Annotated in this window: 50 protein-coding genes; 30 read left to right on the top strand and 20 right to left on the bottom strand. The window is 71.3% G+C overall.

What is annotated here, in order from left to right; translation table 11 throughout:
• Nucleotides 1-144: 144 nt before the first annotated feature.
• The 3 genes from AC0NH5_RS18445 to AC0NH5_RS18435 all read right to left on the bottom strand — a co-directional run bounded on the left by AC0NH5_RS18445 (nt 145) and on the right by AC0NH5_RS18435 (nt 3,431).
• The gene (locus tag AC0NH5_RS18445; RefSeq protein WP_474405277.1) at nt 145-609 is read right to left on the bottom strand and encodes a peroxiredoxin; all 465 of its coding nucleotides are present in this window, start codon (nt 607-609) and stop codon (nt 145-147) included.
• A gap of 51 nt (nt 610-660) precedes the next feature.
• Nucleotides 661-1,092 (bottom strand): DUF3052 domain-containing protein, encoded by a 432-nt coding sequence (locus AC0NH5_RS18440; protein WP_474405275.1) that lies wholly within the window; start codon nt 1,090-1,092, stop codon nt 661-663.
• A 98-nt stretch (nt 1,093-1,190) separates the two neighbouring features.
• Nucleotides 1,191-3,431, bottom strand: a complete 2,241-nt coding sequence (locus AC0NH5_RS18435; RefSeq protein ID WP_474405273.1) for a transketolase C-terminal domain-containing protein — start codon at nt 3,429-3,431, stop codon at nt 1,191-1,193.
• A 193-nt stretch (nt 3,432-3,624) separates the two neighbouring features.
• On the opposite strand from AC0NH5_RS18435, the gene AC0NH5_RS18430 reads away from it, so the two are divergent.
• The 5 genes from AC0NH5_RS18430 (at nt 3,625) to AC0NH5_RS18410 (ending at nt 11,545) form a co-directional block, all read left to right on the top strand.
• Nucleotides 3,625-4,029 carry a YjbQ family protein gene (locus AC0NH5_RS18430; RefSeq protein WP_474405271.1) on the top strand — a complete coding sequence of 135 codons (405 nt, stop codon included), beginning with the start codon at nt 3,625-3,627 and terminating at the stop codon, nt 4,027-4,029.
• A 149-nt stretch (nt 4,030-4,178) separates the two neighbouring features.
• Nucleotides 4,179-6,917 carry a pyruvate dehydrogenase (acetyl-transferring), homodimeric type gene (aceE, locus tag AC0NH5_RS18425; protein WP_474405269.1) on the top strand — a complete coding sequence of 913 codons (2,739 nt, stop codon included), beginning with the start codon at nt 4,179-4,181 and terminating at the stop codon, nt 6,915-6,917.
• A 107-nt stretch (nt 6,918-7,024) separates the two neighbouring features.
• The gene (locus AC0NH5_RS18420; RefSeq protein WP_474405267.1) at nt 7,025-9,118 is read left to right on the top strand and encodes a methyl-accepting chemotaxis protein; all 2,094 of its coding nucleotides are present in this window, start codon (nt 7,025-7,027) and stop codon (nt 9,116-9,118) included.
• A 55-nt stretch (nt 9,119-9,173) separates the two neighbouring features.
• The gene (gene gltX, locus AC0NH5_RS18415) at nt 9,174-10,580 is read left to right on the top strand and encodes a glutamate--tRNA ligase (RefSeq protein ID WP_474405265.1); all 1,407 of its coding nucleotides are present in this window, start codon (nt 9,174-9,176) and stop codon (nt 10,578-10,580) included.
• A gap of 293 nt (nt 10,581-10,873) precedes the next feature.
• Nucleotides 10,874-11,545, top strand: a complete 672-nt coding sequence (locus AC0NH5_RS18410; protein WP_474405263.1) for a hypothetical protein — start codon at nt 10,874-10,876, stop codon at nt 11,543-11,545.
• 86 nt (nt 11,546-11,631) lie between these two features.
• Here AC0NH5_RS18410 and AC0NH5_RS18405 read toward each other — a convergent pair whose 3' ends face one another.
• Together AC0NH5_RS18405 and AC0NH5_RS18400 are read right to left on the bottom strand one after the other, a co-directional pair.
• On the bottom strand, nt 11,632-12,225 hold the full coding sequence (locus AC0NH5_RS18405) for a TetR/AcrR family transcriptional regulator (RefSeq protein ID WP_474405261.1): 594 nt from the start codon (nt 12,223-12,225) through the stop codon (nt 11,632-11,634).
• Nucleotides 12,226-12,343: 118 nt separating this feature from the next.
• Complete coding sequence (locus tag AC0NH5_RS18400; RefSeq protein ID WP_474405259.1) at nt 12,344-12,568, bottom strand: hypothetical protein; 225 nt, start codon at nt 12,566-12,568, stop codon at nt 12,344-12,346.
• 265 nt (nt 12,569-12,833) lie between these two features.
• Here AC0NH5_RS18400 and AC0NH5_RS18395 point away from each other — a divergent pair, with 265 nt between their 5' ends.
• From AC0NH5_RS18395 to fabF, 5 genes are all read left to right on the top strand, one after another.
• Nucleotides 12,834-14,087: a PucR family transcriptional regulator gene (locus AC0NH5_RS18395; RefSeq protein ID WP_474405257.1), complete on the top strand. Its 1,254-nt coding sequence runs from the start codon at nt 12,834-12,836 to the stop codon at nt 14,085-14,087.
• Between the two features lie 165 nt (nt 14,088-14,252).
• Nucleotides 14,253-15,191, top strand: coding sequence for an ACP S-malonyltransferase (locus AC0NH5_RS18390; protein ID WP_474405255.1), 939 nt, complete (start codon nt 14,253-14,255; stop codon nt 15,189-15,191).
• Complete coding sequence (locus AC0NH5_RS18385; RefSeq protein ID WP_474405254.1) at nt 15,188-16,138, top strand: beta-ketoacyl-ACP synthase III; 951 nt, start codon at nt 15,188-15,190, stop codon at nt 16,136-16,138. The genes AC0NH5_RS18390 and AC0NH5_RS18385 overlap by 4 nt, the downstream gene beginning before the upstream one ends.
• 49 nt (nt 16,139-16,187) lie before the next feature.
• On the top strand, nt 16,188-16,430 hold the full coding sequence (locus AC0NH5_RS18380; RefSeq protein ID WP_196417498.1) for an acyl carrier protein: 243 nt from the start codon (nt 16,188-16,190) through the stop codon (nt 16,428-16,430).
• A gap of 1 nt (nt 16,431) precedes the next feature.
• On the top strand, nt 16,432-17,658 hold the full coding sequence (gene fabF / locus AC0NH5_RS18375; RefSeq protein WP_474405252.1) for a beta-ketoacyl-ACP synthase II: 1,227 nt from the start codon (nt 16,432-16,434) through the stop codon (nt 17,656-17,658).
• A 92-nt stretch (nt 17,659-17,750) separates the two neighbouring features.
• Here fabF and AC0NH5_RS18370 read toward each other — a convergent pair whose 3' ends face one another.
• Nucleotides 17,751-19,484: a glycoside hydrolase family 3 protein gene (locus AC0NH5_RS18370; RefSeq protein ID WP_474405250.1), complete on the bottom strand. Its 1,734-nt coding sequence runs from the start codon at nt 19,482-19,484 to the stop codon at nt 17,751-17,753.
• Nucleotides 19,485-19,823: 339 nt separating this feature from the next.
• Nucleotides 19,824-20,315: a DUF3145 domain-containing protein gene (locus AC0NH5_RS18365; RefSeq protein WP_474405248.1), complete on the bottom strand. Its 492-nt coding sequence runs from the start codon at nt 20,313-20,315 to the stop codon at nt 19,824-19,826.
• A gap of 242 nt (nt 20,316-20,557) precedes the next feature.
• On the opposite strand from AC0NH5_RS18365, the gene AC0NH5_RS18360 reads away from it, so the two are divergent.
• Nucleotides 20,558-20,884: a hypothetical protein gene (locus tag AC0NH5_RS18360; protein ID WP_474405246.1), complete on the top strand. Its 327-nt coding sequence runs from the start codon at nt 20,558-20,560 to the stop codon at nt 20,882-20,884.
• Between the two features lie 87 nt (nt 20,885-20,971).
• Here AC0NH5_RS18360 and AC0NH5_RS18355 read toward each other — a convergent pair whose 3' ends face one another.
• Nucleotides 20,972-21,631 carry a carbonic anhydrase gene (locus AC0NH5_RS18355; RefSeq protein WP_474405244.1) on the bottom strand — a complete coding sequence of 220 codons (660 nt, stop codon included), beginning with the start codon at nt 21,629-21,631 and terminating at the stop codon, nt 20,972-20,974.
• Between the two features lie 169 nt (nt 21,632-21,800).
• Between AC0NH5_RS18355 and AC0NH5_RS18350 the strand changes: the two genes are divergently transcribed.
• The gene (locus AC0NH5_RS18350; RefSeq protein WP_474405242.1) at nt 21,801-22,811 is read left to right on the top strand and encodes an alpha/beta fold hydrolase; all 1,011 of its coding nucleotides are present in this window, start codon (nt 21,801-21,803) and stop codon (nt 22,809-22,811) included.
• Between the two features lie 283 nt (nt 22,812-23,094).
• The gene (locus AC0NH5_RS18345; protein ID WP_474405240.1) at nt 23,095-25,221 is read left to right on the top strand and encodes a HelD family protein; all 2,127 of its coding nucleotides are present in this window, start codon (nt 23,095-23,097) and stop codon (nt 25,219-25,221) included.
• A gap of 63 nt (nt 25,222-25,284) precedes the next feature.
• Here the strand turns inward: AC0NH5_RS18345 and AC0NH5_RS18340 are convergent, their stop codons facing one another.
• Entirely contained in the window at nt 25,285-26,163 is an 879-nt protein-coding gene (locus tag AC0NH5_RS18340) for an SMP-30/gluconolactonase/LRE family protein (RefSeq protein WP_474405238.1), read from the bottom strand.
• 180 nt (nt 26,164-26,343) lie between these two features.
• Here AC0NH5_RS18340 and AC0NH5_RS18335 point away from each other — a divergent pair, with 180 nt between their 5' ends.
• The 3 genes from AC0NH5_RS18335 (at nt 26,344) to surE (ending at nt 29,189) form a co-directional block, all read left to right on the top strand.
• The gene (locus tag AC0NH5_RS18335) at nt 26,344-27,261 is read left to right on the top strand and encodes a cation diffusion facilitator family transporter (RefSeq protein WP_474405237.1); all 918 of its coding nucleotides are present in this window, start codon (nt 26,344-26,346) and stop codon (nt 27,259-27,261) included.
• 126 nt (nt 27,262-27,387) lie between these two features.
• The gene (locus AC0NH5_RS18330; RefSeq protein ID WP_474405235.1) at nt 27,388-28,329 is read left to right on the top strand and encodes a 1-phosphofructokinase family hexose kinase; all 942 of its coding nucleotides are present in this window, start codon (nt 27,388-27,390) and stop codon (nt 28,327-28,329) included.
• A gap of 26 nt (nt 28,330-28,355) precedes the next feature.
• Nucleotides 28,356-29,189, top strand: a complete 834-nt coding sequence (surE, locus tag AC0NH5_RS18325) for a 5'/3'-nucleotidase SurE (protein WP_474405233.1) — start codon at nt 28,356-28,358, stop codon at nt 29,187-29,189.
• Here surE and AC0NH5_RS18320 read toward each other — a convergent pair.
• Nucleotides 29,186-29,530, bottom strand: a complete 345-nt coding sequence (locus tag AC0NH5_RS18320; RefSeq protein ID WP_474405231.1) for an STAS domain-containing protein — start codon at nt 29,528-29,530, stop codon at nt 29,186-29,188. The genes surE and AC0NH5_RS18320 overlap by 4 nt on opposite strands.
• A gap of 482 nt (nt 29,531-30,012) precedes the next feature.
• On the opposite strand from AC0NH5_RS18320, the gene AC0NH5_RS18315 reads away from it, so the two are divergent.
• The 4 genes from AC0NH5_RS18315 to AC0NH5_RS18300 all read left to right on the top strand — a co-directional run bounded on the left by AC0NH5_RS18315 (nt 30,013) and on the right by AC0NH5_RS18300 (nt 33,513).
• Nucleotides 30,013-30,249, top strand: a complete 237-nt coding sequence (locus AC0NH5_RS18315) for a hypothetical protein (protein ID WP_474405229.1) — start codon at nt 30,013-30,015, stop codon at nt 30,247-30,249.
• 205 nt (nt 30,250-30,454) lie between these two features.
• The gene (locus AC0NH5_RS18310) at nt 30,455-31,903 is read left to right on the top strand and encodes a serine/threonine-protein kinase (RefSeq protein WP_474405227.1); all 1,449 of its coding nucleotides are present in this window, start codon (nt 30,455-30,457) and stop codon (nt 31,901-31,903) included.
• Nucleotides 31,904-31,939: 36 nt separating this feature from the next.
• A complete protein-coding gene (locus tag AC0NH5_RS18305) occupies nt 31,940-32,800 on the top strand; it encodes a MerR family transcriptional regulator (RefSeq protein WP_474405225.1) in 861 nt (286 codons plus the stop codon).
• 80 nt (nt 32,801-32,880) lie between these two features.
• The gene (locus tag AC0NH5_RS18300; protein ID WP_474405223.1) at nt 32,881-33,513 is read left to right on the top strand and encodes a hypothetical protein; all 633 of its coding nucleotides are present in this window, start codon (nt 32,881-32,883) and stop codon (nt 33,511-33,513) included.
• A gap of 3 nt (nt 33,514-33,516) precedes the next feature.
• Here AC0NH5_RS18300 and AC0NH5_RS18295 read toward each other — a convergent pair whose 3' ends face one another.
• From AC0NH5_RS18295 to AC0NH5_RS18285, 3 genes are all read right to left on the bottom strand, one after another.
• A complete protein-coding gene (locus tag AC0NH5_RS18295) occupies nt 33,517-35,298 on the bottom strand; it encodes a bifunctional metallophosphatase/5'-nucleotidase (RefSeq protein ID WP_474405221.1) in 1,782 nt (593 codons plus the stop codon).
• 40 nt (nt 35,299-35,338) lie between these two features.
• Nucleotides 35,339-36,982 (bottom strand): arginine--tRNA ligase, encoded by a 1,644-nt coding sequence (gene argS / locus AC0NH5_RS18290; RefSeq protein WP_474405220.1) that lies wholly within the window; start codon nt 36,980-36,982, stop codon nt 35,339-35,341.
• Nucleotides 36,983-37,130: 148 nt separating this feature from the next.
• The gene (locus AC0NH5_RS18285; RefSeq protein WP_474405218.1) at nt 37,131-38,366 is read right to left on the bottom strand and encodes an MFS transporter; all 1,236 of its coding nucleotides are present in this window, start codon (nt 38,364-38,366) and stop codon (nt 37,131-37,133) included.
• A gap of 49 nt (nt 38,367-38,415) precedes the next feature.
• Here AC0NH5_RS18285 and AC0NH5_RS18280 point away from each other — a divergent pair, with 49 nt between their 5' ends.
• Entirely contained in the window at nt 38,416-38,853 is a 438-nt protein-coding gene (locus AC0NH5_RS18280; RefSeq protein WP_474405216.1) for a protein-tyrosine phosphatase family protein, read from the top strand.
• On the opposite strand, the gene AC0NH5_RS18275 is transcribed toward AC0NH5_RS18280, so the two are convergent.
• From AC0NH5_RS18275 to AC0NH5_RS18265, 3 genes are read right to left on the bottom strand one after another with little or no spacing between them, the layout of a single operon-like run.
• A complete protein-coding gene (locus AC0NH5_RS18275) occupies nt 38,826-39,221 on the bottom strand; it encodes a hypothetical protein (RefSeq protein ID WP_474405214.1) in 396 nt (131 codons plus the stop codon). The genes AC0NH5_RS18280 and AC0NH5_RS18275 overlap by 28 nt on opposite strands.
• Nucleotides 39,218-40,405 (bottom strand): extracellular solute-binding protein, encoded by a 1,188-nt coding sequence (locus AC0NH5_RS18270; protein WP_474405212.1) that lies wholly within the window; start codon nt 40,403-40,405, stop codon nt 39,218-39,220. Before AC0NH5_RS18270 ends, AC0NH5_RS18275 begins: the two co-directional genes overlap by 4 nt.
• A 10-nt stretch (nt 40,406-40,415) precedes the next feature.
• A complete protein-coding gene (locus tag AC0NH5_RS18265; protein ID WP_474405210.1) occupies nt 40,416-40,838 on the bottom strand; it encodes a MarR family transcriptional regulator in 423 nt (140 codons plus the stop codon).
• A gap of 60 nt (nt 40,839-40,898) precedes the next feature.
• Between AC0NH5_RS18265 and AC0NH5_RS18260 the strand changes: the two genes are divergently transcribed.
• The 6 genes from AC0NH5_RS18260 (at nt 40,899) to urtE (ending at nt 47,059) form a co-directional block, all read left to right on the top strand.
• Nucleotides 40,899-41,957: a substrate-binding domain-containing protein gene (locus AC0NH5_RS18260; protein ID WP_474405208.1), complete on the top strand. Its 1,059-nt coding sequence runs from the start codon at nt 40,899-40,901 to the stop codon at nt 41,955-41,957.
• Between the two features lie 328 nt (nt 41,958-42,285).
• Nucleotides 42,286-43,488 (top strand): urea ABC transporter substrate-binding protein, encoded by a 1,203-nt coding sequence (gene urtA, locus AC0NH5_RS18255; RefSeq protein ID WP_474405206.1) that lies wholly within the window; start codon nt 42,286-42,288, stop codon nt 43,486-43,488.
• A 56-nt stretch (nt 43,489-43,544) separates the two neighbouring features.
• On the top strand, nt 43,545-44,432 hold the full coding sequence (gene urtB, locus AC0NH5_RS18250) for an urea ABC transporter permease subunit UrtB (protein ID WP_474405204.1): 888 nt from the start codon (nt 43,545-43,547) through the stop codon (nt 44,430-44,432).
• Between the two features lie 85 nt (nt 44,433-44,517).
• On the top strand, nt 44,518-45,627 hold the full coding sequence (gene urtC, locus AC0NH5_RS18245) for an urea ABC transporter permease subunit UrtC (protein WP_474405203.1): 1,110 nt from the start codon (nt 44,518-44,520) through the stop codon (nt 45,625-45,627).
• Complete coding sequence (urtD, locus tag AC0NH5_RS18240; protein WP_474405201.1) at nt 45,624-46,367, top strand: urea ABC transporter ATP-binding protein UrtD; 744 nt, start codon at nt 45,624-45,626, stop codon at nt 46,365-46,367. The genes urtC and urtD overlap by 4 nt, the downstream gene beginning before the upstream one ends.
• The gene (gene urtE, locus AC0NH5_RS18235) at nt 46,367-47,059 is read left to right on the top strand and encodes an urea ABC transporter ATP-binding subunit UrtE (protein WP_474405199.1); all 693 of its coding nucleotides are present in this window, start codon (nt 46,367-46,369) and stop codon (nt 47,057-47,059) included. The genes urtD and urtE overlap by 1 nt, the downstream gene beginning before the upstream one ends.
• 74 nt (nt 47,060-47,133) lie before the next feature.
• Here the strand turns inward: urtE and AC0NH5_RS18230 are convergent, their stop codons facing one another.
• Nucleotides 47,134-47,838 (bottom strand): hypothetical protein, encoded by a 705-nt coding sequence (locus AC0NH5_RS18230; protein WP_474405197.1) that lies wholly within the window; start codon nt 47,836-47,838, stop codon nt 47,134-47,136.
• 214 nt (nt 47,839-48,052) lie between these two features.
• Nucleotides 48,053-48,913 carry an SGNH/GDSL hydrolase family protein gene (locus AC0NH5_RS18225; protein WP_474405195.1) on the bottom strand — a complete coding sequence of 287 codons (861 nt, stop codon included), beginning with the start codon at nt 48,911-48,913 and terminating at the stop codon, nt 48,053-48,055.
• Between the two features lie 432 nt (nt 48,914-49,345).
• Here AC0NH5_RS18225 and AC0NH5_RS18220 point away from each other — a divergent pair, with 432 nt between their 5' ends.
• Nucleotides 49,346-51,037, top strand: coding sequence for an alpha/beta hydrolase (locus AC0NH5_RS18220; protein WP_474405193.1), 1,692 nt, complete (start codon nt 49,346-49,348; stop codon nt 51,035-51,037).
• On the opposite strand, the gene glpK (AC0NH5_RS18215) is transcribed toward AC0NH5_RS18220, so the two are convergent.
• Both glpK (AC0NH5_RS18215) and AC0NH5_RS18210 read right to left on the bottom strand, forming a co-directional pair.
• Complete coding sequence (gene glpK / locus AC0NH5_RS18215) at nt 51,022-52,503, bottom strand: glycerol kinase GlpK (protein ID WP_474405191.1); 1,482 nt, start codon at nt 52,501-52,503, stop codon at nt 51,022-51,024. The genes AC0NH5_RS18220 and glpK (AC0NH5_RS18215) overlap by 16 nt on opposite strands.
• A complete protein-coding gene (locus AC0NH5_RS18210) occupies nt 52,500-53,267 on the bottom strand; it encodes an IclR family transcriptional regulator (RefSeq protein ID WP_474405189.1) in 768 nt (255 codons plus the stop codon). Before AC0NH5_RS18210 ends, glpK (AC0NH5_RS18215) begins: the two co-directional genes overlap by 4 nt.
• An 85-nt stretch (nt 53,268-53,352) precedes the next feature.
• Here AC0NH5_RS18210 and glpK (AC0NH5_RS18205) point away from each other — a divergent pair, with 85 nt between their 5' ends.
• Both glpK (AC0NH5_RS18205) and AC0NH5_RS18200 read left to right on the top strand, forming a co-directional pair.
• Nucleotides 53,353-54,819 carry a glycerol kinase GlpK gene (glpK, locus tag AC0NH5_RS18205; RefSeq protein ID WP_474405187.1) on the top strand — a complete coding sequence of 489 codons (1,467 nt, stop codon included), beginning with the start codon at nt 53,353-53,355 and terminating at the stop codon, nt 54,817-54,819.
• Nucleotides 54,820-54,836: 17 nt separating this feature from the next.
• Entirely contained in the window at nt 54,837-56,561 is a 1,725-nt protein-coding gene (locus AC0NH5_RS18200) for a glycerol-3-phosphate dehydrogenase/oxidase (RefSeq protein WP_474405185.1), read from the top strand.
• Nucleotides 56,562-56,673: the final 112 nt, after the last annotated feature.

Here is a 56,673-nt window from a genome sequence, read left to right as displayed (position 1 = left end):
CGGAGTGGTAATCCTACCCTGCCCCGCATCAGGGTTCCGCGGGCGGCGAGTGTGCACCCCGGCCACCGGAAACGGCAGGAGCGGGTGCACCCGCTCACCGACGAGGCGGGCTCCGCGAGTGGTCCGCCCGGCCGGGTGCGGGCGTCAGGGGGTCAGGGTGGTGAGGGCGGCCAGCCAGGCTTTCTGGTCGCGGGTCTCGCCGGGGCCGGTCATCTCGGCGTAACGGACGACGCCCTCGCGGTCGATGAGGAACGTGCCGCGGTTGGCGAAGCCCGCGTCGGCATTGAAGACGTCGTAGGAGCCGGCCACCGCCCCGTGCGGCCAGAAGTCGGCGAGCAGCGGGAAGTCGAAGCCTTCCTGCAGGGCCCACACCTTGTGGCTGTAGACCGAGTCGACGCTGACGGTGAGGACCTGGACGTCGTCGTTGGCGTACGCCGGGAGGTTCTGCTGCACCTCGGTGAGCTCACCGTGGCAGCGGCGGCTGAAGGCCAGCGGATAGAAGATCAGCAGGACCGCCTTGCGACCGCGGAAGTCCGCGAGGCGTACCTCCTGGTTGTTCTGGTCCTTGAGGGTGAAGTCCGGCGCCGGCACGCCAACGGAGATCGGCATCCGCTCAGCTTAGGCCTGCGGACGCCGACCTCGGTGAGGTGGCAGTGAGGGTTACTTCTTCTTGGCGCCCCGGGGGGTGACCAGGCGGGCGCCTGTCCAGTCCTTGCCGGCGTTCACCGTCGAGGTCTGCTGCAGGCCGGCGGTGGGCGCCGCCTCGCTGATCTCGCTCGGCTCGACGTGTCCGTCGCGGCCGGCTTTCGGGGTCAGCAGCCACACCACGCCCTGATCGGCGAGGGGGCCGAGGGCGTCGGTCAGCACTTCGAAAAGGTCGTCGTCGCCGTCGCGGTACCACAACAGCACCGCGTCGACCACCTCGTCGGTGTCCTCGTCGACCAGCTCTCCGACGCGTTCGGTCAGGGCCTCACGGAGATCCTCGTCGACGTCGTCGTCGTAACCCATCTCCATGACCACCATGTTCGGCTCGAAGCCGAACCGGTCCGCCAGACTGCGTACGCCGTCGGCCTGACCCGCGGTCGCGCTCACTGTCCAAATCCTCCTAGCCGTAAAAAAGCACCGGAACCTGGGGGTAGTCCACACATTCCGGAGCCGGTGCGCAAGTGGCGCACCGAGTGTGTGGCAATTTACCGCGCCAGCAGGGCGTAGGCACCCTGTGTGATGGCATCCTCTCCCACCAGCACCTGTTGGGCTGCGGGACCGAGCGGAACGGGTGCGTCAGCGGCTGCGACCCGCCGCGCGGAGCCGACGAACGCCCCGTCCACGAGTGCGGCCAGCACGCCCTCGCCGACGCCGCCGGAGCGGCGGGTCTCGTCGACGATCAGCACCCGGCCGGTCGCCGTGGCCTCACGGACCAGGTCAGCGGTGGGGAGCGGGTTGAGCCAGCGCAGATCGACCACCCGGGAACCGTACCCTTCCGCGGCGAGTTGGGCAGCGACACGGAGCGACATCCGGACGCCGTTGCCGTACGTCACGATCGTGATGTCCTGGGTGTTGCCGAGCCCGTAGGTGCGTGCCCGGCCGATCGGGACGTGCCCGCCGGCCCACGCGCCGGGCTCGGGATAGGGCGCCAGCCACTCACTGTCGCCTTGTTGATAGAGGTCCCTCGTCTGATAGAGGGCCACCGGCTCCAGGAAGACGCAGACGCTGCCGTCCACGTCGGCGGCGGCCAGGCAGGAGCGCAGCATCGGCGCCGCGTCCTCGGGCCGGGACGGCGCCGCCACCACCAGGCCGGGCACGTCGCGCAGCGCGGCCACCGAGTTGTCGTTGGCCGCGTGCCCGCCGAGCCCGAACTGCTGGGTCAGGGCCGGGATGCGCAGCACCATCGGATTGCGGTACGCCCCGGCGGAGAGGAACGACATCAGCGCCGCCTCGCCGCGCAGCTGCTCGCCGGCCTCGAAGAGGGCGGCCAGGCCGTCCAGCTCGGGCACCGGGAGCCGGCCGGTCAGCCCGGCGCCCAGGGCGAGGCCGAGGATCGTGGTGGCGTCCGGGAGGCTGTCGAACACCCGGTCGCCGCCGCGCTCGCGCAGCCCCGTGGTGACGCCGTGCGGTCCGCCGCCTGTCACGCCGGGCCCGAACACCCGCAGGCCCGGGTTGGCGGCCAGCGCGTCGGTGAGCGTGGCGTTGATGGTCTGCGCGAGGGTCATCGGGCCGGCCTGTTCGGGCAGGGCGCCGCCGAACACCTGGCGCCGGGCCGCCGCGCCGGGTCCGGCCGCCCGCTCGCCCGCCTCGGCGACGGCGTGTGCCACCCGCAGCGGGCGGCGGGGGGCCAGCGAGGCGACGATCTCCCCGATGGAGGCGAGTTTCGGCTCGCCGAGCACCTCCTCGGCGGCCTTGCGAACCTGCCAGCCCACCTCGTCGTACCGGGTGATCACCTCGGCCGGGCCGAGCAGGCCGGCCTCCACCAGCAGGCGGGCGGTGCCGATCAGCGGGTCCCGGCCCGGGTCCGGCGCGGTGTCCGGTTCGCCGGGCCGGGTCAGCAGGTGGATGGTGGACAGGTGCAGCAGCGCGGGGCGGCGCTCGCGCCGCACATATTCGACCGCCTCGACGGCCGCGTCGTACGCCGCCGCCAGGTCGCAGCCGTCGGCGAACGAGTACCGCAGGCCGGGGCGGCCGCGCAGCGCCGTCGCGGTCCAGCTCTCCGGGTCGGCGCTGTCCGCCCCGTTGTCCTCGCAGACCAGCAGCAGCGGCAGGCGGCCGTCGGCGCGGTCGTGCCAGCCGGCCGCGTGCAGGGCCGCCGCGGCACCGGGACGTGACGAGCCGGCGTCGCCGAAGGACGCCACCACGACGGCGTCGCCCGGCCACGGCCCGGCCCCGTCCGGGGTCAGCGCCCGGGCCAGCCCGACGGCCCGGGGCAGGTGCGCGGCCAGGGTGGACACCGCCGGCACGAGGTGCAGCTCGGGGTTGCCGAAGACCTTGTCCCGGCCGCCGGTGATCGGGTCCCGGACCGACGCGACCACACCGCGCAGCACGTCGCGGGCGGCCTCCTCGAGACGGCGCACCGGATCGCCGCCGACGTCGTCGGGGCGTTGGGTCACGCGTACGCAATAGAACGCCGCCGAACGGTGATGGAGCACCGCCGGGTCGTCGCCGCGCAAGGCCGCGGCGACCGCGGCGTTTCCCTCGTGGCCGGCCGACCCCTCGGTGTGGAACCCCTCGTTGAAGCTGCGCAGCCAGCGCGCGGCCAGGTCCAGGTGTCGGGCGGTGAGCTGGGCGTCGAAGAGCTCGCGGGCACGGGCGCCGGTCAGCGTGCTGCCGTCGCGGACCGGATCGGCGGGGGCACGCCCGTCGCCCGGTGGCCGCAGGGCCGAGACCGCATCGCGGAAACGCTCGTCGAGGTTTTGCGGGGTGGTCACGCGATTCAGCATTGCCCACGGGTGCCACGGCTGCCAGTGGGGAAAAAGTCGATCAAGCGGATCGATCTGCCCGCCGGGGACGGCCGGCCGGTGGTGTACTCAGGACATGATCTTGCGGTGGGCGGCCGCGCGGCTGGTGCTCTGCCTGGGCTGGCTGACCGGGACCGCCGGGTTGTTCCTGCTCCTGGATCTATATACATAGACCATGCGCACCCAAGTGATCACCGTGCGGACCGGCGACAGCCCCGTGGTCCGCGACATCACCCGCGAGGCCGAGAAGTTCGTCGCGTCCGAGAAGGACGGCCTGCTGCACGTCTTCGTCCCCCACGCGACGGCCGGACTGGCGATCATCGAGACCGGCGCCGGGTCCGATGACGACCTGCTGACCGCCATCGACGACCTGCTGCCCGCCGAGGACAAGTGGCGGCACCGGCACGGCTCCCGGGGTCACGGCCGTGATCACGTGCTGCCGGCGTGGATCCCGCCGTACGCGACACTGCCGGTGATCGGCGGGCGCATCGCGCTCGGCACCTGGCAGTCGATCTGCCTGGTCGATCCCAACGGCGACAATCCGACGCGTGAGGTGCGGTTCTCCTTCCTGCCCGGCTGAAGTTACTGGTCAGTACGTGTGTCGCGCATCGCTGAGACACCGGGTAGGCGTGACGAGGCCCACGGTAAGGGGGCAGGATGGAAGCCAATCCCGAGCGATTCGCCACCTAGGTCGCCCGGAGCCCGACACTCACACCAAGAGGATTGCCTGTGGCCACGGAGCGCAAGCGCCCGGTGATCAGCGATGGCCTGCCGAGCCAGCTTCCCGACATCGACCCCGAGGAAACCAACGAGTGGGTCGAGTCGCTCAACGGAGTCATCGACGAACGCGGCGCCAAGAGAGCCCGTTATGTGATGTTGCGCCTGCTGGAGCGGGCCCGGGAGCGACAGGTCGGCGTTCCGCCACTGACGTCCACCGATTACATCAACACCATCCCGCCGGAGCGTGAGCCCTGGTTCCCCGGAGACGAGTTCGTCGAGCGGCGGATCCGGGCATACATCCGGTGGAACGCCGCCATGCTGGTGCACCGGGCGCAGCGCCCGGAGATCGGCGTCGGCGGGCACATCTCGACCTACGCGTCGTCCGCCAGCCTCTACGAGGTCGGCATGAACCACTTCTTCCGGGGCAAGGACCACCCGGGCGGCGGCGACCACATCTTCTTCCAGGGCCACGCCTCCCCCGGCATGTACGCCCGGGCGTACCTGGAGGGCCGCCTCAGCTCCGATCAGCTGGACGGTTTCCGGCAGGAGCTGTCGCACCCCGGCGGCGGCCTGCCTTCATATCCTCACCCGCGGCTGATGCCGAACTTCTGGGAGTTCCCGACGGTCAGCATGGGACTCGGCCCGCTGAACGCGATCTACCAGGCGCGGTACAACCGGTACCTGCACAACCGCGGCATCAAGGACACCAGCCAGCAGCACGTCTGGGCGTTCCTCGGCGACGGCGAGATGGACGAGGTCGAGTCGCTCGGCGCGATCGGCCTGGCCGCCCGCGAGGAGCTGGACAACCTGACCTTCGTGGTGAACTGCAACCTGCAGCGCCTGGACGGCCCGGTCCGCGGCAACGGCAAGGTCATCCAGGAGCTGGAGTCCTTCTTCCGCGGCGCCGGCTGGAACGTCATCAAGGTCGTCTGGGGCCGGGAGTGGGACCCGCTGCTCGCCGCGGACACCGACGGCGCGCTGGTCAACCTGATGAACGTGACGCCGGACGGCGACTACCAGACCTACAAGGGCGAGTCCGGGGCGTACGTGCGGGAGCACTTCTTCGGCCGCGACCCGCGCACCCGCAAGCTCGTCGACGGCTTCAGCGACGACGAGATCTGGAACCTCAAGCGCGGCGGTCACGACTACCGCAAGCTGTACGCGGCGTACAAGGCGGCCAGCGAGCACACCGGCCAGCCGACCGTGATCCTCGCCAAGACGATCAAGGGCTGGACGCTGGGCTCGCACTTCGAGGCCCGCAACGCCACGCACCAGATGAAGAAGCTGACCCTGCAGGACCTCAAGGGCTTCCGGGACCGGCTCTACCTCGACATCAGCGACAAGCAGCTCGAGGAGAACCCGTACCTCCCGCCGTACTACCACCCCGGCGAGAAGTCCGACGAGATCCAGTACCTCCAGCAGCGCCGCCGCGAGCTGGGCGGTTACGTGCCGTCCCGGCGGACGAAGGCCAAGTCGCTGCAGATCCCGGACTCGAAGGTGTTCGGCGACATCAAACGCGGCAGCGGCAAGCAGAAGGTCGCCACCACGATGGCGATCGTCCGGCTGCTCAAGGACCTCATGAAGGACAAGGAGTTCGGCGCCCGGTGGGTGCCGATCATCCCGGACGAGGCCCGCACGTTCGGCATGGACTCGCTGTTCCCGACCAAGAAGATCTACTCGCCGCACGGCCAGACGTACACCTCCGTGGACCGGGAGCTGTTCCTGTCCTACAAGGAGGCCACCAACGGCCAGATCCTGCACGAGGGCATCAACGAGGCGGGTTCCACGGCGAGCTTCATCGCGGCCGGCACCTCGTACGCCACGCACGACGAGCCGATGATCCCGCTGTACATCTTCTACTCGATGTTCGGCTTCCAGCGGACCGCGGACGAGCTGTGGGCGGCCGCCGACCAGATGACGCGCGGCTTCCTGCTCGGCGCGACCGCCGGGCGGACCACGCTCAACGGTGAGGGCCTGCAGCACGAGGACGGCCACTCGCTGCTGATCGCGGCGACGAACCCCGCGGTCGTGGCGTACGACCCGGCGTTCGCGTTCGAGATCGCGCACATCATGGAGAACGGCCTGCACCGCATGTACGGCGAGAAGCAGGAGAACATCTTCTACTACCTCACCATCTACAACGAGCCGGCCATCCAGCCCGCCGAGCCGGCCGGCCTCGACACGGAGGGCCTGCTCAAGGGCATCTACCGGTTCAGCGAGGGCCCGGCGGCCGACGGTCCGAAGGCGCAGCTGCTCGCCTCCGGCACCGGCATGCGCTGGGCGCTCAAGGCGCAGGAGCTGCTCGCCCAGGACTGGGGGGTGAGCGCCGACGTCTGGTCGGTCACCTCCTGGACCGAGCTGCGGCGCGACGCCATCGAGGCGGAGGAGTGGAACCTGCTCCACCCGGGCGAGCAGGCCCGCAAGCCGTACATCCAGCAGAAGCTGGAGAGCACGCAGGGCCCGTCGGTGGCGGTCAGCGACTGGATGCGGGCGGTGCCCGACCTGATCAGTCGCTGGGTGCCGAACGGCTACACCTCGCTCGGCACGGACGGGTTCGGCATGAGCGACACCCGGCACGCGCTGCGCCGCCACTTCCACGTGGACGGCGAGTCGGTGACCGTGGCCACGCTGCGTGAGCTGGCGCTGCGCGGCCAGATCGCCCGGCACGTCCCGGCCGAGGCGGCCCAGAAGTACGCGATCGACGACGTCAACGCCGCGCCCGTCGGCGAGACCGGCGGCGACAGCTAGATCCGCACCCGCTGAGGCGGCTCGTCGCATTTGCGGCGGGCCGCCTCAGTCTTTGCCCTGTCGGTGCCGATGGGACCGATGTGCGTCTTCGTATCGTTCACAAGCTGATGATCCTGGGGCTGGGCGCCGTGCTCGTCACCGCGCTGGTCCTGGTGATGGTCGGCGCGTGGCAGAGCAGCCGGTTCGCGGACAACACCGAGCAGGAGGTGGCCCGGCAGAACCAGGCCGAGCTGGACCGGATCACCACCGACGTCACCAGCCTGGTGAGCACCACCGGCGACGAGATCCAGCACGGCGTGGATGTCGGCCTGGGCAGCGCCGCCGGTCTGCTCCGGCTGCGGGGTGGCGTGGAGCTCGCCGGTCGGACCGCCGACTGGACCGCGGTCAACCAGGTGAACCAGGAGAAGAAGCGGGTCACCCTGCCCCGGGTCACGGTCGACGGCACCTGGCTGGGGCAGAACCGGAACCCGGGCCGGCCCACCCCGTTCGTCGACGACGCCGAGGACCTGGCCGGCGGCGCGGTGACCCTGTTCCAGCGGATGAACGAGGCCGGCGACCTGCTGCGGGTGGCCACCACGATCCGCGGCAAGGACGGAAACCGGGTGCTCGGCACGTACATCCCGGCCGTCACCCCGGAGGGCAAACCCAACGCGGTGCCGGCGGCGATCCGCGACGGCAAGGCGTACCGCGGGGTGGCCCTGGTGGTCGGCGTCCCGTTCATCAGCGTCTACGACCCGATCAAGGACGAGTCCGGCCGGGTGATCGGGGCGCTCTACGTCGGCGTTCCCCAGTCCGAGGCGCTGGAGAACCTCACCGCGACCATCGCGGGCCAGAAGGTCCGCGAGAACGGCTGGATCAGCGTCTACAGCACCGCGGCGGCCGACCGGGGCCGGGTGGTCGCCTCCAGCATCGACGGGCTGGCCGGGACCACCGACCCGGACGCCACCGACGCGAACGGCGCCCGGTACGTCGAGGAGATCATCACGCGGGCACCCCAGCTCACCGACGGCGGGACGTGGCGGACGACGTACCGGCTGCCCGGGGCGGCGGGTGCGGAGCCCGGGGACACCACCACGACGGTCGGCTACTACGCGCCGTACCAGTGGGCCGTCGCGGTCGGCGGGTACGACGCGGACGCCGAGCGTGCGGTGACTGTCGTCCGGGAGGGCCGGACCACCATGCTCACCTGGCTGGTGGCCGCGGCCGTCCTGATCGCGCTGGCCGGGGCGGCCGCCGCCTTCCTGCAGGCCTCCCGGCTCGCCGGGCGGGTGTCCCGGCTCACCGGCGCGCTCACCCGGCTCGCCGAACGCGACCTCACGGTGTCCGTCCGGGACGGGGGACGGGACGAGATCGGCGAGGCCGGCGCCGCGCTGGACAGCGCGGTGGCCGAGTTGCGCACCGTGATGCAGGAGGTGCGGTCGGCGTCCGGAGAGGTCTCCGACACCGCCCAGCGGGTCTCCGCGACCGGCGGCGAGCTCACCGCCGCGGCCGACACCGCCGCGGACCGGGCCGGCTCGGTGAACGTCTCGGCGGAGACTGTCTCACACGTCGTGCAGACGGTGGCCGCGGGCGCCGACGAGATGGGCCTGTCGATCACCGAGATCTCGCAGAACGCCCAGGAGGCTGCCCGGGCCGGGCGCGACGGCGTCAGCCTCACCTCGGCGGCCGCCGGTGTGGTGGCCGAGCTCCGGAGTTCGACCGCCAAGATCACCGATGTGGTCCAGCTGATCGCGACCATCGCCGAGCAGACCAACCTGCTGGCCCTCAACGCGACCATCGAGGCGGCCCGGGCCGGCGAGACGGGGAAGGGCTTCGCGGTCGTCGCCGGCGAGGTGAAGGAGCTGGCCCAGGAGACCGCCCGGGCCACCGAGGACGTGACCGGCCGGGTGGCCGCGATCGAGGCGGACACCGCCCGCGCGGTCACCGCCATCGACGCCATCTCGGCGCGGATCGCGCAGGTCAACGACTATCAGACGGCGATCGCCGCGGCGGTCGAGGAGCAGGCCGCCACGACTGCCGAGATGGCCCGTAACATCGCCGAGGCGGCACAGGGCAGCCGGGAGATCGCGAACGGCATCGGCTCGGTCAGCGGCGCCGTGGAGGGGACCCGGCAGTCGGTGTCCGCGGCGCACCAGGCGGCCGACGAGCTGACCGCGACAGCGCAGCGGCTCACCGGCGTGGTCGGCCGCTTCACCGTCTGACGGGCAACCCGGGCTCGGTCCGGAAAGCGATCGCGGACCTCGGTAGGCTGGGGCGGTGACCGTACGCGTACGTTTCGCCCCGTCTCCCACCGGCATGTTCCACGTCGGCGGCGCCCGCTCGGCGCTGCAGAACTGGATCTATGCGCAGCAGCACGGCGGTGTCTTCGTCCTCCGCATCGAGGACACCGACGCCGCCCGCAACCGGCCCGAGTGGACCGAGGGCATCATCTCGGCGCTCGACTGGATCGGCATCGAACGTGGGACGTACGAAGGGCCCTATTTCCAGTCGTCCTACGCGGCTGACCACACCGCCGCCGCGACCCGCCTCTACGGCGAGGGCAAGGCCTACTACTGCGACTGCAAGCGTGAGGACGTGGTCGCCCGGAGCGGCAACACCCACACCGGCTACGACGGCTTCTGCCGCGAGCGCGCGCTCGGCCCCGGCGAGGGACGGGCCCTGCGCTTCCGGACGCCCGACGAGGGCGAGACCGTGGTCGAGGACCTGGTCCGCGGCAAGCCCACCTTCGAGAACAAGCTGATCGAGGACTTCGTCATCGCGCGCAGCGACGGCTCGGCGGTGTTCCTGCTGGCCAACGTGGTCGACGACATGACCATGGGCATCACCCACGTGTTCCGCGCCGAGGAGCACCTGCCGAACACGCCGAAGCAGCAGATGCTGTGGGAGGCGCTGGGCGTCACCCCGCCGATCTGGGGACACGTGCCGGTGATCGTCAACGAGAAGCGGCAGAAGCTGTCGAAGCGGCGGGACAAGGTCGCCCTCGAGTCGTACCGGGACGAGGGTTACCTCGCCGCCGCCATGCGCAACTACCTGATGCTGCTCGGCTGGGCGCCCACCGGCGACCGGGAGATCGTCCCGTGGTCGGTGGTCGAGCAGGAGTACCGCATCGAGGACGTCAACCACGCGCCGGCCTTCTTCGACGTGAAGAAGCTGCGGGCGTTCAACGGTGAGTACATCCGGGCCCTCTCGCCGGTCGAGTTCACCCAGGTCTGCGCGCCGTGGCTGAGCGGCACCGACACCATCCCGGCGCCGCCGTGGTCGCCGGACGCCTTCGACGTCGACGTTTTCACCGAGATCGCCCCGCTGGCACAGACCCGGATCGCGGTGCTGTCCGAGATCGTGGACTATGTCGACTTCCTCTTCCTGGATCAGCCCGTGCACGATGAGGCATCTTGGGCAAAGGCCATGAAGGACGGCGCAGCGGACATTCTGGATGCCGCGGCGGCCGCCTTCGGCGACCTTCCGGACTGGAACGCCGACGCGCTCAAGACCGCGCTCGAGGCCGTCGGCGAGGCGCGAGGTCTCAAATTGGGCAAGACCCAGGCTCCGGTACGCGTCGCCGCAACCGGCCGCACGATCGGCCTGCCGCTCTTCGAGTCACTGGAGACGCTCGGCCGGGAGCGCACCCTCGCGCGCATCTCCGCAGCTCGCGCGCGCCTTTAGGCCCACTACCGCATCCGGCGCCCGGCTCGCCAGAGCCGGTCGTCGGATGCGGTGACCCTTCCCCGCAGACGGGTGGCCGCCGCACCCACGGTTTGCCGGGACTTGATACTGTTCGGCCGCTGATCAACGGTCGTGTCGTCTCGCCAGCCGTCACCCGGATGACTCCAAATCCTGCCCCGAGATGCGGACAGGCCGGTGTCCGGGAAGGCTTGAGGCCTGGACCTGCCACGGGTCCACCAGTGGCCGAGCAGTGGGTCAGTGGTCCATGTCCATCCACGGGCGGGGGAGGTCGGATGGTCCGAGGGACGATCACACGGCTGGTCTCAGCAGTCGCGACGCTCGCCGTCGCGGTCCTGCTCGGAGCCGGCATCACGCCGTCGGCGGCGTTCGCGGAGGAGGGCGCTCCCAAGGCGCCGAAACCGACCGCGGTGGAAATCTCCGGCAAAGGTATCGCGTCGCCCGTCGTCGTGCGGCAGGAGAACGAGCCGAAATTGTTCACCATGCTGCTTCTCGAGGTCAGCTGGCTGACCTCGGAGCGGCCGCACTCCGCAGCGCCCAAAGCGGACAAGCTCGGCCCTAAATACACGGTCAAGCTTCTCGTCAAGGACGCGCCGCACCAGATCTTCGACCTGTACCCGCTGGCCGCCGGCGGCCCCCGGGCGTACCGGCCGTCCAAGCAGCCGACCGGCAAGAAGACAGCGGCGGGCTGGTTCTACGGCCGGCTCTCCATGTCGGAGTCGCTGCGCCTGGGCGGCGCGCCGCTGAAGGCCAAGCCGGACGTGGTGAACGGCGGCATCGGCGGCGGCATCGGCGAGGACCTCAACGCCGCGGAGTACAACCCGGTCGAGTCCATGGCCGAGGTGTTCACCGAGGTGCGCCGGCTGTTCCTGCTCAACGGCGCGGTCCTGCTGGTCATCCTGATCGGGCTGGCCGGCATGGCGTTCCTGATCCGCCGCCGGGTCTGATCCCGGCTTCGACCCATCGGCCCGGCTCGCAGCCCTTCACAGGTGGCGGGACCGGGCTGTTGCTGTTCCGGACGGAGCGCCGGGGGTCAGGAGCTGGTGGCGGTCCGGCGCACGGTGTTCTCGACCAGGGCGACCAGGTCGGCCAGGTCGGCGTCGAACTCCTCCCCCGCCTGGCATCCCGCGAGCGACTCCGCGCCGGTGTCGTCCGCCACCCGGGGCAGGCCACCGGTCACCTCGCCGGTCGTGTAACCGAGCAGGAACGCGCAGATCAGCCGGGCCAGGCGGGGCACCTCGGCGTCCGGCACACCGGCGTCGTGCAGGATGCCGCGCAGCGCGGCGGTCAGCCAGGAGGCCGAGGCTGCGGCCGCCGACCGGTTCAGCAGCAGCGGGAAGGCGCTGGGGTGGGCGTGCGCCAGGGAGCGGACGGCGCGGCCCAGCGCCCGCAGCCGGTCCCGCCAGTCGATGTCCGCGGGGTCGCTGCCGACCACCGAACCCAGCTCCATGTGCAGCAGGTCGACCAGGCCGTCGAGGAGGGCGTCCTTGCCGCCGACGTACGGGTAGAGCGCCATCGAGGTGAGCCCGACCCGCTCCGCCACGGCCCGCATGGACATCGCCGCGAGGCCCCGCTCGTCCACCAGAGCCAACGCCTGGTCGAGGATCTGCCGTCTCTTGTCGTCCACCGGGTCAAGGTGACCAGGCCGCGGGCCCGGACGCGGGGAAACGCGCCCAGGGCGTGCTGCCGTTCCACCCGTACGTGGTCGCCCGACGTGGCGCGGGGTCGTACCGAAGAGGAATCTGTCAGCACCAACGGCCCGGCGGCCGGCCGCGGCCCGCAGCCCGTCGCCGGGGCCGGACCGCGCCGTGCAGGTGGGCGCCGGCCCAGCCGCGCAGCTCGGTGCGGCAACCGACCCTGCCCAGGCCGGGGTCCTCGATCGGCTCCTCGTCGATCGGCGCGGCCACCGGCAGCTCTTCGAAAGCGGGATCACTTTCGGTCCGCGTGAACGCGTCGTCCCGTTCCGTCATCTCGCCTCCTCCAGTCGTGGGTTCGCTCGGCACCGTCTCTTCATCGGCACCGCGGCGCCGGGTGTTAACAACTGGCGACCCGGCGGACGCTAGTCCGACACAATGCCAGGTCACCGATCGGAATCGCGGGAGAGGCGCACCGCTATACCGGTCAAAAGTTATAAAACACCCTAAAAATCTTGGCTGTTCACGGTTTTACAACAGGTAATCCAGACGCTGGACCCGCCGCGCAGTCGTTCCCTGACCAGCGTGTCACGCTGAGACCGTGGCAGACACGCCCCGGCCGCCCGGCGCGGCAACCCCTGAACGACCCGCGCAGAGCGCGACCCAGGTCGATCCCCCGCGTGCCGGCGGCCCCGCGAACCCCCTGCTCCCAGGCACTCTGCGACGTATCGAGCGGCAGGCCGGCGCGCTCGCCACCGCCGCCGTGGCGCGCATGGACGAAACGTTGCCGTGGTTCCGGGAGCTGCCGGCCGACCAGCGGGCCTGGGTGATGCTCGTCGCACAGGCCGGCGTCCGGTCGCTGGTGGAGTGGCTCCGCTCGGGCGGCGCGGTCGCGGTGACACAGGAGATCGCCGACGAGGTGTTCGCCGCGGCGCCCCGGGCGCTGGCCCGGGTGATCACGCTGACCCAGACCGTGCAACTGGTCAAGGTGACCATCGACGTGGCCGAGCACGAGGTGCCGGGCTTCGCCGCGGCCGGTGAGCAGGACCAGCTGATCCAGGCGATCCTGCGGTTCTCCCGGGAGATCGCCTTCTCGGCGGCCCGGGTCTACGCGCGGGCCGCCGAGTCCCGGGGCGCCTGGGACGCCCGGCTGCAGGCACTGCTGGTGGACGCGCTGCTGCGGGGCGACTCGTCGGACGTGCTGGCCAGCCGGGCGGCCGCGCTGGGCTGGGCGGACGCGCCCCCGGTCACGGTGGTGGTGGGCCGGTCCCCGGGCGGCGACATCACCGCGGTGCTGCACGCGGTCTACCGGGTGGCCCGGCGCGCCCGCCTGGAGGTGGTCGGCGGCGTGCACGGCGACCGGCTCGTGGTCGTGGTGGGTCACGCTACCGACCCGGTGGCCACCGCAGGCACCCTGGCGGCCACCTTCGGCGACGGGCCGATCGTGGTCGGCCCGGCGGTGCCGTCGCTGGACCAGGCGACCGAGTCGGCGCGGGCCGCACTCGCCGGTTACCGTGCGGCGACCGCCTGGCCCGCCGCGCCGTCCCCGGTGGCCGCCGACGACCTGCTGCCGGAACGGGTCCTCTCCGGCGACATGGACGCGCGGCGCAAACTGCGGCACGACGTGTACGGCGCACTCAGCCGGGCCGGCAGCGGCCTGCTCGAGACGCTTGACGCCTTCTTCGCGTCCGGCGGGCTGGAGAGCGCGGCCCGGGAGCTGTACGTCCACCCCAACACGGTCCGGTACCGCCTCCGGCGCATCACCGAGGTGACCGGTTTGTCACCCTTGGACGGACGGGACGCGTTCGCTCTGCGGATGGCGCTGACGATCGGAAGACTTGACCCGGCCAGTTGAGGTGTCTGGAAACACACCGAGAAGGCAACTAACGACGTGCACCCTAAAACGGCGCAAGCTCCCCCAACCTGACCCCTCTTTTGTAGGAACCCTACAACGCAGGTCGTAGGGTTTGGTCGTGCGCCGCAGCCCCTAATCACCGTTCCATCCGGAAGAGTCGTGGACGTGCTCGCCGTACTCTCCCCCGGCCAGGGTTCCCAGAAGCCCGGCTTCCTGACTCCCTGGCTCGACCTCCCCGACGCCGAGGCCCGCCTCCGCGGCTGGTCCACCCTCGCCGGCGTGGACCTCGTCCACCTCGGCACCCGGGCCGACGCCGACGAGATCAAGGACACCGCGAGCACCCAGCCGCTGCTCGTCGCCGCCGCCCTGCTCACCGCCGGCCACCTGCCGGTCGGTGACGTCGACGTGGTGGCCGGGCACAGCGTGGGCGAGCTCGGCGCCGCCTCGATCGCCGGAGTGCTGTCCGCCGCGGACGCGATCACCCTGGCCGGCGTCCGAGGCCGCGAGATGGCCGCCGCCTGCGCGCTGGAACCGACCGGCATGAGCGCCGTGCTCGGCGGCGACCCGGACGAGGTGGTGGCGACCGTCGAGAAGCACGGGCTGCACCCGGCCAACCGCAACGGCGCCGGCCAGATCGTCGCCGCCGGCGCGCTGGAGGCGCTGAGCCGGCTGGCCGCCGAGCCGCCGGCCAAGGCGCGGATCATCGCGCTCTCCGTGGCGGGCGCCTTCCACACGCCGTACATGGCACCCGCGGAGGCCGCGTTGGCCGCCGCCGCGGCCGGGGTGGCGGTGCACGACCCGGCGCGCACCCTGCTGTCGAACCTGGACGGCACCGCGGTCACCGACGGCCGGGACATGGTGAGCCGCCTGGTCCGCCAGGTCACCGCCCCGGTCCGCTGGGATCTGTGCATGCGCACGCTCGTCGCCCTCGGAGTGACCGGCGTCATCGAGCTCGCCCCGGCCGGCACCCTGGCCGGTCTGGTGAAACGCGAGCTCAAGGGCGCGGGCGCGCCCGAGATCGTCACCCTGAACACGCCGGACGACCTACCAGCCGCCCGCGATCTGATCGCCAGGCACGGTGGACACCTAGGAGGAGCACGATGACCGCGGGTTCCCGCATCCTCGCGATGGGCCACTACCAGCCCTCTCGCGTGGTCACCAACGACGACCTGGCCAGCAACCTGGACACCAACGACGCGTGGATCAGGGACCGGGTGGGAATCGCCGAGCGGCGGATCGCGACCACCGAGTCGGTGGCCGACATGGCCACCTGGGCGGCGGAGAAGGCCCTCGCCGCGTCCGGGCTCACCGCGGCCGACATCGACATGGTCGTCGTCGCCACGTGTTCGGCGATCGACCGCTGCCCGAACGTGGCCACCCGCGTCGCGGCCCGCCTCGGCATCGCCGCGCCGGCCGCCTTCGACCTGAACACGGCCTGCTCCGGTTTCTCGTACGCGCTGGGCACCGCCGACCACGCGATCCGCGCCGGCGCCTCCCGCAATGCCCTGGTGATCGGCGCGGAGAAACTCTCCGACGTCGTCGACTGGTCCGACCGCACCACCGCCGTGCTGTTCGGTGACGGCGCCGGCGCCGCCGTGGTCGGCGCCGTGCCGGACGGCGAGGAGGCGGCGATCGGCCCGGTGCTCTGGGGCTCCACCCCGGACAAGGGTGACGCGCTGACCATCAACGGCTGGCAGCCGTACATCAAGCAGGAGGGCCAGACGGTCTTCCGCTGGGCCACCACCGCCCTGGCCCCGTTCGCGATCGAGGTGTGCAAGCGGGCCGGCGTCGAGCCGTCCGAGCTCGCCGCCTTCGTGCCGCACCAGGCCAACACCCGGATCATCGACGGCATCGTCAAGCGGCTCGGCCTGAGCCCGGACGCGATCGTCGCCAAGGACCTCGTCGAGTCGGGCAACACGTCCGCCGCGAGCGTCCCCCTGGCCCTGTCCAAGCTGATCGAGCGCCGCGAGGTGCCCTCCGGGGCGCCGGTGCTGCTCTTCGGCTTCGGCGGCGGCCTCACCTACGCCGGCCAGGTCGTCCGCTGCCCGTAACGGCGGCCCGGTTGTCGACAACCCACCATCGAGAGGAAAGAACCGACAAATGGCTACTCGCGAAGAGATCACCTCTGGCCTCGCCGAGATCCTTGAGGAGGTCGCCGGGGTGAACCCCGAGGACGTCGCCGAGGAGAAGTCCTTCACCGACGACCTGGACGTCGACTCGCTGTCCATGGTCGAGGTCGTGGTGGCCGCCGAGGAGAAGTTCGGCGTCAAGATCCCCGACAACGAGGTCCAGAACCTCAAGACCGTCGGTGACGCCGTCACCTACATCGAGGCGAATCACTGACATGAGCAGCGTAGACGTCGTCGTCACCGGGCTGGGCGCGACGACCCCGCTGGGCGGGGACGTCGCGTCCACCTGGGACGCTTTGCTCGCCGGCCGCTCCGGGGTGGGTCCGCTCACCCAGGAGTGGGCTGGTCAACTCTCCGTGCGGATCGCCGCACAGCTGGCCGTCGAGCCCTCTGAGGTGATCGAGCGGGTCCGGCTGCGCCGGATGGACCGCGCCGAGGCGATGGCCGTGATCGCGGCCAAGGAGGCCTGGGCGGACGCCGGACTGGCCGACGCCGGTGTCGATCAGGAGCGTCTGGCGGTGAGTTACGGCACCGGAATAGGTGGCGTGATCACCATGCTGGACCAGGACGACATCCTGGAGCAGTCGGGACCGCGGCGGGTCAGCCCGCACACGGTGCCGATGCTCATGCCGAACGGTCCGGCCGCGCACATCGGCCTCGAGCTGGGTGCCAAGGCGGGGGTACGCGCCATGGCCAGCGCCTGCGCGACCGGCGCCGAGGCGGTCGCCCTCGGTCTCGACCTGATCCGGGCGGGCCGTGCCGACGTGGTGGTGGTCGGGAGCACCGAAGCCGTGGTGCATCCGCTGCCGATAGCGGGATTCGCGTCGATGCGGGCGATGTCCACCCGCAACGACGAACCGGAGAAGGCGTCCCGCCCGTGGGACAAGAACCGCGACGGTTTCGTCCTCGGTGAGGGCGCCGGCGCGCTGATCCTGGAGCGGGCGGACTATGCTGCCGCCCGTGGCGCCCGGGTGTACGCGCGTCTCGCCGGAGCCGGGATCACCTCGGACGGATTCGACATCGTCCAGCCCGACCCCGAGTGCCGGGGCGGCATCCGCGCCATGCGGATGGCCATCCAGGACGCCGGCCTCACCGGCGCAGACATCCAGCACGTCAACGCCCACGCGACCTCGACCCCGGTCGGCGACATGGGCGAGATCAAGGGCATCCGGGAAGCGATCGGGACCCACCCCGTCCTGACCTCGACCAAGTCGATGACCGGTCACCTGCTCGGCGCGGCCGGCGCGCTCGAGTCGATCGCCACCATCCTGGCCATCCGGGACGGCGTCATCCCTCCGACCATCAACCTCGACGACCCCGACGAGCGCCTCGACCTCGAGGTGGCGGCGCACAAGGCGCGGCCCGCGGAGCTTTCGGCCGCGATGAACAACTCGTTCGGCTTCGGCGGTCACAACGTCGCGCTGGTCTTCACCCGCGCCTGACGTGTCCTGCTGAGCAGCCGTGGCCCTTCGGCCACGGCTGCTTCCGCTTTCGGGCGCCGAAATCCCCAGGCACCAAAATCCCTGCGGCGCTGCTATTTCGCGCAGGCGCTCCGGGGCAGCTTGCCCACCGGGAGCGGTGACTTGCCGGGCGCCTTGGCCTTGCCGGCGATCACCGCAGCCAGCGCCCGCATCGACAGCCGGCTCGACGAGTACGTGGCGATCAGCGTCGGCGACCTCGACGCCGCCAGCAGCCCCGGGCTGTCCATCATCACCGTGATCGCGGCGGAGTCGTCCAGGTCGACCGGCTTGTCCCCGTATCCGACCAGATGGATCACCGCTCCGCCGGCGGCCCGGACCGGCACGCCCGCCTCCTGCAGCGCCTTGACCAGGTTGACCCGGGCCGTCTCGCGCGAGCCCGGCGCGCTCACCGTGACCGGCCCGCTCGCCAGCGCGCCGGAGCAGCGGCCGCGCAGCACCGTGACGGCGGCCGCGCCGAGCGCCGCGACCGCACGCTCGTTCTCCGCCGAGCCGACCACGGCGAGGTCCGGCTGGGCGGTCTGCGCGGTCCGGAACTTCAGCGTGAGAATCCGGGTGACCGCCTCGACCAGCCGCTCACGCTTGAGGCCGCCGTCGCGCAGCGCGGCCAGGATGCCGTCCCGGGCGGCCGCGATGTCCGGCGGCATCAGCAGCACGTCGTTGCCGGCGTTGAGAGCGCGTACCGCCGCCTCGCCCGCCGGCCACTTCCTGGCCGGGGCCATGTTCATCGCGTCGCTGACCGCGACGCCGGTGAACTTGAGCTGCCCGCGCAGCACATCCGTCATGATCTTGCGGGAGAAGGTGGCGGCCACGCCCTTGTCCACCGCCTGCAGGTTGAGGTGGCCGGACATCACCAGACCGGCCCCGGCCCCGATCCCGGAGCGGAACGGCGGCAGGTCCTGCGAGTCCCACGTCTTGCGGTCCGACTTGATCAACGGAAGGACGTCGTGGCTGTCACCGGCGGTGTGCCCGTGCCCGGGGAAGTGCTTCAGGGTGGCCGCCACGCCGGCCGACTGGAGCCCGCGGACGGCCGCGGCGACCTGGGCCGCGTTGGCACCGGCGTCGGCGCCGAACGAGCGCGAGCCGATCACCGAGCTGCCCTGCGCGCCGAGGGTGTCGGCGACCGGCGCGAAGTCGACGTTGACGCCCATGGCGGCCAGCTCCCGGCCGGCCGCGTGCCAGGCGGCCTCGGTCAGGCCCGGCTGTCCCGCCGCACCGAAGGCCAGCGCGGACGGCAGCATCGTGACACCCTCGGTGATCCGGGTGACCACGCCGTACTCCTGATCGGTCCCGATCATCAGCGGCGCCGCGGCGGGCAGTTTCGCGGCGGCCTCCTGAAGCCCCGCGGTGAGCGCGCGCACCTGCTTCGGATCCTCGACGTTCGAGGTCGGGTTGGTCGCGCCGGTCGGGTCCTCGGGCTTGAAGCCGACCAGGATCAGCCCGCCCAGCCGGAACTTGGCGATCATCTCGGCCGGGGTGTTCACTCCGGCCAGCCCCTGGTTGCCCGCGGCGACGGCCTTGTCCACCCTGGTCGCGGAGTTGCCGTAGGCGTACGGCATCAGGACCTGACCGGCCAGGTCCTCGTCGCTGAGCCGGGCCACCGTCGCGGCGGCCCGGGCGGCCGGATCGGCCGGCGGCGCGGAGGAGGAGGCGGCGGACACCGCCGGGCTGGGCGCGATCGTCGCGGACTCCGGTGCCTTCGGCGCGGGCCGGTCGTCTCCACAGGCTGCGGTCAACAGCAGCAGAGGTACGACAAAAGCGGCGCGCTGGAGGTTTTTCACGATCGTCATCGAACCAGGTCGCGGTTGTCGTCGCCACTTCATCCCCGGGTTGCACGCCTTACCGGGGTGTCATAACTCGCGGCATTCGCCCGATCCGGCGGCGGCGGGAGGTTCGCCGCCCGGCCGGTCCCGGGCCGTGCTCCGCCCGCGTCAGCTCAGCCGCCCTCCTGCGCCGCCCCGGCCGCAGCGGGGTGGCCCCGTCCGCCCACGCGCGGCCGGCTCGCCGGGCTGAAGCTCAGGCCGGCCGCGCGGACGCAGGCCGGACGCGCGGGCTCGAAGCGCCGGACGCGCGAGCTCGAAGCGCCGGGTGGGCGGGCTCGAAGCGCCGGGTGGGCGCGGGGGCCGGGGTCAGCCGACGCGCGTGAGCAGGGTGACCGGCGCGCCGTCCCCGGCGTACCGGTACGGCTCCAGCTCGGCGTCCCACGCCGTGCCGAGCGCCTTCTCCAGGGCATGGGCGAGGGCCTCGGGCGCACGCGCCGAGGCCATGATGGTGCGCAGCCGGTCCTCGCCGATCTGGATGTCCCCCGACGCACCCATGACTCCGTGGAAGAGACCACGACCGGGGACGTGCATGAAGCGCTCCCCGTCGACGCCCGCACTGGGCTCCTCGGTGACCTCAAAACGGATCATGGGCCACTGCCGGAGGGCAGCAGCCAGCTCGGCACCAGTACCGGCTCGTCCGGTCCAGCTGCACTCTGCTCGGCGCATGCCTGGATCGACCGGTTGCACGGTCCATTGCAGATTGACCGGCGCGGTCAGGACGCGCGCGATCGCCCACTCGACATGCTGGCACACGGCGAGTGGGGTCGAGTGGACGTATACGACGCCACACGTTGGCACGGTGACCTCCCGGAGACCGAGGTGCGTCTTCCCCTACGACCTCGACCGCGGTTGATCGTGCTCCATGATGCCGCGTGGTACGGATGGTGCGCCAGAGAATCCGCAACATCGACTGTCGGAGCCGCCGTAGTGGCACACCCTGTGCAACGGCTTTACCAGCTCCGACGGCACGGTTCCCGGGCTGTCGTGTAGAGTTGCTACGGCCTTTTCTGCGTTTAAGTTTTCCTCCAAGGAGTACCGCCGTGGCGAGCAACACCTCAAAGACCGCCCGCGCATCAGTCCGCGCCGGCCAGAGCGCCGGTGGCGCCCTCAGCGTGCTCGGTGAGTACAAGTACCTCATCCCGCTCGCCAACGGCCGCTTCGCGTACGTGCGCAACCTGACCAACGGCAAGACCACGCACCTGAAGACCGACTCGGACGCCTTCGTCGAGGAGATCCGGGCGATCGCCGCCGCCGGTCACGGTCCCAAGATCCGCGCCGAGCTCAACAGCCTGCACAGCGTCAGCCCCGAGCACGGCTGGGACGCCACCGAGAAGCGTCTCGTCGACGCCGGTGTCTTCGAGGGCTGAGCCTGCCGCACCGACGACAAAGGCGCCTGCCGGTCACCGCGACCGGCAGGCGCCTTTTCGCGCTTGATGATGATCAGGTCAAAGGGATCATGCCGGTTCGCCGCCGGACCCGGAGCCGGAGTCGGAGTCGGATTCGGAGTCGGTCAGGAACTCGACCCAGCCGGTGTCCAGGTCGTACACCGCGCCCTCGACCCGCACCTCGCCGGCCGCGATGGCCCGCGCCAGGCTGTCGACCTTGCGCAGCCGGTCGACGGTCCGGAACACGTGCGCCCGCACCGCCTTCTCCGCGGCGTCCGGGTCGCTCAGGCCCACCTCGTGCACGGCCGGGGCCAGCTGGTCCACCAGATAACCGATCTCGCCCTCGGAGACCTCGCCGGCGCGCAGCGCGTCGACCGTGGCGTGCACCGCGCCACAGCGCTTGTGCCCGACCACCAGGATCAGTGAGGCGTTCAACTTCGCCACGGCGAAACCGACCGAGCCGATCAGCGACCGGTCCAGCACGTGCGCGCCGGAGCGGACCACACAGATCGAGCCGAACGACTGGTCGAAGATCGCCTCGAGCGGGACCCGGGAGTCGATGCAGCCCAGCACCACCGAGTGCGGCTGCTGCCCGCCCGCGGTGGCGGCCGCCTGCGTGACGTCGTGCCCGTAACGCGGAGTTCCGTACACGAAGCGCTTGTTGCCCGTGATGAGCCTGCTCAAGGCCTCTGCGGGGCTGATCACCTGGGCATCTCGGGTCGACCTCATGTGGAAGATTTTCGCGCGCTGCGCTCCGGTGCATAGTGTTTGCGAGGTAACTCACTGTCCTTCCCGTCGGGGCCAGATCTTCGGGGCCGGCAGTGGCGAAGAACGTGATCGCGAGTGATGCTTATTACCCGTGGGTACTGCGGGGGCCGTGAACCACACGGAGGTGCCCATGTCCGAACGATCGGAGATCACGCTCGCCGACGGCGTACGGCTGCACGTGGAGACGTCCGGCCCGGTGGACGCGCCGGTGACCGTGGTGCTGCTGCACGGCTGGTGCCTGGACCGGCGGACCTGGCGGCATCAGGTGGCCGCGCTGGCCGGGATGGGGCGCAAGGCGCCACGGGTGATCGCGTACGACACCCGGGGGCACGGGCGCTCCGGCGCCACGCGGCTGCGCTCGGCCACGCTCGCACAGCTCGGCGACGATCTTGCCGAGGTCGTCCGGCAGTTCGCCCCGTCCGGCCCGGTGGTGCTCGCCGGCCACTCCATGGGCGGCATGACGATCATGGAGTACGCCCACCGCCATCCCGACGAGTTCGCCTCCCGGGTGGCCGGCCTGCTCTTCGTCTCCACCACCGCGGAGGGGCACACCCACACCCGGTACGGCCTTCCCCGGCATGTGGCGACCGTGCTGCGTGCCGGCGAGACCCTCGGCGCCGGCCTGCTCGCCCGGTCCGGGGCCTGGTGCCCGCACCGGGCCGTGCTGCCCGCCCTGCGCCCGGCGCTGCGCTGGCTGCTCTTCGGCGACCAGTGCCCCGAGGACGCGCTGCGGCTCACCGAACGCAGCGTCGCCCGCGCCCCGCTCCGCTCGATCGGTGGCTTCCGCTCGTCCATCGGCGCCCAGCAGCGCCTCGACACCCTGGCCCAGCTCGCCGAGCGCGGCGACATGCCGGCCGCGGCGCTGGTCGGTGACCAGGACCGGCTGACCCCGCCGGCCTGCGCCGAGTCGATCGCCGAGGCGCTGCCCTGCACCGAGCTGCAGGTGCTGCCCGGCGGCGGGCACATGCTGCCGCTGGAGCGCCCGGAGGCGGTGTCGACGGCGCTGACCACGATCGTCCGCCGGGTGGCCAGGGAGGCGAAGCGGGCCGGTGAGGCGAAGCAGATCCGGGAGACGAAGAAGGCGCGGCGCGGCCGCGCGCCCAAGGTCTCCACGGACACCCGCTGCCAACAGGCGGCCTAGTCGTTCAGTCATCGTGTCGATTCCGGCGAAACGGGCTCCTGACGGCGTTCCGGCGACGATCGTGGAAGGTTCGAAACGCGCTCCCGGTGACGGCCGTGCCGGGTTCGGGCGGCGGGCCGGGGAGGCCCCGTCGACGCGGGTGGGCGAACAGGAGTAAGTTCGATTGCCCCCTTCGCACGGGCGCCGGCGCCGTGCCGGTAGCACGAGGGGGGACACGCGGACCGGTCCGACGACGTCGTCGGACCGGCGCGAGCGGGGTGCGAGGACAGGGAGAACAGCCGACTTGAGCGACGCCACCGTCCTTGAACAGGAGATCGCCGTCGAGCAGCAGCACGTGGACCGGGTCTACACCCGTCTCGCCGAGCTGCGCCAGGACGCCTCCCGGGCCGAGAAGGAGGGCTACCGCCTGGCCGGCGTGGGCACCTTCGGCGCCCTGGTGGAACGCGATGCGATGGTCTATCACGCGGCCCGGCGCCGGCACGCCCTGGACACCGAGTACGAGGGCCTCGTCTTCGGCCGGCTCGACCAGAAGGACGGCGCCACCCACTACGTGGGCCGGATGGGCATCCGCGACCAGGACTCGAAGCCTCTGGTGGTGGACTGGCGGGCGCCGGCCGCCGCCGCGTTCTACCGGGCCACCGCGGCCGAGCCGCTCGGCGTGGTGCGCCGCCGCATGATCCAGTCCAGCCGGGAGCGGGTCATCGGCATCGAGGACGACCTGCTCGACCCGGACGCCGCCCCGCCGGACATGCGGGTGGTCGGCGACGGGGCGCTGCTGGCCAGCCTCGCCAAGGCGACCGGCCGCGGGATGCGCGACATCGTGGCGACCATCCAGCGCGAGCAGGACGAGGCGATCCGCTCCCCCGCCTCCGGGGTGACGATCGTGACCGGCGGCCCCGGCACCGGCAAGACCGCGGTCGCCCTGCACCGCGCCGCCTATCTGCTCTATTCGGACCGCAGCCGGTTCGCCGGCGGCGGCATCCTGGTGGTCGGGCCGTCCGGCGTGTTCGTGGAATACATCGCCACCGTCCTGCCCTCGCTCGGCGAGGAGACCGCCACGCTGCGGTCGCTGGGCTCGCTGGTGCCGGGCCACGACGCGACCCGGGTCGACCCCGGCCCGGTGGCCGCGATCAAGGGCTCGCTGCGGATGCGCCGGGTGCTGGAACGCGCCTCGCATGACGCGGTGCCGGGCGCCCCCACCGAGCTGCGCCTGCTCTACCGCGGCACGCTGCTGCGGCTCGACGCCGCCGCCCTGGACCGGATCCGGCGCCAGGCGCTGCCGCGGGGCGCGCGGCGCAACGAGGTGCGCGGGCACGGCTTCGACCGGATCTTCGACGCGCTCTGGGCACAGGTCCGGGAGCACCGGGTGACCGGTCTGCCGGAGAAGCGCGAGTTCGAGGCGGAGCTGGCCGATCGCACCGACTTCCGGGAGTTCCTGAAGGCCTGGTGGCCCCGGTTCACCCCGATGCGGGTGCTGCGCTGGCTGGCCCAGGAGAAACGGCTCCGGTCGTACGCGAACGGGGTGCTCTCCCGCGACGAGATCGCCGCGTTGCAGGGCTCGTTCGACGCGCTGGCCACCGAGGGCCCGACCATCGCGGACGTCGCGCTGCTGGACGAGCTGGACGAGCTGATGGGCCGGCCCCGGCAGCCGCAGCGCAGGTCGAAGAACCCGTTCCACGTGCGGGACGGGGTTCAGGAGGTCAGCACGTTCGCGGACCGGCAGGCCGCGGCCCGGGCGCAGCAGGCGCAGCGCGAGGAGGACTACCGGGAGTACGCGCACGTCGTGGTCGACGAGTCGCAGGACGTGTCGCCGATGCAGTGGCGGATGATCGGGCGGCGTGGGTCGTACGCTTCCTGGACGATCGTCGGCGACCCGGCGCAGACCGCCTGGTCGGGTGATCCGGACGAGCTGGACCGGGCGCGGGAGCGGGCCCTGGGCACCCGGAAGCGCAACAGTTACGCGCTGACCACCAACTACCGCAACTCGTCGGAGATCTTCGAGGTGGCCGCCTCGGTGATCCGGACGATCATGCCGGATCTGCCGTTGCCCTCGGCGGTGCGCAGCACCGGCGTCGCGCCGGTCGACGTGGTGACCGCGACGGCGGGCCTGCCGGACTCGGTGCGGGAGCTGACCGAGAAACAGCTCACCGAGGTGGACGGCACGATCGGCGTGATCATGCCGGTGCCCCGCCGGGACGAGGTGGCCGGCTGGGTGGCCGGCCTGCCGGAGCGGGTGCAGGTGGTGACCGCGCTGGAGGCCAAGGGCATGGAGTACGACGCCGTGGTCCTGGTCGAGCCGGCCGAGATCGCGGTCGATCCGGCCGGGGTCCGCACGCTGTACGTGGCGCTGTCCCGGGCCACCCAGCGCCTCACCACGGTCGGCACGAACCCGGCCTGGCGCCGCCGTTGACCAAGACCATGCGTGGTGACCCGGGGCGCGCAGCAGCCGGGGTCACCACGCATGGGCGGTGGGTCAGGGAATCCGCACGGCGACCGCGTTGTACGTGGTCGTGGGCGTCGGCGGGGTGGTGAAGCGGGCGTTCGGCAGGTAGAAGCGCTTGCCGTACTCCGCGATGGTGGTCGGCACGTCGAAGCGCGGATCACCGGTGCGGGAGAGCACCTCGCCCTCCGTACCGGCCCGGTCCAGCCTGATCTTGGTGATCACGTTGTTCCGGTTCTCCACGACATAGAGCGTGCGCCCGCGCAGCCACAGCCCGTCACCGAAGTTGACGAGCTCGCCGCCCAGGTCGATCTCGCTGGTCACGCCGGCCTTCGTGACGCGGAACAGCTTGCCGGTGTTGGACTGCACGATGATCAGCGCCCGGCCGTCCGGCGTGGCGCTGATGCCGTTGGCGTTGTTGCCGGTGAGTAGTTGGATGTCGCCGGTCAGCGGCACCGCGACCGCCGCGGCCGGCAGTCCGCCGTGCCGTCCGAACGGCACCTTGAACAGCGTGAGGCTGCGCGAGTCGGTGTACCAGGCGGCGTCGCGGGTGACGATCACGTCGTTGATGAACGGCGCGTCGGCGGCGGGCCGCAGCTGGTAGGTCTTGAGGAGCTTGCCGCTGCGCAGGTCGTAGACGCGGGCGTCGCCGCCCGCACCGCCGGCCACGAACAGCCGGCCGTCGTCGATCTTCATGCCGAGGGAGGCGGTGCCCGGGCCTTCGGCGAAGGTCCGGCCGGTTCCGGTGCGCAGGTCGACGCGGTAGATGTCGCCGTCGACCCGGGAGCCGAAGTACGCGTACGGCTTCGCGCCGATCGCGGTGCCCTCGGGCTGGAAACCGCTCGGCAGGGTGATTGTGCCGGGCAGGGGGTGCGAGTGGGCCGCGGATGCGGGCTGGGCCGCTACGGTCACCGCCAGAGTGGTGCAGAGGAGAACGTTCGCAAGGGCACGCCGAAGCACAAGACTTCCTTTCCGATGCGTAACGGGTCCTCAAGATTGCAACGCGTGGGAGCGCGAACCACAACTGATTGCACATATAGCGATGTGCGCATATATTGGCGAGGGCCCGCGCGAAGACGGAAGGTGGAACACATGGGAGCCGGCCATGACCACGGCACCGGGGCGGCACTGCACGGCGGGGCGCGGCATCGCAAGCGGCTCTGGTGGGCGGCCGGCCTGCTGACCGTCTTCATGATCGTGGAGGCGGTGGCGGCCGGGCTCACCGGTTCGCTCGCCCTGCTCTCCGACGCCGGGCACATGTTCACCGACGTGCTGGCCATCGCGATGACCCTGGCCGCGATCACCGCCGCCAAACGTGCCGGGACCGACTCGCGCCGCACCTTCGGGCTCTATCGGCTGGAGGTGCTCGCCGCCCTCGCCAACGCCGTGCTGCTGGCCGGCGTGGCCGGGTTCGTGCTGGTGCAGGCGGTGCGCCGGTTCACCGATCCGCCGGACGTGCCGGCCGGCTGGATGCTGGCGGTCGCGGTCGCCGGCCTGGTGGCGAACATCGTCGCCTTCGCGCTGCTGCGTTCCGGCGCCAAGGAGAACATCGCGGTCCGCGGGGCGTACCTCGAGGTGCTCGGCGACCTGCTCGGGTCGGTGGGCGTCATCGTGGCGGCCCTGGTCATCTGGCTCACCGGGTGGACGTACGCGGACCCGATCGTCGCCGTGGTGGTGGCCCTGATGATCCTCCCCCGCACCTTCGCCCTGGGCCGCTCCGCGGTGCGGATCCTGGTGCAGGCCGCCCCCGAGCACGTCGACATCACCGCGGTCCGCGCCCGCCTGGCCGCCGTCCCCGGCGTCTGTGACGTGCACGACCTGCACGTCTGGACGTTGACCTCGGGCATGGACGTGGCCTCGGCGCACCTGCGGCTGGGCCCGGAGGCCGAGCTGGGCGCGGTCCTGAGCGTGGCCCGGGAGGCGCTGCACGAGGACTTCGCCATCGACCACGCCACGCTCCAGGTGGAGCCGGCCGGCGCGGGGCGGCACTGCATCCCCACCGGGTGGTGAAGCCCGCCGGCTATGGCGATCATCATGCCCGGCGGGAGAGGATCGCCCCATGAGGGGGCTGGAGTCATAGAGCGGGGCATCTGTTCTTTTTGCGATCTCCCACGGCGGATGCGCAAAAAGATAACAATGCGAGACATGAGTGACGGCCGTGTCATGGTCTTCGCACCGGCGCCCCAGCTGACGGTGACCATCGAACAACATCACGACGAGCCCGAGCTGCACGTCCACCCGGGTGGTCAGGGCATCTGGCAGACCCGGATGATCACGTCGCTCGGGGCCCAGGTGACGCTGTGCGCGGCCGCCGGTGGCGAGGTCGGCCGGGTGCTGAGCCCGCTGCTGGAGCTGCCCGGGGTCACCCTGCGGCTGGTCATGCGCGAGCACGGCAGCGGGTGGTACGTGCACGATCGCCGCGGCGGCTCCCGGCAGGAGATCGCCGAGCGGCCGGGCACCCCGCTCTCCCGGCACGAGCTCGACGAGCTCTACAACCTGACGCTCGCCGAGGGCCTGCGGGCCGGCATCGCGATCCTCAGCGGCCCGGCGCACCCCTCGGTGATCAAGCCGGAGGTGTACGGCCGGCTCGCCGCCGACCTGCGGGCGAACGGGTGCAAGGTGATCGCCGACCTGTGCAGCCGGCACCTGGAGGCGGTGATGGAGGCGGGCATCTCGGTCCTGAAGATCAGCCACGAGGAGCTGATCGCGGACGGGACGGCACCGGACGGCTCGACCGAGTCCCTCACCAAGGCCCTGCTGCACCTGCACGAGCGGGGCGCCGAGTCGGTGCTGGTCTCGCGGGCCGACATGGGGGCGCTGGCCCTGTTCAACGACGAGATCTACAGCGTGGCGCTGCCCCGGCTCACCCCGGCCGAGCACCGCGGCGCCGGCGACTCCATGACGGCCGGGGTCGCGGCGGTCCTCGCGCACGGCGGCCCGATGGAGGAGGCGGTCCGCACCGGGGCCGCGGCGGGCGCGCTGAACGTCACCCGGCACGGACTCGGCACCGGACATGTGGACGCGGTCCGGGTGCTGACCGAACGTGTCCAGTTGACCCCCCTGCGGAAGGCATCATGAGCGGCGGACCCGGCAAGCAGGCGCCAATGAGAATTCTCATCACGAACGACGACGGCATCGACGCACCGGGCATCCGCTGGCTGGCGCGGGCGGTCGCGCATGCCGGGTACGAGGTGGTGGTGGCCGCGCCGCTGAGCGAGTCGAGCGGCAGCAGCGCCTCGATGACCGCGGTGGTGCAGGACGGCAAGATCTGTTTCGAGGAGCGGGAGCTGGCCGGCGCCAAGAACCTGCCGGCGTACGGGGTGGCCGCGTCCCCGGCGTACATCGTCCTGCTCGCCCTGCGGGAGGCGTTCGGGCCGACGCCCGACGTCGTGCTCTCCGGGATCAACCGCGGGGCCAACGCCGGCGCCGCGGTGGTGCACTCGGGCACCGTCGGCGCCACGCTGACGGCCTCGCACGCGGGCCTGCACGGGCTGGCCGTGTCGCTCGACGTGCTCACCCCGGCGGCCGCCTCAGCGGCCAGCGGGGGTGCCGCGATCGCCGCCCTGGACCGGATCGACGACGAACAGCACCACTGGGCCAGCGGCGCCGAGCTGGCGGTGCGGATGCTGCCCGCGCTGCTGCACACCCCGCCCGGGACGGTATTCAACCTGAACGTGCCGGACCTGCATCTGGACGGGATCCGCGGGCTGCGGCAGGCATCGCTGGCCCGGTTCGGCCAGGTCCAGATGAGCATCGCCGAAGCGGGCGACGGGTACGTCCGCACCGCCGTGCAGGCGGCCGAAGAAGACCTGGACCCGGGCAGCGACCTGGCCGCGCTGGCCGACAATTACGCCGTCATCACGCCGATCCGGGCACCGCACGAGGACACCGATGTGCGGATCAACGTCGAGGACGTCCGGGTACAGACTTCCTATTAAACGGTGGTGACCGTCTCCTCGTGCGGCTGCGGGTTGCCGAAGAGGCCCAGCAGGCCGGTCACCCACAGCTGCCGGTGCGCGAAACGGCTGGGCCGTGTCACGACGAGCTTCGCGCCGCTGACCGCGGCCAACTGGAAGGCGGCCACGAGGGCGCTGATGCCGACCGAGTCGATGAAACTCACGTGTTGCATGTTGAGCTCGATCCGGGCGGGTGCGCCACCGGCGAGCTGCGCGGCCACCGCCTCGCGGATCTCGTACGCGTTCTCGACGTCGATCTCACCGCGCGGCGAAACCTCGACCGCACCGTCGGCAAGCGTCGACGTCGTTACCGACAGCGTCACGCCTCTTCCCTCCACCCGCCCGGCGTCTCCAGGCGTTTGTTTCTCTGTTCGCGGGCCGCTCCGCAACACCTGCGAGCAGGGCGGAGGAGCTATCCACGGAAGGTTCGGTGAAACTGACCGCAAGGTTAGGCCCCGAACCTGTCAGGCACCTGAGTGACCCGTGTGAACGTGGTCAACAGTACTGCGGGACGTCAAATCGTTTCTGAACCGTGATGGCGTCCACAACGGACGTTTTTCCGCACTCCCCCCGGGGTAACCCGAGACCCTCAGGGGCCACCGCAGGAGGTACGACGATGTTCTCGAACAGGAAGAACCGGGCCGAGCGGACGGCGAGCCAAGCGTGGGAGCACCTTTCCGCCGCCATGGCCTCCGCCGGCGAGGCTGGGAAACATACCGCGGACACCGCCACCGGCGCCGCGTCCGACCTGGCAGGTAAAGCGGGCCGAAAGAGCCGCAGACTGGCCGGGCGGGCAAGTGACAAAGTGGGTTATGTCACAGATGAGTCGTGGCGGCGCGCGACCGCCGCGGCCGGCGCCCTCGCCGGTCACCGGCAGCCCCGCCCGTGGGGCCTGATCGCGCTGGTGGGACTGGCCGGCCTGGCCGTCGGCTGGGCGGTGGCCGGCGCCGCCCGCGCCACCATGGAGCAGCAGGCGCAGGAGGAGGAGCTGGAGCTGGCCGAGAAGGCGATCGTCGTCACCCCGACGTACGACGAGAGCTGATCCGGCCACGGTGGGTCCGCCGCGATCGCGCCGGGCCCGCCGTACGGCCGATGGGAACGATCCGACCAGCTGACCGCGGACCCCTTCGGTGGGGCGCCGAGTGCCCGCGCTGATCTCCCGCTGATGGGAACGGATCTGTACAGTTGACCGGCGTTCGGCTCCCTACCGCGGCACCTCCTCGCCGCCCGATCAGATAGGTCCCCTGGTGCTCAGTGCGGGAAGTCTGCTGGACAACCGTTATCGGTTGGACGAGCGGGTGGCCACCGGCGGGATGGGCGACGTCTGGCGGGGCACCGACGTGGTGCTGGGCCGTGTCGTCGCGGTGAAGGTGCTGCGCACCGCGATGCTGGAGGATCCGGAGTTCGCCACCCGGTTCTACGGCGAGGCCCGGATGATGGCCGCGTTCCGGCACCCGGGCGTCGTCGAGGTCTACGACTACGCCTCCGACGGCGACTACGACGGCCCGGAGAAGGTCGCCTATCTGGTGATGGCCTTCGTCGAGGGCGAGCCGCTCTCGAACCGGGTCAAGGAGGGACCGCTCGGCGTCGCCGAGACCATGTCGATCGTGGCGCAGGCCGCCGACGCCCTGCACGCCGCGCACGAGAACGGCATCGTGCACCGCGACGTCAAGCCGGGAAACCTGATCGTCAAGCCGACCGGCGCGGTGATCCTGGTCGACTTCGGCGTGGCCCGGTCGAACGCGATGACCAGCGTGACCGGCCTCAACGCGATCGTCGGCACCGCGCTCTACATGGCGCCCGAGCAGGTCGCCAAGGGCAATCTGACGCCGGCCACCGACATCTACGCGCTCGGCGCGGTGGCGTACCACTGCATCGCCGGCCGGCCGCCGTTCGACGGCGACAACGCTCTGCAGGTCGCGCTGCGCCACTTGGAGGACGAGCCGGCGCCGCTGCCCGACCATGTGCCGCGTGAGGTGCAGGAGCTGATCGCGCGGGCCATGGCGAAGCAGCCGGCCGACCGGTTCCAGAGCGCCTCGGAGTTCGCCGAGGCGGCGTTCGCCGCGGCCGGCCCGCTGGACTGGAAACGGATGACCGGCACCTCGCTGGTCGCCCCGGTCAGCCCGGCCCGGCTCGGCACGGGCCAGTTCCCCACCACCCCGCTGAGCGCCGCCGCGCCGATCAGCCCGGCCGTCCCGCCACGGCCCGCCCCGATGCCGTACTCCGCTCCGGCGTCCCGGCCGATGGCGCCCACGCGCAAGAGCCAGCCGACCGGCCAGCGGATGCTGATGATCGCGATCCTGGCGCTCTTCATGGTGGCCGGCGGCCTCGGAGTCATCTTCGCGCTGACCAAGGGGAACGACACGCCCACCAGTAACCCCGGCCAGCAGGCCGAGGTGCAGCAGACGACGGCAGCGCCGGAGGAGACCGAGGAGATCGAGCCCTCCAGCTCGCCCACCACGCAGGTCACCCGCCGGACCAACCGGCCGCGGCCGCAGACCGACAACACGCCGTCGGCGAGCGCGTCCTCGTCGTCGCCGACCCCGAGCGCCACGCCGACGACGACCACGCCGACGACGCCGCCCACCACCGAACCGACCACGACGCCGCCCACCACCGAGCCCACGACCACGCCGCCCACCACCGAGCCCACGACCGACCCGGAGGACCCGGGAACGGGTGGCGGCGGCGCTTGACCCTGACACTGTGTCAGGGCGGACGGTGTAGCGACCATGTTGAGCATCGGAGACTTCGCCGGGCTGGGCCGGGTGTCGGTTCGCGTGTTGCGTCACTACGACGCCATCGGCCTGCTGCGCCCCGCCCGTGTCGACCCGCACAGCGGCTACCGCTGGTACACCGCCGAGCAGCTGCGCGTCCTCAACCGGGTGCTGGCCCTCAAGGATCTCGGTTTCAGCCTGTCCCAGGTGCAGGTGATGATCGACGAGAAGCTGGACCCCGGTGAGCTGCGCGGGATGCTGCGGATGCGGCGGGCCGAGCTGGCGGCGCAGGTGGACCGCGACACCACGCGCCTGGCCCAGGTCGACGCACGTCTCCGGCTGATCGAGACGGAGGGACACATGAACACCGCTGACGTCGTCCGCAAGCACATCCCGGCGATCCGGGTCGCGGAACTGTCCGCCACCGCTACCGGTTACGACCACCCCAGCTCCATCACCGAGAACCTCAGCCCGCTCTATCCCCGGCTGATGGAGCTGATGGAGCAGGCCGGGGTGCCGATGACGGGTTCGCCGATCGCGTACTACCGGCCGGCGCCGGCCGGCCCCGGCGACGAGACCATCACTGTGCACGCGGCGTTCCCGATCGGGGACGCGCAGGTCACCGGGGCCGGCTTCGACGTCGTGGAGCTGCCGCCGATCGACGCGGCCACCGCGCTGCACCACGGCCCGATGTCGGAGGCGTTCCGCACCGGCCAGAAGATCGCCGTCTGGATCGAGGACAACGGGCACCGCACGGACGGACCCGGTTTCGCCCGCGAGGTTTACCTGGACTGCCCGCCCGGCGACTTCGACAAGTGGGTCACCGAGATGCAGGTGCCGCTCGACCCCGGCGGGATCACCAGTCCGGAGAGCTGATTCCTCATCTCCGGCCCCGGCCGGCCGATGGGCTCGGTCGGCACGGCATCGCAACCGTGCCGCTACCGAAAGGCCGGCACATGACAGTCCAGACACCACCGGGGCCGGGGCAGTACCCGACCGCTCCGCCGTGGGCGCCGCAGCCGGCGCCCGTTCCGGCGGTGGAGCGGGCCGAACCGCTGTACGGCGGGCTCGTCCCGCCGTACGGCGATCCGGAGAACAGGCACGGCCAGCTGCTCGTCAGATATCCCGGCGAGGTGCACGGCTCGGCCCGGCCGGAGGCACCCTCGTGGCGCCCGGTGGTGCTGCTGACGTTCTTCTTCGGCGTGGCCGGCGCCGTGTCGGCGCTGCGGCGCGCCGGCAAGGCGAAGCGGTACGGCCGGAGCCGCGCACCGTACTGGATCGCGTTCGGCACCACGTTCGTGACCGCCCTCGCCTTCTGGGCGGCACTGACGTTGTTCGTCGCGGTGCCCGCCTATGTGATCATCCGGGAGCAGGCGGTCGCCAAGGTGGTGCAGGGCGGCATCCTCGACGACGGCCGGGTCGAGCGGGAGCTGGGCGCGGACGCCACCGATGCCCAGTGCATGCCGGACGGCGACCGCGGCGCCGACGGGATGCGCCCTTACCTGTGCACCTTCAAGCTGGCCGAGGGTGGCCGGGCCCCGCTATTCGTCCGGGCCGACGAGCAGGGCAACTGGGAGCTGGCCAAGTGACGCTCAGAACGTGATCGGCACCCCGTCCCGGACCAGCCGCCAGTTCCGCACGAAGAAGTCGGCCGGGTCGATCACGCCGCGGGCCTGCGCCCAGTCGATCAGCAGCTGCCGGATCTCCTGCTGCGCGTTGTAGATCTGCTCCTTGACGATGCCGGCGAAGCTGCCGCCGCCGGAGCGCCGGTAGTTGTTCACCGCCACCACGAAGCGGGCGGCCGGGTCGACGTCCGCCCCGCCGATCTGAAGCCGGGTGATGCGGCTGCCCACCGGCCGGGCGATGTCGATGTCATAGTCGACGCCGGAGAACACGTCGTAGTTGTAGTCCGGCACCGCCGGGTCGCTGATCGTCGCCGGGTCGGCCGGCGCGCCCGGCGCGAGCGTGACGAAGTACTTCGCCGAGTACTCCAGGTAAGCCTTCACCTCGGCGCCGGTCAGGACGACGGCCTCCAGGGTGTTGTCGTAGATGTAGAGCCCCGCCACATCCTTGATCTTCACGTCGCCCCGCGGGAAGACCGCGGTCCGGCTGAACGGCGCGGCGATGGAGAGCATCGGCAGCGCCGACCACTCGGTGCCGGCGAGCGCCGCCGTGACGGTGTCGGTCTGCACCCGGTTGATGTAGTCGAGGATCGGCGTGTCCTCGTACCGCGAGGTGGCGGCGGAGAGCGTCTCGGTCGAGTTCGCGACGACCTGGTTCACGTACGCCACGGTCTTCTCGTGCTGCCGGCGCACCGCCGCCAGCACGAGCGGATCGGCATCGACCGTGTTGGTGTTCAGTGTGGTCGCCGCCTTCGCGGCGATCCGCCAACGGCCCTTCTCACGCACCAGGTCGAAGTCCATCCTGGTGAGCCGGGTGCCCCACCGGGACGGTTCGGAGAGCAGCACCTGCTCGCCGGTGGACCGGTTGGTGACGAACCGTTCCGGGACCTCGCGGTGCGCGTGACCGAAAAGGATCGCGTCGATGCCGGGCACCTGCTCGGCGATCAGGGCAGTCGGGTTCTCGTTCGGCAGTTCGGGGCCGTAACTCGAGGTGCCGCTGTCGCCGCCGTGGGCGGAGATGATCACGACGTCGGCGCCGCGGGCCCGCATGATCGGCACCCACTTCGCCGCCGACGCGATCATGTCGGTGAACGCGATCCGGCCCTCGACGTTCGCCCGGTCCCAGATCGCGGAGCCCGGGTTGGTGAGTCCCAGGATCCCGACGCGCAGCGCCGGGCCGTGCCGGCCGACCGACACCTTCTTGATGACGTACGGGGTGAACGCCGGCCGGCCGGTGCGGACACTGATCGCGTTGGCTGCCAGGGCCGGGAAGCCCAGCTGGCGGATCCACATGTTCAGCAGCGGCAGGCCGTAGTTGAACTCGTGGTTGCCCAGCGTCACCGCGTCGTAGCCCAGCACGTTCATGGCGCGGGCCATCGGGTGCTTCTCGCCGGTGGCGGTGATCGGCTCCTGCTTGGCGTAGTACGTCGCCAGCGGCGTGCCCTGGATCGTGTCGCCGGCGTCCAGGACCAGCACCGGGCCGGTCGCCTCGGCACGCAGCCTGTTGACCAGGGCGGCCAGCTTGGCGACGCCGACGTCGTTGTGGGCGGCGTCGTCGTACTCGGCGTCGGAGTAGTAGTCCCAGTTGTAGACGTTGCCGTGGGTGTCCGACGTGCCCAGAACGGTGAGCCGGTGGCTCCGCGGCGCCTGCGGGCGGGCCTGTGCCGCCTCGGCGGTGACGAGCGGGACGGCGGCGGCCGCGGCCGATCCCGCCAGCACGCCCCGCCGTGATACGCCGGTGAAGGAAGTCATGAGAGCGACCTTAACGGTCGATAGGGACGTCGGTCGATCATCAGAGCCGCCCGGGCGCCGGAAGACCCAGCAGACCCATTCCCAGGCGGAGGGTACGACCGGTGAGGCCGGCCAGGGCCAGCCGGCTCGCGCGCACCGCCCCCTCGGAGCGGAGCACGGGACACTTCTCGTAGAAGACGGAGAAGGCGACCGCCAGGTCGTGCAGGTAGGTCGCCAGCCGGTGCGGCTCCCGCAGGCCGGCGGCGGCGCGCACAGCCGGCTCCAGCTCGAGCAGGGCGAGACCAAGAGCGCGCTCGGCCGGGCCGGTGACCGTGATCGGCCCCGGTTCGCCATCGGTCCTGAGCAACAGCGACGAGATCCGGGCGTACGCGTACTGCAGGTAGGGCCCGGTGTTCCCGGTCGACGCGAGCATCCGGTCCCAGTCGAAGACGTAATCGCCGCGCCGGTCGCCGGAGAGGTCGGCGTATTTGATCGCGGCCAGCCCGATCTCCGGCGCCGACGCCCGGGCCACCGCCTCGTCCAGCAGTTCGGCGAGGCGGACGGTGCCGCCGGCCCGGGTCTTCAGCATCTTGCCGTCGGGGCCCAGGATCGAGCCGAAGCCGACGTGCTCGGCGGTAACCTCCGCGGGCAGCCAGCCGGCCTCCCGGGCTACCGCGAAGACCATCTGGAAGTGGATCCGCTGCGGCGACCCGACCACGTAGAGCAACTCGGTCGCGCCCACCTCCCGGACCCGGCGCCGCACGGCGGCCAAGTCGGTCGCCGCGTACCCGAAACCGCCGTCGGCCTTGCGGACGATGAGCGGAAGCGGTCCGCCGTCCCGGCCGGTGAACCCGGCCGGGAAGGCGCAGAGCGCGCCGTCGCTCTCCCGCAGCAGGCCCCGCGCGCTCAGGTCGGCGACGACGCCGGCCAGGTCGCCGGAATAGCTGCTCTCCCCCACGAAGTCGGCCGGCCCGAGCGTGACGTCCAGCCGCCGGTAGACGTCCAGGAACGCCTGCTCGGACTGGGTGACCAACTCGCGCCAGAGCTCGCCGGACGGCTCGTCGCCGGCCTGCAGCGCCACCACGCGCAGCCGGGCCCGGGTGCGGAAGTCCTCGTCGCTCTCGAACCGGGCGCGCGCCGCCCGGTAGAAGGCGGTGAGGTCGCCGAGCGAGTGCCCGCTCGCGCCCCCGTCCTCCGCCAGGTGCTCGATCAGCATCCCGAACGGTGTGCCCCAGTCGCCGAGGTGGTTGACCCGCCGCACGTCGTGGCCCTGCCACTCGAGGATCCGGGCCAGGGCGTCGCCGATGATCGTCGACCGCAGATGACCGACGTGCATCTCCTTGGCCACGTTCGGGCTGGAGTAATCGATCACGATCCGCGCGGGCCGGGCGACCGGTGGCACGCCGAGCCGGGCGTCACCGGCGAGCGTGTCGAGCGACGCGGTGAGCCACTCGTCGGCGATCGTGAGGTTCAGGAAGCCCGGGCCGGAGACCGTGATCCCGGCGAGACCGGTCAGGTCGGCCCCGGCGGCCACCTCGGCGGCGATCTCCCGCGGCGCGCGGCCCAGTTCGCGGGCCAGGGTCAGCGGCGCGGCGGATTGGAAGTCGGCGTGCGGCGAGACCCGCACGGCCGGGTCCACCGGGGCGCCGGCGACCGCGGCCAGCGCGGGTGCGAGCCGGTCGTGCAGGAGTGCTTCGAGATTCATGGTCGACCCCATCGACGGAGAGCGATGACGGGTCGAACCGGTCGCGTTCCGGCGCCGGCGGGTGACGACCCGCCGGGTGGGAAGCGCAGAGCTTCAGCGGCGGCCCTCGGGACGCCGGCGTCGCACGCTGAAGCTGAACATGCGGGGACTATAGCTGATCGTCGTGCGCGATCCGGGTCATCTGCGGCCAGAGCAGCGCCAGGAAGACCGCCGAGGCCACGAACGCGGCCCAGAACGGCGCGACGATGCCGTACTCCCTGGCCAGCAGTCCGCCGATCGCCGAGCCGATCACCAGCCCGCCGTAGACGCAGATCGCGTTGACCGCGTTCACCCGGCCCTGCAGCTGGGTCGGCACGGCCCGCTGCCGGACCGTGGCCGAGGTGGTGCCCCAGATGAACGCGTGCGCGCCGAAGAGGAAGAAGATCGGCAGCGCCACCCACGGCGAGGTGGTGGCGGCCAGGCCGAGATGGGTGAGCGTCTCGATGATCAGCCCGACCCGCATCAGGTTGCCCAGGCTGACCCGGGCGGTGAGCCGTCCGTAGAACGCGGTGCCGAGGATGCCGCCGGCCCCGGACACCGCGGTCACCAGACCGAACCCGAAGGAGCCGAGACCGATCCGGTCGGCGGCGTAGAGCACCAGCACCGACCAGGCGGCGCCGAAGGAGAGGTTGAAGACCAGGATGGTCAGGCACAGCGTGCGGACCGGCGGATGATGCCGGACCCAGCGGAGGCCCTCGACGATCTCCCGCCGCACGTCCGGCCGTCCCGACTCGCCGGCTGCCCGGCCGTGCGGCGGCAACGACAGCCGGCTGATCATCAGCATGCCGGCCGCGACCAGCAGCACCTGGGAGACCAGCGGCCACACCAGGCCGACAGTGAAGAGCGCGGCGCCCAGCGGTGGGCCGGCAAGCTGGTTCAGCGTGATGAAGCCGGTCTGCAGCCGGGCGTTGGCCAGCGCCAGATCGTCACGGCGCACCAGCATCGGGGGTAGCGTGCCGCTGGTGTTGTCGGCGAACACCTCGGCGGTGCTGATCAGGCCGAGCCCCAGCAGGGCCGCTTCGACGGTGAGCCGGTCGAGTGCCAGCGCACCGATCATCAGGAGCATCACCACGGCGCGGAGCGCGTTGGCGGTCAGCAGGATCCGCCGCCGGTCATGGCGGTCCGACAGCACACCGGCCCAGAGGCCGCAGATCAGCGGTGGCGCCCAGGTCATCATGGCGGCGAGCGAGATCAGGAACGGGTCGCCGGTGAGGGTGGCCACCAGCAGCGGGCCGGCCGCCGCGGCGATGCCGTCACCGAGATTCGTCGTCCAGGACGAGGCGAGAAGCCACCGGAAACCCGATCCGAGCCGTGCGGGGACGAAGGTCTGGACGAGCGAGCTCACAAGGAGAGCACATTACGTCGATCCGGCGGATCCGCGACATGATTTAGCGATGGCGACAGACGAGTGGGAGAAGAGCGGGACCGGAGTGCTGGTGCTGCCGTCCGGGCGGCTGCTGCGCGGCCGGGGGCTGCGGGACGCCATGCCGGCCGGGCATCCGCCCCAGTTCGGCGTCTATCTGCTGGGCTCGGCGCCACCGGAGTTCGGCTGGACCAGCCGGTGGATACGCTGGCCGGACTTCCGGCTGCCGGCCGATTCGTCGTACGCCCGAGAGGTCCTGATCGAAGCCTGGCGCCGCGCCGAGGGTGAGCGGGTCGAGATCGCCTGTGGTGGCGGCCGTGGCCGCACCGGCACCGCGCTGGCCTGCCTCGCGGTGCTGGACGGTGTGCCCCCGGCGGAGGCCGTCGCGTTCGTGCGCCGCGGCTATCACCCCCGCGCCGTGGAGACGCCGTGGCAGCGCCGTTACGTCACACGGTTCCGGTCGGAGTGATCGTCCTCGGACTCGGCGGCGTCCGTGGCGGCCCGGATCTGTGCCGACAGCTTCAGCGACTCCTGGTAGGACAGGTACGCCAGCACCAGGGTGATCATGCCGAGCGCCGCGGCCGTGACGCCGGCCAGCTGGTCGGCCAGGCTGGGGCCGAGCAGGCCGACCGCGACGATCACCAGGGCGAGCGAGCTGAGCAGCACCAGAAGCCCGGCACGCACCCGGGTGTCGATCACGCGCCCTCGCGGGGTCCGCGGCTGGGACCGCCCGCCGCGGACCACGACGGAGATCAGCCACTCGGCGACCACCACCAGGGCGATCGCCACCGCGACGAACAGCGGGACGTGCCATCCCTGCAGGCCGGAACCGGTCATCGCAGCGCCTCCTGGATGTCCTGGACGAACCGCTGGGTGAGCTGCTCACCCTGATAGAGGTACGCGTAGGTGTGCTCCTTGAAGCGCCGGGCGAAGTCGGCGTAACCGGGGTGCACGGGCCGCGGCCGGGCGCCCTCGACCGCGTACCGGACGACGGTGAGCTGGGGTGCGCCGGCCTCGAGGTCTTCGTCGATGTAGGCGTCCAGGCCGGTCGGCGCGAACCCGTAGGTCGCCAGCAGCTTCTGCGCCGGGATGTCGGTGAGGAAGTTGATCACCTGTTCGGCCTCCGCCCGGTGCGCGGTGTCCCGGTCGATGGCGAGGCTCTGCCCGCCGAGGATCCCGACCGGCAGCCGGCCGAGCCGGATCTCCGCGGTGTCCGTCTTCGCCCGCTCGTCCCGGTCCACGCCGGGGTACCAGACCGGCCAGTTCCGCATGTAACGCAGGTTGCGGCGCTCGAACGCGCGGAGGGTGTCCTCCTCGCCGGTCTCCGCCACGACGCGCTTCGCCCGGATCGCGTCGGCCAGCGGCGCCAGGGCGGTCCGCCACTGGCCCAGACTGAACGACACCACGCCGTCGGCGTCGAGGATCGCGTCGTCCTGGGCGAGGGCGTGCTCCAGCACGTTGACCACGAACGCCTCGTCGGTCTGCACGCCCACCGAGTCGAGCTGGCCGGCGAAGCTCCCCGTGCCGAGCACGTCGTCGAGACCCGGCTCGGAGTCGGCGGCGCCCTTGTCGGTGATCCGCCTGTACAGCATCCCGACGTCCGCGTTGAACGGCATGGCCCAGAACCGGTCCGGCTCGCCACGAACCTCGCACACCCGGCGCACCGGTCCGAGCAGCGAGATGTCGCTGCTCGGGGTGATCGGTTCGATGCGGCCGGCGGCGGCGAAGCGCGGGATGTGGATGGCGTCCAGGTTGTAGATGTCCGCCTTGTACTCGGTGAACTTCGCGAACTGGTCCAGGGTGGAGCTGTTGATCTCGAGAGGCTCGATCCGGATGTCCGGATGCATGTCGTTCCACAGGTTGATCAGCAACGCCCGGCCGCCCCCGGTCGGCTCGGCGCCGGTCGCCAGCGTGAGGGTGACCGGCTCACGGCGGGTGAGCAGGTAACCCGCGGCGGCGGAGAGCATCCCCGCGGTCATGACGCCCGCGAGAAACGACCGTCGTGAGTAGAGCGCCCCCATGTGATCCACGTTACTCGATGCGAGCCGTCTTTCCGTCCAGAGCGCCGACCAGATCGGCGAGCCCGTCCAGCAGTTCGTCGCCGACCGGCAGACCGGCCAGCATGCCACCGATCTCCGCCTCGACCCGGTCGTGCAGGCGCCGCCCGCGGGCGGCCAGGTGCACCCGGATACGCCGCCGGTCCACGTCGTCACCGCGGCGGTAGACGATGTTCTCCTCCACCAGGTGGTCGATCAGGCGGGTGAGACTGCCCGGCGGCAGGAAGCTCAGCTCGGAGAGCTCGGTCATGAAGTGGCCCTTGCCGTCGGCCAGCACGGTCACGACACGCCAGGCGTCCGCCGTGCAGTGCTCGGCCTCGAGAACCGTCGCCAGGCGGCGGGCCAGCAGCCGCTCGGCGCGGGTGAGCAGGTACATCACATTCGTTGGTCCCCGCATCGCTGGGATGTTACCGAGGCTGTCTGGAGATCGCGGGAACGATCCAGGACGATGAGGGCCATGCCGTCCCCGGGAACCTTCGACGTGGCCCTGGTGGTGCCGCTTCGAGGCCCGGCCGGCATCTTCGGGCCGAGCGCCGAGCTCTGCGCGCAGCTCGCCGCCGAGGAGGTGAACCGCTCCGGCGGGGTGCTCGGCCGCGAGTTGCGCCTGGTCCCGGTCGACGGCGGCGCTGCGCCGCGGGCGGTCGCCGCCGAGGTCGGTGCGCTGGTCGACGCCGGCGCCGTGCAGGGCGTCACCGGCTGGCACATCTCGTCGGTCCGGCAGGCGGTCGCCCCGCGGATCGCCGGCCGCGTGCCGTACGTCTACACCGCCCTCTACGAGGGTGGCGAACGCACCGAGGGCGTCTTCCTGACCAGCGAGACGCCCGATGTCCAGCTGTTCCCGGCGATGCGCCTGCTCGGCGCGGAACGCGCGGCCCGGCGCTGGCACATCGTGGGCAACGACTACGTCTGGCCACTGCGGACGGCCGCGGCCGCCCGCCGGTTCGCACACGACGCCGGCCTGAGCGTGGTGGGCGAAAGTTACGTCCCGCTCGCCACCCACGACTTCTCCGGCGTGCTGCGGCAGATCGAGCACTCCGGGGCGGACGCCGTGCTGATGCTGCTGGTCGGCACCGACGCGGTCCGGTTCAACCGGGCCTTCGCCCGGACCGGCCTGGACGCCCGCTGCCTGCGGCTGAGCACGCTGATGGACGAGAACATGCTGCTGGCCAGCGGCGCGGTGGCCACCCACGACCTGTTCAGCACGGCGGGCTTCTTCGCCTCCATGATCACGCGGGAGAACTTGGACTTCCACGGCCGGTACGCGGCCCGGTTCGGTGCCGAGGCGCCGCCGCTGGGCAGCCTCGGCGAGTCCTGTCACGAGGGTGTGCTGCTGCTCGCGGCGCTGATCGAGCGGGCCGGCGCGGTCGATCTGCCATCGGTCGCCGCCCTCGCCGACACGGTGTCCTACGAGGGCCCCCGTGGCCTGCTCAGTCTGCACGGACGGCACGTGCGCCAGCGGATCTACCTGGCCCGCGCCGACGGTGTGGACTTCGACGTCCTCACCCAGTTGCCTTGACAGCCTGCCGCCGCGCCCGCGAAGATGCTTCCAGCAGGAAGTAACTGCCTTTTGCCGACCTATTCGTGGTCGGCTTTTTCGTTTCTGGCCAAGGGTGACGGAAACCCCTTATTAAGGCACGGGAAACGGGCTGGAAATCGAAGGATCTAACACTGACGTTGCACCGCGAACCGGCACCGCCGCCGGTCAGGGCCTTGCCCTGCGGTACGACGACCGGAGAACCCGGCGGCCAGATCCTCATGCACGTCAATGTGAATCCGTTGAATTCAGCCGTGGAGGCTTAATGTTCAGGATCTCCGGCCGCCGCGCTGCGGCCATTGTCGCGTCGGTGGCAGCCGCCGCGGCGCTCACCGCGTGCGGCGCCAAGACCGGCGACACTGCCGCACCCGCCGCCGGCGCGGCCATCGACACGTCCGGCGACACCGTCAAGGTCGGGCTGCTCAACTCGCTCTCCGGCACCATGGCGATCAGCGAGGTGACCGTCCGGGACTCGCTCCAACTGGCCATCGAGGAGATCAACGCCGCGGGCGGCGTGCTGGGCAAGAAGATCGAGGCGGTGAGCGAGGACGGCGCGTCGGACTGGCCCACCTTCGCCGAGAAGTCGCAGAAGCTGATCAGCGAGGACAAGGTCGCGGCGGTCTTCGGCTGCTGGACCTCGGCCAGCCGCAAGGCGGTCAAGCCGGTCTTCGAGAAGAACAAGTCGCTGCTGTTCTACCCGGTGCAGTACGAGGGCCTGGAGCAGTCGCCGTACATCTTCTACACCGGCGCGACCACCAACCAGCAGATCGTTCCCGGCCTCGACTACCTGAAGGCGCAGGGCAAGACGTCGGTCTACCTGGTCGGGTCGGACTACGTCTTTCCGCGCACCGCCAACAAGATCATCAAGGCGTATGCCGAGGCGAACGGCATGAAGGTGCTCGGCGAGGACTACGCGCCGCTGGGCTCCACCGAGTTCTCCACGATCGTCAACAAGGTGAAGGCGTCCGGCGCCGCGGCGGTGTTCAACACCCTCAACGGCGACAGCAACGTGGCCTTCTTCAAGGAGTACAAGGCGGCCGGCCTGACCGCCGAGGGCATGCCGGTGGTCTCCGTCTCGATCGCCGAGGAGGAGGTCAAGAGCATCGGCACGCAGTACCTGGCCGGTCAGCTCACCGCGTGGAACTACTACCAGACCACCGAGGGCGCGGCCAACGACAAGTTCGTGCAGGCGTACAAGGCGAAGTACGGCGCGGACAAGCCGACCAGCGACCCGATGGAGGCGGCGTACGTCTCGGTCCACCTGTGGAAGGCGATGGTCGAGAAGGCCGGGTCGTTCGATGTCGAGAAGGTCAAGGCGGCGGCCGACGGCATCACCTTCGACGCACCCGAGGGCAAGGTCACCGTGGACGGCGCCACCCAGCACATCGCCAAGACCGCCCGAATCGGCGAGATCGGTCCCGACGGTCTGATCAAGGAGGTGTGGAACTCCGGCCAGCCGATCAAGCCGGACCCGTACCTCAAGGGCTACAGCTGGGCCGAGGGCCTCGCCTGAGACGTCACGAGCGGGCCGCCCGGTCACCGGGCGGCCCGCCGGAAGGGGTTCGCCACATGACTCTCGTCCTCAGCCAACTCTTCACCGGCATCAGCATCGGCGCCGTGCTGCTGCTGATCGCTCTCGGCCTGTCGCTCACCTTCGGCCAGATGGGCGTCATCAACATGGCGCACGGCGAGCTGATCATGGTCGGCGCCTACACCGTGTTCGTGCTGCAGCAGGTGATCACCGGCGCCGGCTGGTCGCTGCTGGTGGCCCTGCCGGTCGCGTTCGCCGTCACCGGCCTGCTGGGGGTGCTGCTGGAGGTGCTGCTGATCCGCCGCCTCTACGCACGGCCGCTGGACACGCTGCTGGTCACCTGGGGTGTCTCGCTGATCCTCCAGCAGCTCGCCCGGGACATCTTCGGCGCACCGAACGTGCAGACCCGCGCCCCCGAGTTCCTGACCGGCAGCATCACCGTCCTCGGCGACCTGGTGATCTCCAGCAGCCGGTTGTTCATCCTGGTCCTGGCCCTGACCGCGGTTGCCGCGCTGTCGATCGGGCTGAAGACCACCCCACTGGGCCGGCGGATCCGGGCGGTGGTCCAGAACCGCGACCTGGCCGCGGTGTCCGGGCTCGCCACCGGCCGGGTGGACCGGCTGACCTTCTTCATCGGATCGGGGCTGGCCGGCATCGCCGGGGTCGCGCTGACCCTGATCGGCCCGATCGGCCCGGCCATGGGCACCAACATCATCGTCAACGCGTTCCTGGTCGTCGTCGTGGGCGGCATCGGTCAGCTGAAGGGCACCGTCATCGTGGCGTTCGTCCTGGGCATCCTGCAGTCCATGGTGGAGTACGCGACCACCGTCAGCGTGGCCAGTGTGATCGTCTTCGTCGCGATCGTCGCCTTCCTCCAGTGGCGGCCACAGGGTCTGTTCACTCTCCGCACCAGGAGCCTGGCATGACCGCCTGCACCGAGCGGCACCCAGCCGCACCTACCGACGGCGTCGCGGGCGAGGGCCAGAAGGGGATGCCAATGGAGGGCACAGCATGAGAAACGTCTTCCTCGGGCGGTTCAAGGCGGCGTGGGGGTTCGGCATCGGGGCCGTCCTGCTCTTCGCCGTCGCGCCGGTGGCACTCGGCGACTTCCGGCTGAACCTGCTCGCCAAATACCTCTGCTTCGCGCTCATCGCGGTCGGCATCGGCCTGGCGTGGGGCCGCGGCGGCATGCTCACTCTCGGTCAGGGTGTCTTCTTCGGCCTCGGCGGTTACGCGATGGCCATGCACCTCAAGCTGGCCGACGCGGGCCCCGGCAATCTGCCGGACTTCATGCAGCTGTACGGCCAGCTCGACGCCCTGCCCTGGTGGTGGAAGCCGTTCGCGAACCCGCTGTTCGCCCTGGCCGCCACCGTGCTGCTGCCGATGCTGGTGGCGTTGCTGCTCGGACTGCTCATCTTCCGCCGGCGGGTCCGGGGCGCGTACTTCGCGATCCTCTCCCAGGCCCTCTGCGCCGCCTTCGCGATCTTCCTGATCGGTCAGCAGGGCACCACCGGCGGCACCAACGGGCTCACCGACATCCAGGGCTTCTTCTCCTACGACCTGAACGACCCGGTGAACCGCCGGATGATCTACTTCATCATCGCCGGCAGCCTGCTCGCGGTGCTGGCCCTGACCTGGCAGCTCATGCGCAGCCGGTACGGCGAACTGCTGGTGGCGGTGCGCGACGGCGAGGAGCGGGTCCGGTTCCTCGGCTACGACCCGGCGAACGTCAAGCTCGTCGCCTACGTCGCGGCCGCGGGCATGGCCGGGCTCGCCGGCGCCCTGTTCGTCCCGGCGGTCGGCATCATCTCGCCCGCGATGATCGGGGTGGTGCCCTCCATCGAGTTCGTCATCGGCGTGGCGGTCGGCGGGCGGGCCAGCCTGGTCGGCCCGGCACTCGGCGCCATCGCGGTGGCCTGGGCCAAGACCGCGCTGTCCGAGCGGGTGCCGTCCGCGTGGACGTACTTCGAGGGTCTGCTGTTCATCCTGCCGATCGTGTTCCTGCCCGGCGGCCTGGCTTCGCTCGCCGGCCTGATCCGCCGGCGCCGCTCGGCCACCGCGCCGCCGGCACCGACAGCGCCGGCCGTGCCGGCTCCCACCCCGGTGGAGGTACGGACATGAGTGGGCTCGCCATCCGTGATCTCCGGGTCGCCTTCGACGGATTCGTCGCGGTCGGCGGCGTCGACCTGGACGTCCCGGCCGGTGACGTGCGGTTCATCATCGGCCCCAACGGCGCCGGCAAGACCACGCTCGTCGACGCGGTCACCGGTCTGGCCAAGGCGACCGGCTCGGTGACCTTCGACGGGCACGAGTTGCTCGGCCGCAAGGTGCATCGGATCGCCCGGCTGGGGGTGGGCCGGACGTTCCAGACCGCGTCGGTCTTCGAGGAGCTGACCGTCCTGCAGAACCTGGACATCGCCGCCGGCTGGTCACGCGGGCCGCTCACCCTGCTGCGCACGCGCCGGGCCGTTCCGCCCGAGGTGGAGAAGGCTCTGGAGACGGTACGCCTGACGGCTGTCCGTGATCAGCAGGCCGGCACGCTCGCCCACGGGCAGAAGCAGTGGCTGGAGATCGGCATGCTGCTCGTGCAGAACGCCCAGCTGTTCCTGCTCGACGAGCCGGTGGCCGGGATGAGCCACGACGAACGCGATGCCACCGGTGAGCTGCTCGGCCACCTCAGCAAGGACCACACCGTCGTGGTGATCGAGCACGACATGGACTTCCTGCGGCGGTTCGCCCGGACGGTCACCGTCATGCACGCCGGGAGGATCCTCTCCGAGGGCACGGTCGCGCAGGTGCAGGCCGACCCCCGGGTGCAGGAGGTCTATCTCGGACACCCGGTCGAGAAACAGGAGGCGTGATGCTGCGGTTCGAGGACATCCACGCCGGGTACGGCCGGAGCATCGTCCTGCATGGCGTGAACCTGACCGTGCCCACCGACGGCGTCGCCGCGGTCCTCGGGCACAACGGCGCCGGCAAGAGCACGCTGCTGCGCGCCGCGATCGGGCTGATCCGGCCGCGGACCGGCCTGATCCTGCTGGACGGCGAGGACATCACCAGGCTGGCGCCGCACGAACGGGTGGCGCGCGGCATGGCGTACGTGCCGCAGGGCCAGCAGAGTTTCCCGCACCTGACCACGCTGGAGAACCTGCGTCTGGTGGCGGACGGCCGCAAGGACGGCAGGGCCGCGATGGCCGAGGCGCTGGACGTCTTCCCGGCGCTGCGCGAGTTGACCGGCCGCCGGGCGGGTCTGCTCTCCGGCGGTCAGAGGCAGCAGCTGGCGCTGGCCCGGGCCTTGATCACCCGTCCGCGGCTGCTGCTGCTCGACGAGCCGACCGAGGGCATCCAGCCGTCGGTGGTCGCCGAGATCGAGCAGATCATCCTGGGCCTGGCCGCCCGGGGCGGGATGTCGGTGCTGCTGGTCGAGCAGCACGTGGGCTTCGCGCTGCGGGCTGCCCAGAGCTATCACGTCCTGGAGGCCGGCCGGGTCACCTCGACCGGCGAGGGCGGCGCGGAGGCGGAGACCTCGGTCCGCCAGGCCCTCACCGTCTGACCGCCCCCGCCAGGCGTGTGAAGTTGCGGCTCGAATCGGACCGCAACTTCACACGCTGGTTCGGGGTGCTGGGGTCAGGACTGGGGCGGGTACTCGGAGAGCACCTTGTCCACCTCGGCGCTCAACGCCTCCACCTTGTCCTCGATGCGGTGGTGCTCGCTCGACGTGTACCGCAGGATCGAACCCGCCTCCTGCATGCTCGGGGCGGATCCGGGCTGCACGGCGATGTTCAGCTTCTGCTTCCAGACCCGCTCGGCGGCGCGGGTGGCGGCGGCGTCGATCTGGGCGGAGAGCCACTTCTTGTCGGCGTCGGTGAGTGCCACGGGGATGTCCTCCAGATGCCAGGATGCGGTGTCGGCCTCGCGTGCGGTCACGTACGAGGCGGAGAAGTGCGCGTGTCCGGTGTGCGGGTTGCTGCCGGTGTAACCACGCTGTCGCCAGCCGTTGGACGCCTCCCAGATCCGCCGGTTGAAGATGATGTATCGCAGGCGCTTCTCGGCGCCGCTGCGGCAGCGGGCCAGGATGTGCTGCACCACCTTCTCCATGGTCAGGTCCGGGGTGCGCAGGTCGACGTCCGCGTCGTACGCGTGGACCTCGTGCTTGGTGTCCGCGTCGCGGATCGGCACCCGCCCGACCTCGTCGTCGTTGTGATCGGAGACGGACGCCTGATGCGCCGTGTCGCCGATGGTGCCGTCCGATGTGCGATCGCGGCCGGGAGCGATCCGGTTCAACTCGGTGCGTAACTGCACCAGGCAGGGCACCAAAACCCAGCTCGCCATTTCGGGGGTCCTCTCGGCGCTGTCTTCGGTTGACTGAACGGTCGTTTCTCCGTTGTCCCGATAGCGGGAGACAGCGGGAATCATCCCCGCGCCGAGCCTGGGATAAAACGCCGGGAATCGACATGGAATCACCACAGCGAGTGAAAGAGGGCGCGAATGCGCTGGTCCGCGCAGTGCGCGGCGGATGTGCCAATTTCCGGCGATGTGACGCCGGTCACCATCCGAACCGGTCGGGGTACACCGCCTCGGCCAGCTCGTTCTGGCCCTCGACGTTCGGGTGGAAGTAGTCGATCTGGTTCACCAGGTCCAGCGAGAACCGCAGCTCGTGCGCCTCGCCGCCGTCCCACCGGCACCGCTTGCCGTACGCCTTGCAGGCCTTGCGCAGCTCCTCGTTGTACGCGTCGATGCGGTCCCGCACCCGCTCGCGCCGCGTCTCGTCGGCCTCGTCCGTGGAGGTGGGATCGGCCAGCATCGACGGGCAGATGCGGCCCCGGCGCCACACCTCCGCAACGCGCTCGTCGTCGCTGCCGAGCCGCCACAGCCTGTAGAGATCGGGGATGCTGACGACCAGCACGCGCGTCTTGGGCAGGCCTTTCTTGAGCCGGGCCAGGCCGCGGCCGACCTCGGTGCGGAACGTCCGCACCGGGGTCATGTCCGCAACGTCCCGCGAGCACGCGTCGTTGGCGCCGATCAGGATCGTCACGTACTGCGCCTTCATCTCGACCGCCTGGCCGGCCTGCGCGGCCAGCGCGTCGGCCTCGGCGCCGGGCTCGGCGAAGTTGCGGGCCTTCCCCTTGATCTTCGGGTTCTTCTCGAGGATCCGGCGGTAGTGACTGTCCACAGCCGAGCCGCTGCCGGTCGACCAGGAGTTACGGGTGCACGCGACGAAGGCGAGGCAGCTACCGAAGCCGGCCGTGATCGAGTCACCCAGGGCGGCCATCGACGAGGGCAGACCGGACGGCGGCCTGCTGGTGGGCGCGTCGTCCGGCGGCTCGGGCGTGGCGCCCGCGCCCTCACAGGCCAGCGTGAAGGCGGCGAGAAGGGCCAGAACGGCGAGGTGCCAGCGGCGGATCATCTTCCTCCCGTGCAGCGGGGAGCACCGACGCCAGAACGATATGTCATCCGGCCGGGATCGTCACGCATCCGGCATCGAATGATCACTATCCGCTGTCATCCGCAACCTGAGTGCCATTCGGCAGGCGCCAGGACACTTAGACGGACGTCATTGCCGGAATCCCGGGCATCTCCTGCACGAATGACGCTCGCGCCCTTTCGCTGCGTAACGGCGGCCGGAAGACCGCACGGCCAGCTCGGAAGATCAAACATTTTCGAACACCCGTTGACAAGGTCGTCGGTTTGTTGCAAGTGTGCGTCCACCACGTTTCATGTGTGGTCTTGTGAACACGTCCTCCAGGAGGGCTCGATGTCACTGACAACTCCTCGCTCCCGTTCTTCGTTTCGCACCGGCGGTGCCCTGCTGGGCGCCGTACTCCTCTCGCTGGCGTGTGTGAACGTTCCCACATCGGCCTCGGCAGGCCCGAAGACGCCGTCCGACACCTCCTGTGCCACCACCGGGTCGATCGACTTCGGGGTCGACCTGGCCGGCGACGGCTGGAAGTTCACCACCGGCGACGACGCCTCCTGGGCCGACCCCGCGTTCGCGGACGCGAGCTGGCGCGACTGGAGCGTCCCGGACAACTGGGGCGCGCACACCGACCTGGTGTCGTACGACGGCTTCGCCTGGTACCGCAAGACGTTCACGCTGCCCGCGCGGCCGGCCGGGGTCACCGACTCCGCGGTCGTCGCCGCCCTGGGCAAGATCGACGATGCTGACCAGACGTTCCTCAACGGCCAGGAGATCGGGCGTACCGGCGGGTTCCCGCCGTCGTTCGACTCGACCTGGGAGGTGCCGCGCGAGTACTACCCGGCCGACGGGCTGCTCCGCTGGGGCGGCACCAACGTGCTGGCGGTACGCGTCTACGACGGCACCGGTGGCGGCGGCTTCTACCAGGGGCCGATCGGCCTGTATTCCAAGTCGCGTCTGCGTGCCCTCGCCGGTGTCACGGGCACGGCTGCCTCGCGTACCCAATTGGCACATGCCTGCGCCGTGCTCGGCCGGCAGCAGCGCGCCGTGGCCGCGGGTGATCTCCGTGGCTATGCCGCGACGCTGGCGCCCGGCTTCTTCCACTCCGGTGACACCGCCGACCGGCGCCTGGCCGATCTGAAGGCGCTGCTCAAGGCCGGCAAGGTGACGCTGACCGACGCTCAGGCCGAGGTCTTCGTGGACAGCCAGGGCCGGCTCGTGGTGGACACCATCCGCACCTGGACCGGGCTGCCGCCGACCCGCGAGTTGCTCTATCTGGACCCGCGCCGGCAGCTGGAGCTGGGCGACCACTCGCGGTTCTTCCGAGACGACTACGCCTCCGCGGCGATGAACCGCCGGGCGCAGTTCAACGTCTACCTGCCGCAGAGCTACACCCGCACCACCGCGCAGCGGTACCCGGTGGTCTACCTGCTCAACGGCTTCAACGGCAGCAACATCGAGTGGGAGGCACGGGACATCGACACCGTGCTGGACAAGCTGATCAAGGAGAAGGGGCTGGCCGAGACGATCGTCGTGTTCCCGGACGGCGGCAGCGGCTGGTACGTCGACACCTCCGAGGGCAGGTACCGCTCGATGATCGTCGACGAGATCGTCCCGCTGGTCGACCGGAACTACCGGACGATCGCCGACCGTGAGCACCGCGGCATCAGCGGCGTCTCGATGGGCGGGCAGGGCGCGTTCACGCTCGCCTGGAAGAACCCGGCGGTGTTCAGCTCGATCGCCAGCCACATGGGCGCGCTGAGCCTCGCGCCGCTGATCGGCACCGCCGAGGAGCGGGCCGCCAACGCCGGGCTGCGGCCGCTGACCCTGGTCGCGAGCATGCCGGTGGCCGACCTGAACCGGCACCGGTACTACTTCGACGGCGGTGACCAGGACGGTTACCGGTTCGGCGCGGCCGCGCAGCAGATGAGCACGGCGCTGGCGGCGAAGGGCGTGCGGCACGACTATCAGCTCGGCCCGGGCGCGCACGACGACGCTTACTGGATGCCGAAGCTGGACCGGTCGTTCGGGGTGCACACCGAGCAGTTCCGGGCGCACCCGGTGAAGCAGCCGAGGGAGCCGAAACCGGTCAAGGACGGTTACGTCTGGCCGTGACGGCTGAAGTACACCGCGGATGACACGGCGCGTCGCCAGTTCTCGTACTCGGCGGCGCGCCGTCGTTCGTCCACGGTCGGCGTCCACCGGCCGGCCCGGTGCCGGTTGGCCCGCAGATCGCGCAGGTCGGACCAGTACCCGACGGCCAGCCCGGCGGCGTACGCGGCGCCCAGCGACACTGTCTCGGCGACCATCGGCCGGACCACCGGCACCTGCAGGACGTCCGCGACGATCTGCATGAGCAGGTTGTCGGCGGTCATCCCGCCGTCCACGTTCAGCCCGGTCAGGGCCAGGCCGGAGTCGGCGTTCATCGCGTCGACCACGTCGCGGGTCTGGAAGCCGGTCGCCTCCAGGACCGCCCGGGCCACGTGCCCCTTGGTGATGTACGACGTCAGGCCCACGATGACGCCGCGCGCCTCACTGTGCCAGTACGGCGCGTACAGGCCGGAGAACGCCGGGACGATGTAGCAGCCCCCGTTGTCGTCCACCGTCCCGGCCAGCGTCTCGATCTCGGCGGCGGTGCTGATCAGACCGAGGCCGTCGCGGATCCACTGCACCAGCGAGCCGGCGATCGCGATCGAGCCCTCCAGTGCGAAGACCGGCGGCTCGGCGCCGATCCGGTAGCCGACCGTGGTGATCAGCCCGTGGCTCGACCGGACCAGCTCGGTGCCGGTGTTCATCAGCAGGAAGCCGCCGGTGCCGTAGGTGCACTTCGCGTCGCCCGGCGCGAAACAGGTCTGCCCGAACAGCGCCGCCTGCTGGTCGCCGATGGCCGCCGCGATCGGCACCCCCGGCAGCAACTCCTCCGCGGTCCCGTAGACCTCCGCCGAGGATCGGATCTCCGGCAGCATGGCGCGCGGGATCCCGAAGGTCTCCAGCAGGCCGGGATCCCAGTCCAGCGTCGACAGGTCCATCAGCATGGTGCGGCTGGCGTTCGTCACGTCGGTCAGGTGCCGGCCGGTGAGGTTCCAGATCAGCCAGCTGTCCATGGTTCCGAACAGGATCTCGCCCCGGGCGGCACGCTCCTGGAGCCCGTGGTGCGCCAGCAACCACTGGATCTTCGTGGCGGAGAAGTACGTGGCCGGCCGCAACCCGGTCCGCTCCGAGATCATGGCCGCGTCCAGTCCGGCGATCATGGATTCGGTGCGGGTGTCCTGCCAGACGATCGCGGGTGCCACCGGCGTGCCGCTCGCGCGGTCCCAGAGCACCACGGTCTCGCGCTGGTTGGCGACACCGATCGCCGCCACCTGCGCCGCCCCGATCCCGGCCCCGCTCAGCGCCTGCCTGATCAGTTTCCGCACGTCCCGCCAGATCCGGGCGGCGTCGTGCTCCACCCAGCCGGGCCGCGGATAGGACTGCGGATGCTCGGCGCGGACCGCCGCCACCACCGTGGCGCGCCGGTCGAACACGATGCACCGGGTCGAGGTGGTGCCCTGGTCGAGAGCGAGGACGTACCGCTCGGTCACGAGGAGGGCCCGGACAGATCGCGGGAGATCGACCGGGCGGCGGCCAGCACGTGGTCGACGAGCGCCGGCCGGGCCTGCAGCCGGGTGTCACACAGCCGCTCCACCGGTCCGGAGATGCCGATGGCGCCCACCACCAGGCCGCCGATCGAACGGATCGGCGCGGCGACGCCGGCCCGACCCGGCTCCAGCTCCTCGACGGCCAGACCCCAGCCTCGGGCGCGGGTCGCGGTGAGTGCCCGGGCCAGCTCCGCGCGGTTCGTCAAAGACCTTCTGGTGTACGCGTCGAGCACGGTCCCCGCTTTTCCTTGTGCTGCCGTCACGTCGTACGCCAGAAGCACCTTGCCCAGCGCCGTCGCGTGCGCCGGCAGCAGCTGGCCGGTCCGCAGCGCCTGGGCCGAGTCGTCCGGCCGGAACACGTGGTGCACCACGAGCACCTGATGATCGCGGAGCGCCCCGATGCGCACCTCCTCACCGCTGCGCGCGGCGAGCGCGTCCGCCCAGGTGAGCGCGCGTCCCCGCAGCTCGTTGACGTCGAGGCCGGTGTCGCCGAGGTCGAGCAGGCCGCGACCGAGCCGATATCGGCTGGTCCGCGGGTCCTGCTCGACGAAGCCGACGTGCTCGAGGGTGCGCAGGATGCCGTGCGCGGTCGACTTGGGCAGGCCGAGCGCGTCGGCGATCTCCTTGACGCGCAGCCGGTCCGGCCCCGCGGCGAGCAGCCGGAGCACGGCCGAGGACCGCTCGATGGACTGGATCAGGCCGGGCACGTGCGACATTGTCGCACGCACGCCGTTGCCGCGGCGCTGTTCGCTGCCTAACGTCCGAGCCCGGAGCGCGAGACCGGGAGGTTCCATGGCGCGGTTCGTCGGCGCGATCGATCAGGGCACCACCAGCACCCGCTTCATGATCTTCGACCGGACCGGCGCCGAGATCGGCCGGCACCAGATCGAGCACCGCCAGATCCTGCCCGCCTCCGGCCGGGTCGAGCACGACGCTGTGGAGATCTGGGAGAACACCCGCAAGACCATCGACGTGGCACTGGCCGGCGCCGGCCTCGGCCCGGCCGACCTGGCCGCCGTGGGCATCACCAACCAGCGGGAGACCGTGGTGCTCTGGGACCGCGCGACCGGCACACCGGTGGCGCCCGCGATCGTCTGGCAGGACACCCGCACCGAACACCTGGTCGCCGGACTGGACGCGGCCATGATCTCGGAGCGGACCGGGTTGCGGCCGGCCACATACTTCTCCGCCACGAAGATCCAGTGGTTACTGGACCACCACCGGCTCCAGGAGCGTGCCGCCCGGGGCGAGATCCTGTTCGGGACCATGGACAGCTGGCTGATCTGGAACCTCACCGGCCGGCACCTGACCGACGTGACGAACGCCAGCCGCACCATGCTGATGGACCTGTCGACGCTGGACTGGGATCCCGGCCTGCTGGAGACCTTCGGGATCCCGCGCGCCATGCTGCCGGAGATCCGATCCTCGGCGGAGGTCTACGGGACCGCGGAGGAGTTGCTGCCGGGGGTGCCGATCGCGGCGGCCATCGGCGACCAGCAGGCGGCGCTGTTCGGGCAGACCTGTTTCGCGCCGGGCGACGCGAAGTGCACCTACGGCACCGGGGGCTTCCTGCTGATGAACACCGGCGCCCAACCGGTCCGGTCGAGCCACGGGCTGATCACCACGGTCGCCTACCAGTTCGGCGCCGAGCCGCCGGTCTTCGCGCTGGAAGGCTCGATCGCGGCGGCCGGCGCCGCCGTCCAGTGGCTGCGCGATCAGCTCGGCGTCCTCGACTCGGCCGCCGAGAGCGAGACGCTGGCCGGCTCGGTCGACGACAGCGCCGGCGTCTGCTTCGTCCCCGCCTTCTCCGGCCTGTACGCGCCGTACTGGCGCCCGGACGCCCGGGCCGCGATCGTCGGGCTGTCCCGTTTCCACACCGCGGCGCACCTCACCCGGGCCGCGCTCGAGGCGATCTGCCACCAGACCCGCGACGTGGCCGAGGCGATGGCCCACGACTCCGGATCCACACTCGACTGCCTCCAGGTCGACGGCGGGGTCACGGCCAACGCGCTCTGCATGCAACTTCAGGCCGACATCCTCGGCGTACCGGTCAGCCGCCCCGCGGTCGCCGAGACCACGGCCCTCGGCGCGGCGTACGCGGCCGGCCTCGCGGTCGGCTTCTGGGAATCCGTCGACGACCTGCGGGAGAACTGGCACGAGGACCGGCGCTGGCAGCCGTCCTGGAGCACCACCCGGCGCACCGAATCCGCCACCCGCTGGCGGGCAGCCGTCGACCGCACCCTCGACTGGGTCAGCTGACCATCGAAAGAGGAGCCATGAACACTGGAATGATCTCGCCGCAGTCGCGTGCGGCGGCGCTGACCGCGATGGCCGGCGACGAACTGGACGTGCTGGTCGTCGGCGCCGGCGTGGTCGGCGCGGGCGCGGCGCTCGACGCGGCCACCCGCGGGCTCTCGGTCGGCCTCCTGGAGGCCCGGGACTTCGCCGGCGGCACCTCCAGCCGGTCCAGCAAACTCATCCACGGCGGCCTGCGCTACCTCGAGATGCTCGACTTCGCCCTGGTCCGGGAGGCGCTGCGCGAGCGTGGCCTGCTCATCCAGCGGCTCGCGCCCCACCTGGTCCGGCCGGTGCCGTTCCTCTACCCGCTGCAGCACCGCGCCTGGGAGCGGCTCTACGTGGGCGCCGGCGTCGCCCTCTACGACACCCTCGCGCTCTCCGCGGACGGCGCGGGCCTGCCGCGGCACCGGCACCTGAGCCGCAAGGAGGCGCTCAAGGCGTTCCCGTCCCTGCGGCCGGAGTCGCTGGTCGGCGCCATCCGCTACTACGACGCCCAGGTCGACGACGCCCGGCACACCATGTTCCTGGTGCGCACCGCGATGGCCAACGGCGCCCACGTGGCCGCGCGCACCGAGATGACCGGCTTCCTGCGGGAGGGCCGCCGGGTGGTCGGTGTCCGGGCCCGCGACGCCGAGACCGGCGCCGACATGGAGATCCGCGCCCGCACGGTGATCAACGCGACCGGGGTGTGGACCGGGGACAGCCAGGCGCTGCTGGCCGGCGAGCGGGGCCAGTTCCGGATCACCGCGAGCAAGGGGATCCACCTGGTGGTGCCGCGCGACCGGATCTCCGGCCGCACCGGCATGATCCTGCGTACGGCCACCAGCGTGCTGTTCGTGATCCCGTGGGACCGGCATTGGATCATCGGCACCACCGACACCGCGTGGGAGCTGGACAAGGCGGACCCGGCCGCGTCCAGCGCCGACCTCGACTATCTGCTCGCCGAGGTGAACAAGGTGCTGGCCACCCCGCTCACCCGGGACGACGTGCAGGGCGTCTATGCCGGGTTGCGCCCGCTGCTCTCCACCGAGGCGTCGGCCACCGGATCGGCGACCACCACGAAGCTTTCCCGCGAGCACGCCGTCGGCAACCCGGTGCCGGGACTGGTGGTGGTGGCCGGCGGCAAGTACACGACATATCGGGTGATGGCCAGGGACGCGGTGGACGCCGCGGCCGGTGACCTCGCCACCCGGGTGCCGGCCTCCTGCACCGAGCAGGTGCCGCTGCTGGGCGCCGACGGCTTCCGGGCCGCCTGGAACCGGCGGGCGCTGCTGGCCCGGCGCGCGGGCCTGCACGTCGGGCGCGTCGAACACCTGCTGCGCCGGTACGGCACGCTGGTCGACGAGGTGCTCACGCTGGTCGAGGCGGACCCGGCGCTGGGCACGCCGCTCGAGGGCGCACCCGACTATCTGCGCGCGGAGATCGTTTACGCGGTCACCCACGAGGGGGCGCGGCACCTCGAGGACGTGCTCGTCCGCCGTACCCGCATCGCCATGGAGACCGCGGATCGCGGGGTCGCCGCGGCCCGGACCACCGCGGACCTGGTCGCCGGGCCGCTCGGCTGGAGCGAGGCGGAGACCGAGCGGGAGGTCGCCCGGTACCACGCCCGGATCGCCGCGGAGCTGGCCGCCCAGCAGCAACCGGACGATGCCAGCGCCGACGCCGCGCAGCGCTTCGCGACCGGCATCCCCCTCGCCGCCTGACCACCGCATCACCCACGCAGCGCGCTCGTCCGCACCGCGCTCGTCCGCACCGCGCTCGTCCGCACCGCGCTCGTCCGCACCGCGCTCGTCCGCACCGCGCTCGTCCGCACCG

It is taken from the genome of Actinoplanes sp. 13, assembly GCF_056134165.1.
This window is presented reverse-complemented; position numbering and strand designations above follow the sequence as displayed.

What these genes read in the sequence shown, in the direction of transcription:
- AC0NH5_RS18445 (WP_474405277.1), bottom strand. Translation starts at nt 609, where the DNA reads ATGCCGATCTCCGTTGGCGTGCCGGCGCCGGACTTCACCCTCAAGGAC.
- AC0NH5_RS18435 (WP_474405273.1), bottom strand. Translation starts at nt 3,431, where the DNA reads ATGCTGAATCGCGTGACCACCCCGCAAAACCTCGACGAGCGTTTCCGC.
- AC0NH5_RS18430 (WP_474405271.1), top strand. Translation starts at nt 3,625, where the DNA reads ATGCGCACCCAAGTGATCACCGTGCGGACCGGCGACAGCCCCGTGGTC.
- AC0NH5_RS18420 (WP_474405267.1), top strand. Translation starts at nt 7,025, where the DNA reads ATGATCCTGGGGCTGGGCGCCGTGCTCGTCACCGCGCTGGTCCTGGTG.
- AC0NH5_RS18410 (WP_474405263.1), top strand. Translation starts at nt 10,874, where the DNA reads ATGGTCCGAGGGACGATCACACGGCTGGTCTCAGCAGTCGCGACGCTC.
- AC0NH5_RS18400 (WP_474405259.1), bottom strand. Translation starts at nt 12,568, where the DNA reads ATGACGGAACGGGACGACGCGTTCACGCGGACCGAAAGTGATCCCGCT.
- AC0NH5_RS18385 (WP_474405254.1), top strand. Translation starts at nt 15,188, where the DNA reads ATGACCGCGGGTTCCCGCATCCTCGCGATGGGCCACTACCAGCCCTCT.
- AC0NH5_RS18380 (WP_196417498.1), top strand. Translation starts at nt 16,188, where the DNA reads ATGGCTACTCGCGAAGAGATCACCTCTGGCCTCGCCGAGATCCTTGAG.
- fabF (WP_474405252.1), top strand. Translation starts at nt 16,432, where the DNA reads ATGAGCAGCGTAGACGTCGTCGTCACCGGGCTGGGCGCGACGACCCCG.
- AC0NH5_RS18370 (WP_474405250.1), bottom strand. Translation starts at nt 19,484, where the DNA reads ATGACGATCGTGAAAAACCTCCAGCGCGCCGCTTTTGTCGTACCTCTG.
- AC0NH5_RS18355 (WP_474405244.1), bottom strand. Translation starts at nt 21,631, where the DNA reads ATGAGGTCGACCCGAGATGCCCAGGTGATCAGCCCCGCAGAGGCCTTG.
- AC0NH5_RS18350 (WP_474405242.1), top strand. Translation starts at nt 21,801, where the DNA reads ATGTCCGAACGATCGGAGATCACGCTCGCCGACGGCGTACGGCTGCAC.
- AC0NH5_RS18335 (WP_474405237.1), top strand. Translation starts at nt 26,344, where the DNA reads ATGGGAGCCGGCCATGACCACGGCACCGGGGCGGCACTGCACGGCGGG.
- AC0NH5_RS18330 (WP_474405235.1), top strand. Translation starts at nt 27,388, where the DNA reads ATGCGAGACATGAGTGACGGCCGTGTCATGGTCTTCGCACCGGCGCCC.
- surE (WP_474405233.1), top strand. Translation starts at nt 28,356, where the DNA reads ATGAGAATTCTCATCACGAACGACGACGGCATCGACGCACCGGGCATC.
- AC0NH5_RS18305 (WP_474405225.1), top strand. Translation starts at nt 31,940, where the DNA reads ATGTTGAGCATCGGAGACTTCGCCGGGCTGGGCCGGGTGTCGGTTCGC.
- AC0NH5_RS18300 (WP_474405223.1), top strand. Translation starts at nt 32,881, where the DNA reads ATGACAGTCCAGACACCACCGGGGCCGGGGCAGTACCCGACCGCTCCG.
- AC0NH5_RS18295 (WP_474405221.1), bottom strand. Translation starts at nt 35,298, where the DNA reads ATGACTTCCTTCACCGGCGTATCACGGCGGGGCGTGCTGGCGGGATCG.
- argS (WP_474405220.1), bottom strand. Translation starts at nt 36,982, where the DNA reads ATGAATCTCGAAGCACTCCTGCACGACCGGCTCGCACCCGCGCTGGCC.
- AC0NH5_RS18280 (WP_474405216.1), top strand. Translation starts at nt 38,416, where the DNA reads ATGGCGACAGACGAGTGGGAGAAGAGCGGGACCGGAGTGCTGGTGCTG.
- AC0NH5_RS18275 (WP_474405214.1), bottom strand. Translation starts at nt 39,221, where the DNA reads ATGACCGGTTCCGGCCTGCAGGGATGGCACGTCCCGCTGTTCGTCGCG.
- AC0NH5_RS18270 (WP_474405212.1), bottom strand. Translation starts at nt 40,405, where the DNA reads ATGGGGGCGCTCTACTCACGACGGTCGTTTCTCGCGGGCGTCATGACC.
- AC0NH5_RS18265 (WP_474405210.1), bottom strand. Translation starts at nt 40,838, where the DNA reads ATGCGGGGACCAACGAATGTGATGTACCTGCTCACCCGCGCCGAGCGG.
- AC0NH5_RS18260 (WP_474405208.1), top strand. Translation starts at nt 40,899, where the DNA reads ATGCCGTCCCCGGGAACCTTCGACGTGGCCCTGGTGGTGCCGCTTCGA.
- urtB (WP_474405204.1), top strand. Translation starts at nt 43,545, where the DNA reads ATGACTCTCGTCCTCAGCCAACTCTTCACCGGCATCAGCATCGGCGCC.
- urtC (WP_474405203.1), top strand. Translation starts at nt 44,518, where the DNA reads ATGAGAAACGTCTTCCTCGGGCGGTTCAAGGCGGCGTGGGGGTTCGGC.
- urtD (WP_474405201.1), top strand. Translation starts at nt 45,624, where the DNA reads ATGAGTGGGCTCGCCATCCGTGATCTCCGGGTCGCCTTCGACGGATTC.
- urtE (WP_474405199.1), top strand. Translation starts at nt 46,367, where the DNA reads ATGCTGCGGTTCGAGGACATCCACGCCGGGTACGGCCGGAGCATCGTC.
- AC0NH5_RS18230 (WP_474405197.1), bottom strand. Translation starts at nt 47,838, where the DNA reads ATGGCGAGCTGGGTTTTGGTGCCCTGCCTGGTGCAGTTACGCACCGAG.
- AC0NH5_RS18225 (WP_474405195.1), bottom strand. Translation starts at nt 48,913, where the DNA reads ATGATCCGCCGCTGGCACCTCGCCGTTCTGGCCCTTCTCGCCGCCTTC.
- glpK (WP_474405187.1), top strand. Translation starts at nt 53,353, where the DNA reads ATGGCGCGGTTCGTCGGCGCGATCGATCAGGGCACCACCAGCACCCGC.
- AC0NH5_RS18200 (WP_474405185.1), top strand. Translation starts at nt 54,837, where the DNA reads ATGAACACTGGAATGATCTCGCCGCAGTCGCGTGCGGCGGCGCTGACC.